We start from the raw sequence: 52570 nt of genomic DNA on the forward strand, positions 1-52570 counted from the left end.
TATATATACCTTCATAATTTAATTCTCACTTTCTTTTATAATAAGTTTATTTGTATTTTCTGTTTTAGATAATAGATAACTAAGAATTATCTTTCCTTGATGGTTTAAATTAATTTGGAGGAAAAATGAAAAAAGTATTTTTACACACATATTCAGAGCAGAATTTAGGGGATGATATGTTTGTTAAATACATATGTGATAGATACCAACATGTTGAATTTTATATTGTTTGCAAAGCCCCTTTTAAAAGAGCCTTTCTAAATATTTCTAATTTAATTATTTTTTCAACTGATGATTTTTTAAAAGATACTAATTTTGACCTACAAATATTTATCGGTGGTTCAATATTTATGCAGTCAAATAACAAAGGAGTATATAAAAAATACCATATTGACTGTAAAAGAAGATTAGACAATATTCCAACATACATTATTGGTGCAAATTTTGGTCCATATAGTTCAAAATTATTTTTATTTTTATACAAATCATTTTTTAAAAAATCAGAACAAGTAGTATTTCGTGATGAATATTCTTATAGATTGTTTGACTTAAAAAACATGAATTGGGCACCTGATATTTTATTTAAATATCAATTACCAAATGTAATACACAAAAATGAAGTTGCAATTTCATGTATTAAAAAAAATAATCGTTCTGGATTAAGAAACTTTGATGAAGGTTTATATTTTAAAAAAATGTCATACATTGCCGAAGAATATGCTAAAAGAAATTACAGTATTAATTTAACTTGCTTTAGTAAAGTTCAAGAAGATGATGTTGCTGCCAAAATCATTTATAATCTGTTATCGCCTGCAACTAAATCGGTAACAGAGGTTTCCATTTATCAAGGTAATATAGATAGTTTTTTAAAAAATTTTTTATCTTCCTCTTATATTATTGCAACTAGATTTCATTCGGCAATTTTAGGCTGGAATGCGGGAATTCCATTCTTTCCTGTATGTTATAACGATAAATTTAATAATGCTTTAGATTCATATGACTTTAAAGGAAATATTATCAATATAGATAAATTAGATGAAGTGGATTTTTCTTTTATTGATTACAACAGGAAGTCGTTTTCTAATTCAAATATTAATTTTTTAAAAAGCAAAGCCAATAGTCATTTTTCAACAATTGACAAAATTCTAAAGGAGTAAACAAAATGTGTTCTGAGCTACTTTCAATTATTATCCCTGTGCATAATACTGCCCAATACTTAAAAAGAACTTTAAATATATTAGAATGTCAGGTTTTTAGAAATTTTGAAATCATTATTATTAACGATAATTCGAGTGATGATACAGAAAAAATTGTTTTATCTTTTCAAAAAGAATATAACAATATAAAATATTACAAAAACAAAACTACAAAGGGCCCAGGTTTATCACGAAATTTCGGATTGAAACATTCTAAAGGAAATTTTGTAACATTTCTTGATAGTGATGATTGGACAGATTTATGTACATATGACATAGCTATAGATATTATGCACAAAAACGCAAATTGCGATTTTGTTATATGGGGAATAAAAAAGGAGTATAACAATAAATATTCATCATATATTCGTACTGATTATAAAAACTATACTGTCATAAATCAAGAACTTGCTTTATCTTTGTTGTGTAATACGTATTCTTTGGATGTTACCATAAGTTCTTATTTAGGTAATAAAATGTTTCGCAAAAGTTTTTTAGACAATAATGTAATCCTTTTTAAAGAGTCTCTTTTTGAAGATGTGGCATTTAGTTTTCAAACAATTGCTTACTCTAAAGAAATTATATTAATACCTAATTCTTACACACATTATTATCAACGAACACATTCAATAGTTCATTCCTTTAATAAAAATCATATTTACGATATGTTTAGCATACTTTCTTTCATTAAGGATATTGTTTACACAAAAAATTTGCATCTAAAAAAAGATTATAATTCATTAGTTGAAAAGTGTAGCAAAACATTATTTACAATGATGTATGAGAACATTGAAGAGATAAAAGAACTAAATAAATTGCTTTGTGTATATTTTAAATGTCTTTTTAAACTTTGCAGTTTAGAAGAAATACTTGGATATTTAGATGTAGAAAGAGTAAAAAATATTCTATTGTATTTTTAATAGTTTTTGTTAGTAATATATTTTTCAAACGAAACATCAAAATATTTGATATATTCAACAGACAAATTTTTAATTGCGATACGACTTTTTGTTAAAATAGAATTTGTAAAATCTTGTCCAGAAGCTAATATTCTGTTAATGTTCTTCGAAAGCCATTGCAAAATGATTTTCGGAGCATTGATATCTGTACCGTTTCCTATTTTGCCCAATGCCACTATGATACTTTTACCAGCATACAAACTTGGTTCGTTAACAATAGCTGAACATAAATTTGGATATGCCAAAGTTAGTCGTTTTTCACCAATTATATCTGATAAATGTTCTCTAATATGAAAATCTGATTCTCTTAAAGCATTGCATAATGCTTCGTCAATTTTTTCTATTTTTGTATTGATAAGAAAAGATTCCAATTTATATCTATTTAAATCTATGGCTGATGATTTAGTGCGTTTGAAATAATTTATTATCCATGGTATTAGTATATCAAGAAAATATTCTTGATTAGCTAGATATATAACAAGATCCGTTTTCCATTGACTCTTTAAATTTTCAGAAATATCTCTTTCTCTAATCAATTCATCTTTAATAAAACCTTGTATATACTCTTCACAAATAGAAGTTTCATTAACCGCCATCAAAGTTTCAGCAAATACCTTTATCATTATATCTATAAATCGATTATTTGAATCTATCTCTTGATATAATTCGCTGTTACATTTTTCTAAAATTTTTTCTTTTTGTGAACAAATCACCTCATTTTTCGTTAACAGATCGCTTAAGGTGCTGAAGTCATTATTAAATTTTTCTCTTATATACGAAATAAAATCATTTGTATTTTCAGTTATTGAAGAGATTATACCTTTTTCAAATAAAAAGTCTTGCAAATCAAATATTGGACCATTTTTATTAATAAAGTCCCTTATATTTGAGCGTATCATTGAACTATTATTTATATTATATTCAACATATGTGAGGTGTGAGAGGTCAGATGCAGAATCATGAATAGACTCATTCAGCTTTGACTTTTCATCTATTAGTATCAAAACATTTTGAATGTCTTTAAAACAATGCGCTATACCAAGCTCATAAACAACATTGGGTCTATAATCAGTCAATATTACAATTAAGTATCGTGATTTTAAAATTTCCGTTATTACTTTGTTCATAAAAGGTTGAGAACCTAATATTTCATCATCTCTAAAACAACTAATCCCTTTTTGCAAGAGTGTATCCTTAATAATTCCATACAATTTGTCATATTCTTCTGAAAATGGCATTAGGACAAAACAACGATCCTTATCAATAGGAATTTTGCTATTTCTAAATTGCTTGGGATAGATTGAACATAAGTCCATATTTTTCCTCCAAATTAATTTAAACCATCAAGGAAAGATAATTCTTAGTTATCCTCTTATTGTGAACATTATACCACATTTCGACACAAAATTTAACCCTTTTATCTAATTTTAACTATAGAAAATAGTAATGTATTTTTATGCAATATTACTAATAATATAGTGTGTACATTTTGTTTACACTATATTTTAACCAAACTATATTTGTTAAATGCTCATTTTATAGACTTTTTTATCACTTGATTGCATAATTATCTTATTAAATTTAGGGAGCGTTATGCAAATGGAAACACATTCAGGAAATTTTATTAAACTCACAGAAGAATATCTACATTTTTGTATTGCCAGAAAAAATCTAGATTATAAGACAATCAAGTCTTATTCGATAGATTTGAAACAGTATTCGGATTTTATATCTGACTTTTCGTTAACTTGGAACGATAAGAAATCTATTGAAAAATTCATTGAGTTTATGCATTCAAAGTTTAAGCCAAAAAGCATAAAACGGAAAATAGCCTCTTTAAAAGCCTTTTTTCATTATCTTGAAATTGAGGAAATCATTAAGGTAAATCCTTTTCATAAAATACAAATTAAATACAAAGAGCCTTTTATTCTTCCAAAAACTATACCCCTGCAAACAATAGAGAGGATTATGAGTTATGCTTACTCGGAATATAAGAAACAATCCACATATTTTGCTCATAAAACTGCTTTACGAAATGTTCTTATATTAGAATTACTTTTTGCCACCGGTATGAGAATTTCTGAGCTTTGCACACTTACAACCGAGCAAATTAACTTCAATGATTACATAATTAAGATATACGGTAAAGGATCAAAAGAACGGTTGATTCAAATTTGCAATAAGAATGTTCAAAGACTTATGGACGAATATCGCAATGAATTTTATTTTAAACTTAACAATTACAACTACTTCTTTATCAACAGGTTAAACAACAGACTTTCGGAACAATCTGTTCGCAATATGATTTCTAACTATGCTGAAAAAGCAAAAATTCAACTTCATATCACGCCCCATATGTTTCGCCATTCTTTTGCAACCCTCCTGCTTGAAGAAGATGTTGATATTCGTTATATACAGCAAATGCTAGGTCACAGTTCAATAACTACAACCCAGATTTATACTCATACAAGCATCAACAAACAAAAAGATATCCTTACAGTGAAACATCCAAGAAATAAAATTGATATTGGGATATAAAAAAGCCTTGCAAAAATCCACTTGCAAGGCAATTAGCTTTTTATTCGTTTTTATCATATTCTGTATCTATCACATCCGATATCAGATTTGAAAAATCAACAGCATTTTTCGAAGTGATTACAGGTTTGCCCGTTCTTTCCTCAATATCTTTTCGTGCATTTCCGGCAACTTCGCCGCCCTCTTTTGCTACTTTTCTATTATCAACAAAAGTTTGTGGATTTTTCTCTTTAGAAATTTCCGTTGTAGTTGCTTCAGCCAACATATTAAGAACCAGCTCAAGAGTACTCATATTATCTCTTAAATTTTCTTTCGTCAAGCCTTTAAGGTTTTTATACTGACGCGTTGTCATCCCAGACCATGCTTTCGTAATTTCATCAGTCAGAATTGCATATTCCACACCCTGTTTCACTCCACGAGAATCCCATTCATCAGTAAGTTCTTTTCGCACCTGAATAGCCTGAAGTCTTTGATTTATCCACTCTCGACTATACCCTTTTTTAAGATACGTTTCAAGGGCCCTTTCTATTGTAAGTTCGGGATCAATTGTTTCATCTATTCTTTCTCTGCCAACTTCTGCAAGCCACATTTTAAATGGTTCGGCTTTTGGAGATGGAATAGATTGGATTATTCTTAAGATTTGCTCTGTATTGGCAACATCTGTTTTATAATTTTTACCATCCTTAGGAGATGGCATTTTCAGTTGGTGACAACTTGACACCAACTCACTACCTTCGTCTTTTAAACGCTGTTTTAGTTTATTCCAATATTTACGAGCAATATCGTAACTGGGTTGATCAGTTAACACCTGAACAATATCAACTATGGAAAAATACCAATCTTCTTCCGATTCATTCCATGCAGTACGAATTTTCTTATCTTCAAAAATTTGAATTTTATTTTCTTCACTCATATATCTTCACCCATTTCAATACTAAAATTATTATAACAGACAAGATTTGTAAATTCAATTGATTAAGATTTATTTAGATAAAAACTGCTCATAATTAAGATCAAACACTATCTCAAGTTCATAACCTCTTGCTACTCTGACCTCTTTTATAAGCTGACAGACTATCATTTTCTTTTGCTCCATTGTGGAGTTGTCAAATTCATCTGCCCAGGTTCTGAATTGAGAGTAATAAAAATCAAGCTTACCCATCGCATTTTGCTGATTGGTAAGCTTGTACTTTATGTCACTTAATTCAATTTCTTTTTTATGAAGAATATCATTGGTATTATCAATAGATGTTGACAGCATATCGGGAGTAAATCGGCTTTCTCCGAGAAGCGAGCGTCCTATTTCGGCAGATAGTTCAACTACCTGTCTTTTTAGTTTATCAATCTCTTTTTCAAGTTTCGTTTGCTTTCTCTTGTACTCAGATATTTCAGATTTGTAGCGTTTTTCAAGTGCAATATCCTTTGGTGTTGATTTGATTTTGGCGAGATAATCTTTCAGTGTTGCAAGCACTGCACCGTCAATTTTATGTGCTACATATGCAGATTGTCCGTCACAAGCACCTCTTTTCATAGCTTTATTTGTACAGATATACCGCTGTCTGCGGACTCTGTACTGACTTCCGTCTGCTCTGTCATATCTGTCGATATAGCTTGTTGATACCATCTTCTGACCACAGTGTGCACAGTAGATATTCCCTGATAACAGCGTACTACCCTTAGTGGTTCTTGCAATTTGCTTTTTTTCCTCATTCTTTGATGAGCGCTGTTTCAGTATAAACTGTGCTTGGTCGAAGACATTTTCATCAATTATTTGAAGTTTTTCTATGTATGGCGACTCAACACCGCCTGACACAAAATATCCGCAGTACAGTCTGTTTTTTAGAATACGATTAACCGTATTACACTGAAATTTGCTGTTGTTATGAGTTCTGATACCGTGACTGTTCAGATAATCAGCCATTCTGTATGAGCCATAGCCTTCTTTCACCGTCATATCAAAAATTTTCTTAACTATAACAGCCTCATCGTCATCTACGACTATGTCCATAAGCTCTTTCCCTTTTTTATTGATTTCACCGCTTTTTATAAGTTTATATCCGAATGGTGCAACACCACCGGTAAATTTGCCATCCATCGTCATTTGGTTAAGGCGAGTTTTAACACGAGCTGATGTTTTCTGACTTTCACCGTTGGCTTGCCAAAATCGTATGTAATTCATAAGCTTGTCCACATGACTGTCCATACGCTGTTCTCCTTCGTTGACACTCCACACCTCTATGCCGTGCTTAATAAACCACTCGACAACAAATGGTGTTTCATCATCAATTCTGCCTATTCTGTCAAACATAAAGACAAGGAGCACATCAAATTCTTTATTCTCTGCGGCAGTTTTTAAATCTTGAATTGCATCTCTCTCCCTTGCTGAAACTTTAAATCCTGATACACCCTTCTCTTGAAATTCTTTCAGAATAGTCCAGCCGTTGCGTTCAGCAAATTCTCTGCAAGAGGTTTTCTGCATTGGAATATCGTCTTTATCTACCTGACCTTTTGTTGACACTCTGTACAAACAATATACTCTTTTCATCCTATCAACCTTTCATACGATTTTCGCAAACCAACAATACTACATATTTTTCATAATATCCAGCGAAATCAAAAATAAATCTAAGAAAATCAGCAATTTATTTGTGCTTTCATTCTGTTTTCAAATGTATCTAAAAGATTTTCCAAAACATTTCTTTCAACCTGATCATTTCGGTTGTTTATAAAATATATTGTAACCTTACAGTCATTTACAACAGATTCTATTTTATGTTCAAAATCTATTTCATTTGATGCTAAATCGTTATTGTTCAAATTACAGCACTTACTTTTCATCTTTGCCCTCTTTCTTATTCTTATCTGCTTCTGATGCGACACTGCAAAGGCACATTACCGCTACTCCGATAAACGCACCAAGAAACAAACCTATAATAAAACCTAACATATAAATCTCTCCATTCCATAATTTTATTTTGTTACGCAGGCAACGGCTATGCACAGCACAACCGCTGCCTGCTGTTTATCAATCGTTTTGGATAGTTCTGTATTTCACACTATCCAATTGTCGCTATTTATCCTCGATTTCCTGCGACAAGGAACACATCAGACAGTTGTGCATACAACTTCATTGGAATCTCACCACCCTGAGGATCTCCCAGAGCCGCCCTCGTATGTTGCGACGGTTTTATCACGCTCGACTTTCGACCGGACGGAAGTATCATTATCCCCTCTGCCTGTCATCGCCTTCTTTGTATTTGCCTTACAAAGTCAGAGTCCTAAAGTCCTTTTTAGGAGTTTGCTCTTGTAGCTTGTCCATTCCGAACAGCAGAAGGAAAGTATCTTATGTGCTGATATTCTGTTTTCAAGGTTCACAGAGGTATAAAATAACCCCCTCACTTTATTTGCCGTTAAGTGAGAGGGTTGATAACCATAAAAATTAAAAATTTTAATTTTTATTTTCTATGATTTTTTTAAGTTTTTCAAGGATGCGATGCTTTCTCTTGTTCACTGCTACCTGTGAGATACCAAGCAATTTAGCTATCTCTCGTTCAGTCATATTCTCAAAAAACACCTTTGTGATAATATCCAGTTCTTCCACTGTCAGTTGTTGCAAAGCGATATGTAATTTTTCAAGATCAACATTTATCTCAACCTCACATTCCACACTTTTACTGTCATACGAGAATTGCATTGAATTATCATCAATCAGCCTATTAAGAGAATCTTCTCGACTTGGGACAATCTCTTTGATACTTCCATCCTTTTCTTTGATAACACGCTCTGTTTTCAAGTCTTTTTCAAAATAATCAATTTTTCTTTGACCTTTCACATAAGCTGCATAGACTTCGTCTGTCACTTCAATAAAATGACCGTCTATCCATAATTCTTTCAATATTATTTCCTCCGATTGTTCTGAATTTCCGTAATTTCAGATCAATCGGAGGGCTTTTATTCCTATAAAGCATTTTGCCCTTTCTGCTTTTAACGCAAAAAAGGTAAAAAAAATGCCGACAGGTAATAGCATTAAAAGCTATAACTTGTCGGGATTTATTATGTAATTAAATTATTTCTTTATGTATTTTATCTATTTTCGTTATTATGAGAACAAAGCATATTTATAACAGTCTGATTAATATAAAATGACCCCTTGGCGCCTAACTTTCTTCTCATATTGCGAAAACATTTTCTGATTTTCACTCTTATATTTACATATTTTGTAACACTATGTAAACATTCATTATACACATCAATGATATCCCATATCAAAGCAACAGAAAATGTATTGCACATTTTATCGTAATTTTCACAAATAAAATTATTCAACGGATCTGTTATTTCTTTTACCTTATCATTATCAACGGTACTAAATTCACAAATTGCATTTTTATCATGAATCATATATTCATCCGCTAAAAGTTGTATTAGTATAGCACTTAGCTTTTGATATAAAGGCTTATTTATTTCGTATAATTCATCCGTCTTTTTTTGCTTGCGTTTAATATGATTAATTAATAGCGGAATAACAATTAAAGATAGTACTCCTCCCACAATTGAAGCTATCCAACCACGATCTTTGTCTGATAAACATAAAAAAGCCATTATAGTTGGAACACAAATCACAACTGTAGAAATAACAAAAGTTATTATGTAATTCACAATAAATGCTTTATCACAAAAATCACTTATTTCGTCTAAGATTCTTCTAACTTTTGGGTGCTCATCTCTGAATTTTTCAATTTTTGATAACATTGTATAAATTTTCCTTTCTCTAAAAATTGAGTAATCTTAGCCTCTATTTTGAACTAACAAAATTATTCTATTTATTATTATATTAACAATACTAAAAATAACTACAGAAAACAAGGCAAATATAACCAGCAACCACACAAGGACTGAAAAAGAACTTGTGTAGAGATTAACAAGAAAAGTATTGCCCATCAATGCAAGAGAATTAATATTATTTGAATTATCAACAATCACCGATATGTAATAGGACACATCAAAAATATTATCGTTTGGTATATACTTTGATATTATGAAAATGCTGAAATCCGACAGCAGGAATATTGTCAGCAATGCCGCAGGTATACCGAGAGCTGTTATAATTAACAGAATATATTTGTGCGGTATTGCTCTCAGTGATTTCCAAAAATAATTTTCAGCCAGATTTTCTTTGATATCGGAAACAAACTTTCTGCATAGTCTGTACCATATTTTCAAAGACACGGCACACAAAGCTATAAACAAAATCAAAAGTAAAATATGCTCAAAGTTTTCGATAACCTTTGCTTTTTCGGAAAAATTCGTCGGGTGGTACTGAGTCAAATTCATCTGCTCAATCAGTGGCGCTGAATAAGATTTGTTGTCATAAGCAATGATATTAACTTCGCAGTTTTTGTATTCTTTGTAGCCGGAATAAGGGACATAAACTCTCTGCTTTCCGTCGCTTGATAGGCTGTTTATTATGTTTTCATCTTCATTTATGACACCGCAAATTGTGTAAACTTCATCATTTAGCGTTATTGTTTTTCCTACTGCATTAGTATTAAAAAACAGTTTCAAAGCAAGACTGCTTTCAATGACAGCAACCTTGTCTTTATTCTCCATATTCTCTTTTGTAAAGCCTTTTCCGATTAGTTTATGATTATAAATCTCAAAGTAACTCTCATTGGTAAGAACCGGTAAAACCGTTTCTTCTTTAATGTTTGTTTCTTCAAGCTCTGCACAAAAACTTACTCCATCAAAAGAAATTCGCTCTGACAGTTTTTCAATATCCGCAATAGTAAGCGGTAAAGCGTCTGATTTCAGATTATAATTCATCTGCGTTATAGAGGGTAGCTGACGCAACGCATTGCCGCTGACATAAAAGCAAAGGCAAAAAACACAAACGCTTAGCGCCGTAACCAACGCAGCAGATAAAATTTTCCTCTTTGACATACACTATTCCTCCTCGACAATATGCACCCTGTCACCATTTGCAATGCTCTTTGAAGTCGAGTACACAACCTCCATACCGCTGTATATATTGTCAGAAGTTACCTCATAATAAAGGTCGTCGCTGTTTTTGATGTCTACGGTAACTTCGCTGACAGTGGTTTTGTTATTTTCATCAGTTTTTGCAACAAATACCGTCCCTGTGTTCCCCGTTGCATCAACAGCAGAAAGCGGTAGTAAATATCTGTCATCACGGCTCTGCTCTCCGTCAATAGTACCATATGTTACCTCTGTAACCTTTACCTGCGGCAAAAGTATGTTGTCAATAGTGGTTGAGAAGTATGTAAGAAGAGCAAGCGCAATTAGAAATGCAATACCAAATCGTAATGCGTATTTTTTCAGCTTATCTTTTTTCATTTGGCACTCTCCTAACTTTTATCAACTTGAATAAATGGCGAATCTATATCCCTTTGCCCATAAAGATAAATAAGCAAAGGAATTATCATAAACATAACTCCGCAGGCAAAAATTATTCCATAATCGGAGTTACTTATATCCGACAGTCCGATTGAAAGCGGATACATAGCCTCATCATCAAAGTAGATAAGCGGCTGTTCAACAACATTCCAATTATCAATGAAGCAGAGCAAAGTCAGGGTAATTAGCCCTCCCTTTATTTGCGGCAAAATAATGTTTGTAAAAATCTTAAAATATGACGCACCGTCAATTCTTGCGGCTTCAATTGTTGATTCGGGAATATATTTTATGCTTTGTCTGAGCAAGCAAATGCCGAACGCCGAAAATGTTCCGGGCAATATTATTGCAAGAAAATTATTGAGCAAATTGAGATTATCAAGAACAATATAGTTCGGCACTAACGTTACCTGCAACGGCAAAATCAAGAGCACAATATAGACAAAAAACAGCTTGTCTCTGAACGGAAATTTCAGCTTAGCAAAAGCAAATGCCGCAAGCGCAGACACAACAACCTGTCCTATTACTGTCGGAAATGTAATGATTACCGAATTCCAAAACTTCAGCAGATATTCAGGCCGCCTGAAAAACACTTGATAGTACTGTTCAAGCGAGAACATCTCAGGAATGAGGTTAATCTCCTTATATTCTCCGTTTGTAAAGTCGAGCATTGAGCTAACCTGTGAATCCGACATAAACGAGCAGGCAATCATATACACAACGGGGAATAAAAACACGGCAGTAATCAGAATGAGAAATATGTATTTTATAACCTTTAATGTTTTTTTCATTTTACTGCCCCCTATTCCGCAAAGCTGTGCTTTCTTTCAAAAATAAAGAACGCAAGAAGGACAGCTATCATAAACACCGATAAAATTATTGAAGCCGATGACAATCTCGGATAATTTAGATTGTAATAATTATTATTGATAAAGTTTTGCAGGAAATATACATTAGTATTCGGATAATCACCGAACAATGCAAAGACTTCACGAAAAATTTTAAAAGAGTAAATCAGTTCCATAAGGAAGACAAAAAATGTTGTAGGAGTTATCATTGGAATCGTGATTTTTTTAACTATTTGAAAGGAATTTGCTCCATCGAGCCTTGCACTTTCATATAGTGATTGAGGGACATTCGCAAGTCCTGCCGTAAACAAAATCACGCAAAAGCCGCAATACTTCCACACATAAATAAAAATTATCATAACCATTGAAAACCCAGAATTAAAAAACTCAACAGTGTTTAATCCTAATGAACTAAGCAGTCCGTTGATTGCACCGTAGTCATCAAATATTACCTGCCACACACATATTAAAGAAGCAATGGGAACCACAACAGGAATTAATAGAGCGCTTCTGAAAAATGATGATATTTTCTTAAAAGAATTAAGGAATAAAGCTATCAGAAACGAAATCACCATCAATAGCGGTATTGCCACAACAGTAAATATAGCTGTATTTTTCAGCGCAAGCAAAAATGTATTGTTTTTGAATAATTGTATGTAATTTTCAATACCCACAAAAGTATTACCTATATAAAGACTTTTTACAAAACAAATTATGTACGGTACAATATAAAATACCACTATTCCTGCAAATGAGGGCAGGATAAACAGAAAGGCAATTAAGTGTTCTTTTCGTTTTCTCTTCATAAAATCAATCCTTAATAATGTTATCTTGTCCATTCCAAAGTTGATAGTAATATCCCCTTTGGTTCAATAAATCTCTGTGATTTCCGGTTTCAACTATCTGACCATTTCTAAGCACTAAAATTTTATCGCAATCTTTTATTGTACTTAATCTATGTGCGATAATTATTGTTGTCATATTCTTTGAAAAATTGTTTATAGTTTTTTCGATAGATCTTTCGGTAACATAGTCAAGGTTACTTGTAGCTTCATCCATTATTAGAATTTCAGGTTTTTTCAATAAAGCTCTCGCTATAGCAAGCCTTTGTTTTTGCCCGCCTGATAGGTTTTTACCGTTTTCTTCAATCCTGGTGTTAAATTTTAAAGGCAAACTGTTAATATATTCTTCAAGCTCACATATCTTACACACCTGAGATATATCATCATCACTTACATCTGAATTGCCAAATAACAAATTTTCTCTTATTGTTCCACTGAATAGAAAAGTATTTTGTGATATGTAAGATATATTATCTCTTATCTGCTTTATTGAAAACTCTCTTATATCAATTGAATCAAGTTTAATACTTCCTTTTTCCTGTTCATACAACCTAACAAGTAAATTAGCTAAAGTTGTTTTCCCTGAGCCACTTTCTCCAACAAAGGCTATTTTCTCTCCACGACAAATTTCTAAATTAATGTCTTTTAATACAAGCTCTCTTGTACCATATCTAAAATCTAAATTTGAAATAGAGATTTTATCAAACTTAATTTTATCATTTAATTGCTCGTGTTCATAATTGTATTCAGGTGTTATATCTAAAATTTCTCCTAATCTGTCTGCCGCAACAACAGCAGTCTGAATGCTTGGCTGAAGATTAATTAAATTTTTAATTGGCTCGATAAAATAACCTAAAAGCGCATTAAAAGTTATTAGTTCACCGAGTGTTAGTTCTCCCTTAATTACATACGCAACGCCAACCCACAAAATGACAAGTTCTCCTACAACGGCAACAAACATAGTAATGGTTTGCTGACTAAGAGATAATACACCTCCGTTAAATACCTTTTTTAAAAATTTCTTATACAATTTATCCGTTTTTTCTTTTTCGTTATCTTCCTGATTAAAGGCTTTAATTGTTTCAATACCGTTTATAGTTTCAACAAATTGAGATGTAACCTTAGAATTCATCTCCATTATTTTTCTGTTGATTTTTTTAATTGGTTTATTATATACAAAAACTATTATTCCATACAAAATCAACATAACTACAGAAATCAAAAATAATAGCCTGTTGCTGTTAAATAAAACTACTGCACCTACGACTGCCATAATAGTATCCATCATAATTGTTAATGACGCTTCCGATACAATATCTCTTATACTTGAAGCGTCATTAAATCTAGATATGATTTCGCCGGTATCACGCATAGAATAAAACTTCATAGGTAAAATTAAAGCGTGATTGTAATATCCAAGCATTATGGGTATATCTATGTTTTGCTCTAATTTTACTATTAATAAGCCTCTAAAAAAATTTAAACATATCTGTACTAAGAACAAACTCAAAGTAATAGCCGACACATAATTAAGCATTTCTATCGAAAGGCTCGGAACTATATTATCCATTAAAACCTGATAATAAAAAGAAGTTATAATGCCTATTGAGGTCAGTATCATAGACAGAATAAAGATCCTTAATAAAAGCCATTTTTGCGAAATAAGCAAACGAAAAAAACTAGATAAAGTACTTTCCTTTTTATTACCCTTTTGAGATTCTTTCGTTGGTGCAATAAGAATTAGAACATTGGTCCATATTTTAAGGAAATCTTCTTTTTTGTACCTTACACTCCCCTTTGCAGGGTCAGAAACTACTACAGTATTATCTTTTATTTTAGTAATAACCACATAATGAAGCAAGGTATTGTCAATCACTACATGAGCAATAGCAGGCAAGGGCAATTTTTGAGTTAATGCATTTTTATCAGCTTCAACAACCTTTTGCTCAAACCCATAGTGTTCAATTACCTTTACAAGTCCGCATGCACTTGTTCCCTGACGGTCTGTCCCGGCTATATCTCGTATTTTTGCTATTGAAACTTTTAAACCATATTTTCCAAAAATTGCAGCCAAGCAAGCAGGACCACAATCTGTTTCGTCATTTTGCAATATGCATTTTAATTTAAACATAATTCACCATAATCTATTCCTTCAAATAAATCTCAGTTGCTGCTGTAAGTTGACGAATAAACTTTTCATTTGAAATATCCCCGTTTAAATATTTATCAACTATATCACTGATTACCGAAGAATTAAAATAAGTATCCGATAAATAATTAAACCCATATAAATTACATTTTGTTATGTTGTTTATAATATATTTATAATCTCTTATCGCCGCACTTTGAGCAGTTTCAACAATAGCTTTTTCTTTATCACTAACAATTAAATCTCCAAAATCTATTGCTTCATCTATTGAATCAATGCATTTTTCCATAGCATCGCTGTTTACAGGCAAATACATACATTCTTCACTCATATTTTTTTGCACATCACAGGACAAACAGTACTTAATGAAAGGCAGTAATTTTTCTTTATTTTTACAATTATCATTAACGGCAATACCAACATCTATAGAGGCAGAAATTGAATCATCATCCATATTGTAATTATTTACAAACACAGGAGTTGATCCTAAATATTTTAAACACGAATATGTCTTTACTATAATACTAAAAGCAGGCATTTCCTTATATAAAATAGAAGCACCATTATTTATATTTTCATATAAAAAATAATAAACATTTTCGTCGGTAGTGTCATTCTTAATCAAGCTATAGATAGAATCCAAATCTTCCGAAAACTTATCGCTGTTAAATTCTGTATTTCCGCTGTTAAAATCTATATATTGATCTAAAAACGAATAAAAAAAGGCAATATTATCATCGGCACTTCCAAAAAGAGAATATTCTTTTTTATTTTTTGAAAGTTTCTCAGATAATGCTTTAAAAGAAAATTCAGATGATGTTAAATTGTACTTATTAAGTGTTTCCTCTGTAGTTATAAAAACATCAGGTGAATAGAACAAAGGTATAAAATATCTTTTACCGTCAATCACTCCTGCATCCATAATTTTTGAATTGCAGTTATCTATTCCTATATCATAACTAAATTCACTTATAAGCTCGTTTACATCTGCAATAGTTTTGCTATCTGTTAATTTCTCAAATGGAAGCTTTTGACTCAGAGAAAAAATATCAGGTCCCTCACCTGCCATAATTTCTGTTGACATTTTTAATTTCATTTCTTCCTCCGAGTCAAATTTTATAATTTCAATTTTATATGTATCATTATAGTTTACTGTGCAATACTTATTATATTTATTAATCAAATCGCATATTGAATCCTCGCAATATGTATAATACTTAAGGCACCTAGAATCATTTAAAGTACTGTTTTTATGACATCCAGAAAAAGTAAATAAAACAAACACTAATTGTAAAATTAAAAATGCTGAAATGATTTTTTTCATAGTTAACCTCATTTAATTTTTGACTGTTAGATATATATTAGATACAAGATACAAAATAGAAAGAACAAGCTAATTGTTGACAATTTTAATTTATTAAATCAAATAATTTTAAGTAATAAAAATCAAGATGTAATAGTAACTTTTCTATCAGTTACCTTTACTTTTGCATGAGCACCTTTTTCAAGAAAACTTTTTGCCCAAGATTTTGCTTTGCTGGCATGGCTAGAATGTTTATTGCAACTACTGAATACATCCATAATCCAACCTGTTCCATCTTTAAGACATCTACCGACCCTAAAAGTACATCCACCATTAATATTATTAATAGTGTCCTTACTTGTTTCTTTTATATTAAGTTCATTTAAACAATCAGAAATACTAATTTTTTTCATGAGTTTAGCCTCCTAAAAAATCTTTTTGCCAACAATTAACTTGTATAAATAAATTTGCAATGCAAATTTTCTAACATCAATAAATTATAATATCTGATAAATTGTTTATAAAATACCTCAAGCTAGTCATTTTAATATCCGTTACGCTATTAAAAGTATATTCCTTATATGTAATCATATCTTTTTCAACATTTATTATTACAATAAATTTAAGTAAATTATTTTTTATTTTATTAAGTACTGCAATTGAAGGAAATTTTATATTATTACCTAAATATATCCTATACAATGATATGGAATCATCATATTTATTTAGGTAATTTAAAATTCCTTGTATTACATTATCATGTTTTTTTAAGTATGAATCGACCTCAGTATAACTTACCACTATATTTCTGAGTTTCAAATATTCCATTGTCCCCCATACTTCCGGTGGAGTTATTTCATATCTACTAACTTCAAATGCAAAATCTATAAGTTGATTATATATTAAACAAAATTTATTTTTCATCTGATTTATTAACGACATACTTAACTTATTAAGTTCAATTTTCAACTCACACATTTTGTTAATAGGTTCATAAATGTCATTGTTTTTCATAAACGCATTAACATAACACTCTCCACCGCAAATACTTTTTATAGAACAATTTCTACAATTTATTACGCTTTCAATAGAAGAACATTCAAATTTTGACTGAATATCTTTATTTATACCGGTATACATGTTACCAATCCTAAAATCTTTATTCCCATACATTACACTGCAAGCAAAAATATCTCCAATGTTATCAACTGTAATTCTACTTTTACCTGCATCGCATCGATATATTTTATATGTACCTTTGAACAAATTATTATAGATTAATCCACCAAAATAATCTCCTCCTTGAAGAAGTTTTTTGAAGTAATCAAAGTTTCCTTTTTGTATTTCATTTAAAATATTTTGGCATAATTTTTTATATCTACTTATTAAATACTCAACTTCAAAATTATCAAAATCATATCTTGACCCATCGTAACTCCTAATATATTTCATGCTTACGCAATCAACATTTGGTAAATGATAAAGGTAGTCGTAAATTAAATCAACATCTTGATTTAAAGGAGTAACAGTAACAGCAAGTCCTAACTTCTTGTTTTTAAACATTTTAAGACCTTTTATTATATCATCATAGGTACCTTTGCCATTAGCATACGTCCTGTTGTTATCATTAGTAATTTGATCACCATCAATACTTGTTCCAAGAATTATTGCAGGCTCATTGTCTAAATATTTAACTATTTCCGGTGTAAGCAGAGTAAGGTTTGTACAGAACATTACTTCAATGTTTTTGCAAATCTCATTACGCTTCTTTTTACAATATTCAACAATTTGCTTAACTAAGTCAATCTGTAACAAAGGCTCCCCTGAACCAGACAAATCCACAACATACTTACTAGCGAACGGTGCATATTTATCGACAAGAAAGTCTATTGCATCTTTAGCAACTTCAAAGGTGAGTTGTTCATCTCCAAGATATTCAGATTCTCTGAAACAATATTTACAATTAAGATTACACTTTCTGGATGGATGCAAACACAATGTAAATTGCCCATATGATGATTGCTCTTTTATATCATCAATGCTATATGTATTTATTTTATTTATGCGTTCTTCAATACTTGTATTTACGAAGATCTCGTATTCTTCGGGATCATTTTCTTTAGCTATATTTAAAACTTCTTCTTCGCTAAGCTCATAATCGCCAAGTTTTATATCAAAGTTATCCCTTATACCAAAATAGTAATTAACATCTTGGATATACATATCTTTTTGATTCAGATATTCAAAAACAGATACTTTTAACTTCATATTCTACTCACTTTTTAATCCTCATGTTGATAATTTGAATTTTTCTCATTAATAAAACCAATGCGCTCATTACAACTCCGCATATCATAGAACTTCCTATATTTCTATACCCCTTAAAAAAACACAATGATGATATTATGAATATAAGAATAGTAATAATGGAAGTTAACATTCTGTACATTTTTTTCTCTTGTCCAGTTAAGGGATTGTTTTCTGTATCAAGAGGGGATATCAATAATATCAGAACAACACAAAGCAATTCAAATATTATAAATATAAAAATAAATAAAGTGTTAATACTGCTAAGCCACTTAACTAAACACAATATTATTATGTTTGAAGCAAAAGAGAACAGATAACACCTTACTGGTGTTTTAGCGTGATAGCCGCCTGCAAACTTACGAATAACTATAAAAGACAAGTAAAACACTAAACTTTCAGTCAATAGATTGAAAACCAATCCTAAAACTATGACTGTCGCCATATGAAATGCAGAGGACAAAATTATGTATATGGCATATTCATATAACTCATAATTATCTGTATGCTTTTCATCTTTGCATAAGATGCGGGCGACTTTGCTTGAAATCAATTTGATCATTTGATGTTTTTAAACTTTTCAAAACCCTTTGGCGTTTTAGGCTGATAGATTATATAACACCCTGAAGAATTTGCGTTAACTTTCAATGTAGCAAACAATCCTTTTTTGACTCCGTCTTTAATTTTAGTTGATAATAGTTTTTCGTTTTTCATAGTAATCAACCTCCTTGTTATAAATTTTATCAAAAAATATTTGTAAATGCTGATTTTTACAAAAATGGTAATAAATTCGACAAAAATTGCACTTTTCATCTGTTATAACGATTTATCTTACAACTCTATAAAAACTTTTAAATTATTTTTTGAATATTACAATCGTATAAGTATATTACCTTCTTAATTTGTTAACAATCTTGCCGATAATTGATAACATTTTATTGGGTGATATTTATGTATGTTGACTACAAAAAAATAGGCGTTCGTATAGCACAGCGTAGAAAAGAAATTAAAATGAAACAGAATACTTTAGCAGAAAAAACAAACCTCTCAAACAATCACATTTCTAATATTGAGAATGGTTATTCTGTTCCAAGTATTGAAACATTTGCAAAAATTTACAATGTATTAAATATCACTCCTGATTATCTTTTATTAGGGACATTAAAAAGTAACAATATCTCACAAAATATCGTAGATAAATTAAATCTCTGCGATGACAAATCACTTAAACTTATATCTAAAATAATTGATGCAATTTTATCTGAACAGGAACAAAGCAGATGACAAATCTATTGTTTTGAGTTATAATCCTAATTAGGGAGGTATAGCTCTATGAATGTACTGATATGTGATGATGATTTGAAAATTGTTCAGCAAATCAAAAATTTTCTCCTTAAATTATCAAAACAGTCAACCTATAATTTTGATATTACCTGCTTTTCAAATGGGGATTCTATATTGGATAAGCAAATTAAAACTGATTTTGCGTTTATCGATATAGAGATGCCCGGTGTTAACGGACTTTCTGTTACAAAACATCTTCAAACACTAAATCCAAATATTATTGTTTTTATAGTTACATCTTTTCAAGGATACCTTGACGATGCGATGGATTTAAAGGTTTTCAGATTTTTATCTAAACCCATTGATGAAAATAGATTTTTTAAAAGCATGGATGTTGCTTTAAATCTGTATAAACAAAGCACAGAAAAAATTATCTTAGACTATTTCGATGAATGTCACAATATATTTACAATTGACATATTGTATTTAACTATAGAAAATCGCAAAACTAAATTAGTTACGAAAACGCAAGAGTTCATTTCAAATAAAAAGTTTGATTATTGGAAAAATCGCCTAAAATCATACGGTTATTTTGCACAATCACACTATAGTTACATAATTAATTTAAAGAATGTAACAGACTTTAATAAAAACGAAATCACGTTATCGTTTAATTCTAAAAAAACAACAGTACCTATATCTCGTAGTTTTTATGCATCATTCAAAAAAGCCTTTTATGAATATATGGGAGGCACAATATGATTTCAAATATATGCTATGCTGTGGTTTTCCTAATTGAATCACTCATATCTTTTTATTATTTTAGTTTTAAATTTGAACGAAAAATATCCCGAAATCTTATTCCAATATTTATACTTTTATCAGGTTTAATTCTTTATGCGATAAACTTTATCGAAGCCCCACCAATAAATGCTGTTTGTTTTTATGCTTGCAACTTTATTGTCCTGAAAATTTGCTATAACACAAACATAAAATCTGCTATATTTGCAAATTTCATCTTGTTATTTTTAATGATTATCTCAGAATTAATTGTTGTTTTCTCGTTTTCTGTTGTGTTTCATTTTAGTCTTTTTGAGAGCCAGTCTGATGCATTTATTCTCATAATTCAGGCAATTATAAGTAAATTGCTTTATTTTATTTTTATATGGTGTATTCTAAAATTTTCTGAAAAAGAATCTAAAAGTACAGGTTCTAAATTTTCATTACTGCTTTGCGTTTTACCCATGGCTTCAATAATATTAATGCATACAAATGTATATCTTTGTACATTCTACTCTGTAAATGACAATTATAAAATTGCTATCATTATAGGTAACATTCTCATATTACTGTCAAACATAATCGTATTTTATCTCCATGAAGCAACCATAAGAATAAACCGGAAATACACCCAAATACTGTTAGATTATCAGCAAGAAAAAGATACAATAAACTACTATGAATTGTTGCGAGAACAAAATGAAAATTCAAAAATATTAATTCATGATATAACGAAACACTTAAAAACCATTCAGCAATTATCGGAAAAAGAAGATTCAAATATATCACAATATATATCCGAAATTGTTGAAGATTTTAGTGTTATGAATCCTGTAGATTATTGCAAAAACTCAGTTGTTAATTTAGTAACCCATAGATATTATGAAATATGCAAAAAAAATAAAATTAATTTTACAATAAGCATCAAAAACGCAAATCTTGATTTTATGAAAGAACATGATATAACAGCTTTGTTAGATAATTTATTAGAGAATGCAGTTGAATCTGCATTGTTGACTGACGATAAATTTATTGATTTTTCTATTTGCACAAGAAATTCAAATTTTGTAATTATTAAAATTTCAAATTCTTGCGGTAGAAAGCCTAAATATATAAATGATATTCTCGTGTCATCTAAAAACACTCCCGGTATACACGGGGTCGGTACGAGGAGCATTAAAAAGGTGGTTGCAAAGTATAATGGGAATTTAGAAATGAAATATGATAATAATACAAAAACCTTTACCTCCGTAATCGGAATAAATTCTAATTTACCAGCTAACAACCAGTCATAGCATTTTTATTTTAAATAGCAAGCTACTTTTACCGCCCTGTTCACGGTATCTTTGTTTTGTTTCGATTAGTCCGGCTTTTTTCAAATCTTTAATAGCCCTACGCACTGTGGCAGGCGACAGCTTTATGTCGCCTGCTATTTTATTTACTGACGGCCAACATTCGCCGTCTTTGTTGGCTCGGTCGTGGAGGTAGGTATATACGGCTACGGCTCTGTGAGGTAAGTCCATTTGATACAGAAAAATTAATCTACTCATTGCTGTTATCCCCCTGTGGTGGTCGCTCGGTTCTGACGACTACTTTTCTTTGCTTGTCTGCGTTCTGTTCAAGACTTGAATTTTCGGGTTCTTTTGTTGGCTCATCTTGCTGTGCTGATGTTGGTTCATCTGCATCAACAATATCTTCACACTCAGTCTGTTCTGCATTTGGCGAGGTTTTAAGATTTTCATTTTTCTTCTTTTTTTCACCGCTTGCTTCATCAAAATCCGAATCAGTAACAGTCTGTTCAAGATAGTGAGGGCAGTATGTTTGGATTATGTTGTTGAACAACTCCGAACGGTTGGCATAGTGAACCTCACGGTTGCCGCTTTCTGCTATCTGATATTGTTCTTCAAATTCAATGCCCCACTTAAAGAACAGTTTTAGCTTGACTTTCATCGGGTAAAAGCCTGTTTTCATAACAACAAATGTACCTTTTGGTAGTGCCTTTAACTCGTCAGGTGTCATCAACGGTCGTTCTATCATCTGCAAGGACTGTGACGGATCGTTCTTACTTTTACTCACAGAGCCACTCATCACAGTTCTACTGCCAAGTGATTTTGACAACACTTCAGCACTTGTGCTGTTGGGAGCAAAGCCACCGAAGATTGTCAGCTGTGTGTTATCTATGATTACATCAGCACCTTCTTTTCCGTAGTTCTGCTCAAGCTGTGCAAAGGATTGGATAACTGGTACTATCTGCAACCGCCTTGAACGCGAGGCAGAGAACATCATTTCTGCTGATTCAATCTTAGGCAGAGTGCCGAATTCATCGCAAAAGAAAACACAACGGTTTTTAAGTTTACCACCGTTTTCATCAGCAACTGCAAGTATTTCCCTGTAAAGCTGTTGGATAATTAGCGACACCATAAAGAATGTATTGGGATTTTCCTCCGGCATAACAATGAAGATTGCACTTTTCTCCTTGCAAAATCTCTCTGCATCTATTTCTGTATCAAAACACAAAATCTGCTCTAACTCGCTGTCAAGAAAAGCATTAAGCCTTGAAAGTGCCGTACTCATAACAGATGCCATACTCTGCTCAGATGTGTTAAGAGCCGCACCGGCAAACCATTTAGCCTTGTGATTTTCGGGGAGTAAATCCATAAGCTGTTGAAACTGATTTTTCCCTTTCTGTCCTGACGGAGCAAGTAACTCCTGAATGATTTTATAAGCTGAAACAATGTGCCTTTCTTCGGGCTTGCAAAACTCTGCAACTAAAAGAATAGTTGCAGTCAGCAATCCTTCGGCGGAATCATAGAAGTATGAGTTTTCACCGAAAGATGCACCGTCCATTCCGTTTGATATAATCGTCTTTGCAATGATTTTTGCATACTTTTCAGCTTTTGCCTTGTAGGAAAGACAGTCAGGTCTTTCCTTGTATAAATCAAAATATTTATTCACAAGGTGCAGAAGATTATTTCCGTGTGAGCGTGTTGGATTACGCAGGTCTATAACCGAAACATTGTAACCGTAATACTTTTCTGCAATTGTTCCGTAATTGCGAACTACATCGCCTTTAGTGTCCGTTGATAAGAATGACATACCTGTAGCACAAGCATACTCAATGCAGGGATAGAGCCAGTAGGCAGTTTTACCCACACCTGCCGCACCAATCATAAGTGCGTGAACATCTCCTGTTTCAACCATTGCTGTGGTTGTTTTCCCTTTGCTCTTGCAACCTACAACTATGCCTTGTTCCGTAGGTCGACTGTCGGGATTTGTTCTCCATTCAGTCGGCTGATAAACAACTTGCTTGTAGGTGTTTCGTATCTCTTTCTTGGTCGCCCACCGAGCTGTGCCGTGCTGTCCTTGTCCAACAGTTTTATCCTTTATACGATTCAGCGAATAGTAATTGCCCACAGTTGAAATGATTATGAACATAGCAAACATTGCACCTGTTACAATAATCAAAGTTATAATTCCTGACGGCATAGTATTTCACTCCTTCCCTTTGAAAAAGCTAAATCCTCATTCCAGTCTTTATGGTTAGGAATGAGGATTTCGTTTTGTATGTTCATTTTGTTTAATTTTTCTGCAATTCTTTTGTTTGATGTCTGCCCGGCTTGGTCGTTATCGAAACATAGATACACATTTTTGATGTTGGGGTTGTCTTTCAGGCATTGAAAAAGCACCCTGTTCGAAACTGAACAGGATGCCCCATAGCTGTGACTTTTCCAATTTTCCTTATGCATACTTATGAATGACAGCATATCTATCGGTGCTTCAAACAAATAAAATCTGTCGCTTTTTCCATGCCAATGAAAACTAAACTCAGGCTGACTGCCTGCAACATTTCCTTTGTACGGATTGCTTGTTACCGTTCCCCTCTTATGTGCGTGGCGAGGTTTACCGTTTGTATCGTAGCCTACGAACAAAGCACTATGGTAGTCGGCAGATTCATAAATCATCTTTCTACGCACAAATTCATAAAGCACATCTTTATCAATGCCACGAGTCAACAGCAGATAAGAAAAAAGTCTGCTCATTCTGTCATTCTTCTGCGGCAGTTCAAAGTTTTTGTACCTTATTTCTATGGGCGGTGAAGTTATTATCTGACCGCCACTACCATTCAAAAGCATTTCCACCGTTTCGGCATAGTCCTTGTTGTAAAATCTGCGGACAAAATCTATTGCATCTCCGCCTTTCTGTTCGTACTGATGATACCAAAGATGACCTCTGATTGTTACCTTTTGTGAGCCGTCAAGCCACTCATACTCCGAACCGGAACGCTTAACTTTCTCACCTTGGCTTACAAGAAAAGAGGCAAGGTCTGTTCGCCTTGCCTGTTCTCGCTGTTCTTTTGTAAAATGAATGTATGTTGATATTGTTATCACTTCCTTAATTTTAATATATTTTTCTTTTCTGCTGTAATATCTTAACTTGGGTAAGTTCTTCTCCTATCACTGTGACAGGAGGCACCTGTCAGTATTTGGGTGCAGTTGCCCCTTGGTGACAGGCTGATCTTTTGATAGACAACTTCCTTAATATGTGGTATGATAATTTCAAATAAAAGAATGACAAATTTGAATTTGAGGAAGATACTTTATGGATAGATTTAACGATAGTGAATATGCAATTTTAATAGGAAATTTGTTGCATGATACTCAATACATAGAAATATCTAATATGGGGAAAATGGCTGGGCTTAGGAAACATGCAGAAGTGATGGTTAGAAAAATCTTGGATATTGGCAGTAGTCGGACACTAATGTTAGGTCAGGTAAAAAGGGATTCAAATAATCCTGCGGTAAATAGTGGAATGGACAATCTAGGTGATGAATTAAGTGATAGATTGATTGAAATAATAAGAAAAATAAACCCTCTTGGGAGAGATGGCACTCATACTCAGCATACAGACGAATTTTCTAATATGGAAGTAGAAAGTGTTGAGGACGCTATTTTTGATTTGTATGCGCTAATTTTTATTAAATATTTTTTAGATATACAGGTAAGTATATACTCATCACCTCAAGTGTTACGCATGTTTTCATTCTTGCCACCGATTATTAGATATAAAACATGGAACTATTTGTTTGAAATAGATAAAAATAATATACAAGTAGTGGATAAGTTATGTTTATCTATAATTAAACTTTTTGACAAGGAGACTGCTTATGAATGGCTGGAGAATAACAGTGAAACGATAAAAGGCATACCTTATCCAACGGAGCATGAAATAGAAAAATATTATAAAATTCACAGTGTCGAAGTATTGCCGGGTGTATACCAAGCTTTTGTAAGTCTAAATTTTGATAAATACAGTAATATGTATGATTTACTGCATGATAAAATTAGTGATCCGAGAACATCAGTTAATGAATCAGGGAAGATGTATAAGAACTTTGAAGAGGCTGTTGGGCATTACAATAATTATAGAAGTAGTATGATACAAAATAGTTCGGCTGAAATGAAATCGTTCTATCCTCTTATGGATTTTGTTTATTTGGGAAGAAAAACAAAAAGTGAACTGTTAGGTTGAAAACCAAGAGATTACAATTTTAACAAACTTACACCATTCAAACTATGGAGAATAGATTTGTTTATAAGATTAATTCCTAATAGTTGGCTATGAAACAGTGTAGGGCACCCCATAAAATTCTGTGTAAATAATAATCCTTCAAGCAATAACAAAACAGCGGATTGCGGTGCAATCAGGCTTTCTGATTTGCCCCGTGTTAACTTTTCTTTCCTGTCTGCAGAATGTTATGCACGCTTTGCGTGAATAACATTTTGCGGACAGGAAATTCTATTCTCGGGGGCAAATCAAGCCGGTATTCTGTCCTCAAATATTATCGATAACTGGCTCAAAACTATGTCCCAGTTTCGACATCTTTGTGTCCAGCGTTCGACAATCTTTTGCGACGCTAAATACAACATTTTGCACAGGCTGTCATCATTTGTGAATGACGGCTTGTTCTTCGTAATCTGCCTGAACTGACGGTTCAAACCTTCGATAATATTCGTTGTATATATTATCTTCCGAACCTCGGGTGGATATGCGAAGAATGTAGATAGAATATCCCAATTTTCTTCCCAGCTTTTCACGCAGGAGGGATAAGTTTTGCCCCACTTGTCCTTGAACAAAATCAGGTTGTTCATAGCCTCTTCCTCGCTGATAGCTTGATATACTTTCTTGATGTCAGCCATCAGTTCCTTGATGTGTTTGTAGCTGACAAACCTTGTGCTTGAACGTATTTGATGAATGATGCAACGCTTGATTTGTGCGTTCGGAAAAGCCGCTTCAATAGCCTGTCTAAAACCTGTCAGACCGTCCACGCAGAACAGAAATACATCTTTAATTCCACGAGTTTTGAGCTCGTTCAACACATTTAACCAAAATTTACTGCTCTCATTTTCGCCAATCCATATGCCGAGAATATCTTTCTGCCCGTCAAGATTGATGCCCAGAACTACATATGCAGCCTTCGTGATATACTGATGATTTTCCTTGACCTTGTAATGAATTGCATCCATAAAAACGAACGGATATACTGCTTCAAGAGGTCGATTTTGCCAAGCAGTCACATTGGGCATAATCTTCTCGCTTATCTTGCTGACAAGCTCAGGAGAGATTTCTACATCATAAAGATTTTTTATCTGTTCTGCAATGTCACGCTGGCTCATTTCGCAGGCATAGAGTGAGAGAATTTTCTCTTCCATACCGTCTGCATTGCGGTTGTATTTGCTGATTATTTTGGGTTCGTATTCGCCGTTTCTGTCCCTCGGAACTTTGATTTCAAGCTCGCCCATCTGCGTTTTTACCGTCTTTTTGGAATAACCGTTTCTGTAATTTTTCGACTTATTGCCACATTCATCATTCGACGTTCTTTCACTTTTCTCATAGCCGAGTTCATCGGAAAGCTCACATTCCATAACCTCCTGAAGAATGTCCTTGAACATATCTTTCATCGCTGTCATAACTTCGTCTGTTGAGGTAAAATTCTGACTTCTTACAAATTCTCTCATCATTTCTGCCGGTGCTTTTGCCATTAAAAAAACTTCCTTTCAAACAATTAATTTTTTTATTTCCATTATTGCTTGAAGGGAAGTCTGTTATTCACTTTTACACAAAATTCTCGGCGGTCTCATGTGTAGGATGAAAATCAACTTCAAGTTTTATTCAACTTACATCTTCAACCCCTGAGCCTGCTTCTTATCATTAATCTTCTGCTGTAATTTTTTATCTGTCCTTTGTACTTTCTGCTTTTCTTCAAACCTCAGTTGATTTTGAATCATATTGCAGATGTAACGCAGGAGATTTAATGAAGAAACTGCAACGCTGTTTCGGTTAGTTTTAAATAAATAATTAGGATACAAAACACCTTTGCTTGAATCAAAGTCTGATTCAGCATAGGTGTTTTCTTCATATTTAAAGGGACTTGTAACAGGTTCTTCGTCTGCATTCTCGATTTCTTCAACCTCATCTTCGGTGAGATTGAGATTCAACGCTTCCTTGATTATTGCATTTTTGATTGATTTAAACTCCTTGTTTTGAGCAAGAGGTATTCTTTCCGGCACTTCATCTGTGTAGGTTTTGATAGTGTTTTCCTTTTGCTCATACCATAAATCATACAGCTTTGCTATTCTTTCATCACTTGCAAGTTCTTCAACAATGGAATCAACAAGTGACTTTACATCAGGTTTGAGATAACCGTAGACCTTCTTCCCACTTGTCTTTGAAAGTCTGTGGGCAAGTTCCAACAGCTTTTGCTGAATAGATGAGTTGATATAGATTTCAGAATTGATTTTTGAAACCAAATCATCAACAACATACCTCGCCTCTGCTCGTAGCTTATCCCTGTGTTCGGTTTGCTTTTGATAAATACTTATCAAATCCTGACGGAAAATTACTTGTACAAGGTTTGATTTGATGTTTTCGATACCTTTTTCACTTAGATATGCTTCATTCGGTTTTGTAGAATATGCAATCATATGAATGTGAGGGTGGTGTCCCTCGTTATGAAAAGCCGCATACCATTTGAAGTTTTCAGGTGCAATTTTCATATTTTCTGCTATCATATTTCGTTGTGAACGAATGAGATTCATCCATGCATTTGCATTGTTGTAGCCCAGCCTTTCTGCATCTTCTCTCTTTAAAGAAATGATATGTGTCCACACATTGCTCTTGCATTCTGCTACTTCCTTTTGAACTTTCGAAAGAACTATCGGTACACCCTCATCAGTAAATAGACCGTGTGTTGATAGTTTCTCAACTCTCGGTCGTTCTGCAATGTATTTTACATACTTTTCTCGGTCGTTGAATAATTCTGAATGAGTTTCGGCGATACTCATAATCAGCTCGTCTGCATTTCCACGAGTAGGATTATTTACATAATCTTCGTACTCATACAAGTCCTTTGAATCGGGATAATCGGAAAGCAGTTTCTTGATAATATTATTCTGTTGTACGGTTTGCTCCATAAATTTTTGTGTGCTGTCGGCACTTTCAACTCCGTCACGGGTTGCAATATATTTTACATAGTTGCCGATATGCGATCTTCCATTTGGTTTCATATACGGTGACTTCATAATGATTCTGGGCATAGTTTATCCCTTCTGAAACCTGACCGCATCATCAAATTTGTACTTACCACTATTGCGTTTGACTTCATCAACACATAACTTACGCAAACTATTCAGTTGGCTTTCATCAATATTATTCGTTGCGGCAACCACGTGCATAAGCATTGCAAGTTCTACACCTTGCTTGAATAATACTCTTGCAATTCTGTCCTCTGTATCAAGTATTTTTGAACCGATTACAGACTCAAGTGCAGGAGTCAGCACACGGCTGATGTTCTTTGAGTCCAGCCAGGCGATATAAAACTCAATAGCACTTGAGATAAAATCACTCCTTGAAGTAGCGTTTGTTCTTGAGATTGCATTGTCGCAGGCTTTGAGTAAATCCTGATTGATGTACAGTCCTATTCGTTTAGAATCCTTATCCATTTTTCATCTTTCCTTTCGGTAACACTTTGAGTATTCATAGAAATCTTCGTTAAAACGGCAAAATCGGGCAGTTTGGAATACAATCGGTAACACAAAGATGAAAATGTAACACCTTTGAAAAGTCCCGAACGGCGTTGCCGGTCGGTGTAATTCGGCATATCCGTGCCTGCACGGAATACGCCTTTATCCTGCTTAAATACCTACCCTCGAAAAACTGCCCGATTTGCCGTTTTTACTTATTCTATAACTTCGCCACAAATCGCCTTAATTTGGTTTTATTTAGTTTTCGGATAACGTTCCGACATCTCATTAAAAAGCCGACACGGGGCGAATGTGGCGAAAGTTTCGCCGATTATTCCTTATTCATAACCTTGCCGTTTACAACTTCAAAATTGCAGTTGGTATATGACAAACCGTACTCTTTAACTTCACGGCTTAGTATATTAAACATTTCCTGCTCCAAATTCAGAGAATTGTATTTCACATCATCATTTAATGTGTCATAGCATATCCACTCTTTGCTGTCGGGAGTATCCTTTACAAGAATGTCATACCCCATCATCATACAATCAGGTGTGGGAAATATTATTGCATTGATTTTTACACAACCTACTGTGAGAGATGCAAATAACTTTTCATGCTTGTCCTTTGAATTTTCAGAAAGTATTTTTCTGACCTCGGCTGACGAAAGATACTTCTTAAAAATATATTTATCTCCAAGTTGCTTTTTCAGTTTCTTTCTCTCATTCACAATTTCATACCTCCCATATCAAAACCTTCATCGTCAAATAAATTCGGTTCACTGTTTTGTTCTTCCACGAATCTATCTGCGCTGTTCTTCACTGCATCTTTAAACACACTGTCATCAAGATTGCAATCATGGTAACCTTGAAGAACTGTGTAATAGTAATTGCTACTCGGCAATCCGAACTTTTGTTTTAAATCCATAATGTAAACCATAGCAGACAATTCTTCTCCGTTATTCATCATGACAGGAACATCCTGTTTAAAATAGTGTGAGGGATAACCCTCGTATCGGTCAAGTCGCATTTCATCAATAGGTTTTATATCCCATACAGCAACGGGAACGGATTTTCCTTTGCAAGGTGCGATGGTTGCATATGCTCCGGTCGGCATACCTTTGAACTGCAATTCATAATTATCTATCACTCCTGTTCCCACAAGAGTTGCAGTTGGGCAACGATATGCCATTTGTTTTAAATTCAAGTTGCTTCCATAGGCAACATATAACTTACTCATAAAAATAACTCCTTCTAAAAATTTTTACATTCTCATAACTAAACCCGAAGTTTCTTCCTGCCGTTCAGCAGTTTCAACTTCGGGTTCTGAATTTATATTTTCATTTGTACTGTTCTGCAAGACCTCAAGTCTTTTCTGTGCAAGTCTTTCCTTTTGCTTTTCAGCCTGTGCAGGATCTTTCCACGCAATATTGCCGTCAAGATTTTTCAGGAGATGATGACGGGCGGTTTTAAACTCGTCACCGATAAGTCCTAACCTCAACAACCAAGTACGGAAAGTATATTTTTCGTTATCCGATACTGTTTTTGTATGTCGTGCAGACTTTTGAATTAAAGCCTGATGACTTATTGCAAGGCAAAGCTGAATTGCACTTTTCACTTCTCCTGCGTGTAGTGTTGAATTGAACAGGCGAAATTCAATAGTACCCTTACTGAACACGCTGTGCAAATTCAATCCGTGATAACGGCTGTCATCATAGTGTCTGTAGCTGTAGTCACCTCCGTCATACCACATTGATTTTAGTTGTTCCATTGAAAGAGGAGGTCGGTTATTGATTTCATCAAGAAATCTTGTATCCATCTTCTGACAGTAATGCTCACGGCTAACATTCACTTTAAGTGACTTATAGAGCAAGTCCTCTTTTGATGCCATAATATTAACTATATTGCGAAGTGTTTTCGGGGTGTGTCTTGACGCATCAATGTGGCAGTGCATACCACAACTGGAATTCACTCTTGCTCCTGCACCACGAAGTTTTCTGACTAACTCCTGTATAGTTTCAATATCATTGTAATTACAAATGGGTGTGACGAATTCAACAGAGTACAAAGCACTTGCCTGTTCACCTGAACGGTTGGTACACCTAAGGCTTGCATCACGCATAATCTTCCATTGTCGGTTATCATTATCACGGACAGAATATGAATCATAGCAACCTCCGATATGAGTTGCTGTGGTATTAAAATAACCGGCTATCACTTTCGCCGCAGTACTGCGAGTGATGCCGGTCATTTCAATTTCTACACCGAAGTTTTGAGTTCTCAAGTTACCACCTCGGTATTTTCTTCCTGTGGGTTTGGCTTTTTAGGTTTGGGTGGTTTTGCCTGCGATGACTTCATATCAATAAATTTCCTGACGTTTGCAGGAACATATTTTGAGTACAAAGTATCAACCGATTTTTCAAGTTCTTCTTTGAAATCTAAATCACGCTGTGATATATACAGCTTGACAGCAGACAGTTTTTCATCATCGTACATTATGCTTACGCTTGTTTTCTTCATTACTTTTTACTCTCCTTATCCTCAATATATTTGATATTTGGTATCTTCATCCACTTAGTCCAGCCACGATTTTTAAGCTGTGTTTTCACAACTCCGTAGGCTGTGCCTTGTGCTTCAACAACTTCACCGTTGCCGACATACACACCTATGTGACCGTCCATCCAGACCGCAAGTCCGGGTATATCGGGCATAGTTGAGATTGCTCCGCCTTCTTTCACATTGTTCCAGATTGTATTCGCACCGCAATCCGTGAAACCATTTGAGCCTGCAACAATCTCGCCTGTATCATCATTATACCAAGCATAGGATTTTATCAAGCCTATGCAGTCAACCACACGCTTGCCGAACCACTTTTCACCAATGGTTCTCATTTCACCGCCTGCCTCGTTATTACCTGGATACAGACTTGCCTGCTGATCGAGATACTGCTTTGTGCAGATCTGACCGTAACCGCCATAGACATAACCCCAACCGTTTTTGTATGCGTTTTCGCACCACCTAACAAGGTCAAGATTATTCTTTGTGGTCTTATCAGTAAAGCCTGACATACTGATTTCTGCACCCTTGATTGACTGCATCATCTTCTGAAACTCTGCATACTCAATCTCTGTACCAAACTTTGCATTTACTGCTTTAATCAAATCTTCGTCAGATTGATTTTTCTTGAAACAGGAAACAAAGTTTTTTACAAAATCTTTGTCCTTTGATTTATCAGACAGAAAAAACAGATATATTACCTCTGCCTGCGTGTTGCAATCAGACAGTTTCTTTTTATCAAGCTGTTTTTCAACCTCGGTCATTGTGTCGTTGATTAGCTGAAAGTTTTCCATCTGCTCGGCAGATATATTTTCCTGTATGGATTGACTTAACTTGTCCGTGTCAATATCCATACTACCGTTGAAAATTGAAATAACAGCAATAATCGGCATAACCACAATTATGATTATGCCGATTACTATACCGAATATTGTTTTTATAACTTTTGGGTTTGTAAGCAGAGCAACTGCTATTTTCTTTAGTGCCGCACCTATTGTGGCAGACATTGTATCACCTCCAAAAATAGAAAAAGCCAACTGATTTTCAGTTAGCTCTTTGTTATTAATCTATTATGTAGCTTTCAAACCATACTCTGTACACTTCATTTTCTGTACAGGTATTCTATGCTCACTACACCATTTTCTTATCTGTTCTTCATCAAAATCAGATATTTTAGCACCTAAATATACTTTTGACGGCAATGCAAAATATATCGATGCACCTTTTTTCAAAATCTCGTATGAAACTTCACTTGGATCTTTATACCAAAAACCAATATTATAAATCAAACGCCATTCATTCTCATAACTCCAATCTCTTAATTTATGCATAAGAAAGTATTCCATACGCAACTCATCTTGAGCTTTCATGAGTGAAATTCCGTCAGGAAGCTTATCTACATACTTTACTGGGAAAAGTACATTAATGTTTATTATGTTATTAATTTCTGTAGTGTCATATTCTAAACATACACCTTTATGACCATTAGCATAATGATTCCACATTGGTAAATTAGTTTTGCTTTGAGTAAAACATGCAAAACGATATGTTCGATTTATTGTTTCATTTATCTCAGAGTTAATATCCTCAATTCCTTGCATTAATGTTTTCAATGCTTTTTCCTTAGCTTCATCAATTTCTTCAAGTGAAACATATTTCGAAGCAACCGACTCTGTAAGTTTTTCAAACCAATTATCATCTTTAAAGATTTTATTAAAAGTATTCTTATCAAGGATTTCTTTAAATTTCTCTTTATAAATTTCTTTATCATGTACATATACCGTTGGTTTATTATTTTCTAACAACGAGCAGGAGTCAAAAGGATCATTCATGTTTAATGGAGATGACATAAAAATTCTTCCATTGACAATTTCATCCTTTAAACGCTCAATTTTTTCAGCACTTCGATAACGATATAGTTTTTGAGGAATGTATTGTTGTTTATATAAAAGTGCTTTCTCCACACTTCCTGTTTTTTGTGACATAAAAAGTTCTATAAACTCGTCTATCCAATCCATTTTTGCTCCTTAACAAAGTATTTTTAAGATATATGTCTATGAATGATTATATCACAACTAATATACCTTGCACATTATCTGTCCCCGATACTACCGAAAATTTTCGCCTTATGCTATGGAGTCTGAACGAGAAGTAAAGACATTTCATTACTGCACCTATCGTGACACTCATATGTATCACCTCCAAAATTCAATCGGATTTTGATACCTGTATTTATTTGTAAAACTACTTTGCAAATTGGAATAAATCCGTTATCATCAATTAATGTTCTGTCTGTATTTTCAAAGGCACAAAAACATTGTTTATCGCAAACTAATTCCATATTATTCCTCCTTTAAGAGTTCCTTAATTTTTGTGCCATATCTAATATTGATTTCTTTATCATAAGATAGCTCTAAAAGAATTGATTTTAATTCATCATTTAGTTTTGTCTTTTTTTCGCATATGCTATTTGCAATCAAGAATAGAGCTGTTAATCGATGATATAAATCATCCTTTTCTACAAATGATTTAGTCAGAAGAATATAGTTATTTCTATATTTTTCATCCTTCGAGTAAACAAATATGTTTCCAGCTGCACATGTTAAATTACGTTTCACATAAATCCCTAATGGTTCTTCTAATACAAAAAAACATTCTAATCGCTGGTATATGTGTAAAACGGAATCATATGTAATAAACAAATACTTTTCAAAACATCTGCGTAGAAAAAAATCCATAAAACTTTCATTATGCCCTTCTTTAATACTTATCGTGGACAACAACTTTGGATGAGATTCGATATATTCTATAATATCTTGGACTATCATTTCAATTTCTTTTCCTTGGTTCACTGCCAAACCGAAGTATTTTGCACCAGCGTTTGAGCCGTTAATATAGTTTACTGTATCTACTCGACACAGGGCAACTTCTAGAACATTTTTCTTTAAATTCTTTTCTCTCATAGAATTATTAATTATTGAACAAAAGATTCGTTCATACAATTTTTCAAAACCAAATTTGGGAATATATTCTGCCATTGTATTTAGAAGTCGTAACTTTTCTGCCATTTTAAGTTTACTATAAAACACAAAATACAAAACAGAGTAACAATCTTTAGGTCCTTGGATATAACACGTCAAATTTTCCACAAGATATTCAAACAACTTCTTTGAAAAAACAATAGAAGTTTTATTTGCACAAAACAATGCATAATCCAATATATGTTGTTCATTTAACACACTAAAAAATTCAAATATTTCATTGCCTTTTTTTGTGTAACTCTCGAAGTTGAAAAAGATCACACATGGTATTAACCATTCTGTTAATTCTTTTGGAAATGATACTAAATCACCAACTTTTTCTAAATCTCTTATATCAACCATTTTAGTCATCTTTGCAGCCCAGAACGGAAAAACATTTATCTTATAAGATGTTTTCATAGCACCCTGATCTAAATCAAACATACTGGTACTCTTGATAAACAAAGGATTTACTAATTGTACTTTTCTAAATGGCATCAAATCAATTGTACTCAAATCTAGTCCGTCCAATTCGCATATATGATTTCTAATGATGAAATCAATTATCTTTCGTAAATCATTCTCAATACCATCAGGTTTTTGAGACATTAACGCGGTATTTTTCCACCTCACTATTTTAATAATGTAATCATAATATGTTGATGGCATTCCAATTACTTCGCCTTTTGGAACTGCTTCTCCAAAGTAATGCGCTTCCTTTGGCGTAGTAATACCCGGAATAACATCCAATGAAAATAGTTGTTCAGCAATTCCATACTGTGACTTTAAAATCCATTTTACAATGTTTTGAACCTTATTATATTGATCAATACTAAATGCATTACAAAATATTGTAGGCTCTTGATTCTCTTTCTGTGTTATATCTGTTTGCGTAATACAATATTTATTCAAAAAAGAATTGTCACATTCAAGATAATAGTATTCATACTCATCTATGGATAGTATCCATCTAAATTGTTCAAATTTTGAAAACTTTTTTATTCCGCGAATTAGTTTATCCCAGTCTTTTTCCTTTAAAATCTGTGAATTTAGGTCATCAATAATAAAGCATACTTTAGCCGGTAAATCTCTAAAAAACACATTTGCTTCATCAATGGAAGAAAGTGCTTTTCCTGTAAATGAACTTAATTCAGCGATAACAAAATCTTCAAAATTTACAAAACGATTTATTTTTGAAATATCTACTATACAAGGTAATATTGATATATCATTTTCTTCAATCGCAGAAACGACAGACACAATATATTCTTTTATGAAAAAGGATTTTCCAGCACCAGCTGTTCCTGTAACAATAAACACCTTGTTAAAATGTGGGTTGAGAAAAAAATTATTAAGCCTTTTAACTCGTTTATATTGAGACTTTTCTAAATCATGTAAATTGAACAGACTTTGGAGTGCAGACAAGACTAACTCACAATCTTCATTTGCCTCTATAAAATTTAATTTTTCTGTAATCTTATCTTGATTAAAACGATTATAGGGTAGTTGAGATATCCAATCTAGAATCTCATTCTTCCATGAGAAATTAAACAAACGATATAAATTCTCAATGACTGATTGAAACAATCTCGCCGTATGATTCTCATTTCCTACAAATATATCAAGTTTTGACACAACTCTTTGGATCATCAAATTTCTTTCCGTAAAAGTGTTGTCTATAATATCTTTCTGAATTTTGTACATTTCATATATATTGGGGTATTTTGAGCAATTATCTGCAAATATAGAAACCCAAAGCTGATATTCTCTATCTGTTAATATGTCCATATTACCGTATATTGTTTGTTCAACAATACATCTAAGATGATTTTCGTTAATAGAATCTTTGTAATATGCAAACTGTTCCAAAAAACTTTTTACAACAATTACTTCATCATATTCCAATTGTTTTTCAAATTTACAAAAAATTTGCTCATAAAATTGAGCCATAGTATCTGATAATAAACACCAAATCTGACCTTCAACACTGTCCTTTTGAAAATTAGATACTATTTTTTTTATTCCATCCAGACTTGCACCTGCAACAATATTTACCAAAATTTCTTTTACTGGCGATGTAGTTAATACATTGATTATTCCTGTTATTATTGACATATATTCACCCCAAATTCTGAAATCATATTATTCATTAATAAATCTTTCACTTGATACAACAGTTTGCGTTGAAATTAAAAGACCTATCAAAAGTTCCTTTGCTTTCACCTAAAAACTAACACGATTTCACGCAGAATCATAAAAATCAAACAAAATCCATGCAAACATTATTTAAGATCATTCGCTTTAGACTTGCATTTATCCGTTAAAAAATAAACAGTCAAATATAAGCAATGGTACTTTTAAAATTTAATTCTATCAATCATAATACCATATGAAAATAAGATTGTCTATAATTAAATTCTATCTACCCCCAGCACTACCGAAAATCTCTGCTTTGTATTCCGGTGCCTGAACAAGTAACAAATACCTTTCATTACCGCATCTATACAGGCAAGTGCCTCTTTCTGCAAACTTGATTAAGTCGTATTCGTTTGGCTCAATCATTAAAGCATCTTCAAAGTCCTTTGGATTGATGTTGCCCGGGTAGAACAGAAAGTGATGAGTTGGAATTGAGAAAAGCGGTTTTGTGAACTCCTTAATACTCGGAATCAGAAAATCATCAATGTTCTGACTTGCTAAAATCACCGCTGAATCCTTTTTACGCACACGCTTCATTGCGTTTCGTATATACTCAATGGCTATTGGGTTTGAAAGAAAAAGATACATTTCATCTATTGATGCAACTGTGTTTCCCTCTCCAAGGAGCTTGTTACTCATATATGAGAGGATATTAAAAAGCATAGCGTCTTTTAGTCTTTTGTTTGTGTCGAGTAATCCCTTTACTCCAAAACACAATAAGCTGTCATCTGTGATGTTCGTATGACCGTTAAAGTACTTGCTTTCGGAACCTACACACATACTGTGAATACCCAAACAAACCTCCTGCAAAACTTCTTCTGTGTAGAGGTATTTTCTCTTGCGGTCATAGGTCATATATTCTTCTTCGCATAAGTCGTAAAAGTCACTCATTACAGGAAAGTCTGACGGTTTCTTTGCGCTGTAATCCGTTGAGTCTGTAATGCCGAATCTTGCATATAGTTTCATAAGCAGAATTTCAATGGTATCAAGCTGAACATCTGTAAAGTCTTTGTAGGCTCTGAAAAAATCCTTTAAAAACGCAATGTGTTGTGACAATCGGGTAGCTTTGTTAAACGCATCAGGTGCATCTTTGTCAATATCACCTTGACCTGTATTCCAAGCCTTAGGTTCAAGAGGGTTTATCTTGTATCTGCCTGACATAAAGTCAATGTAACAACCGCCAAGTGAGTTGGTAAGGTTCTCATACTCTGATTCAGGGTCAAGACAAACAATTTTCTTTCCACTTTCACGAATGTTTGTGAGAATGAGTTTCAACAAATAACTTTTTCCTTGCCCTGAGTTGCCGAGAATCAGTATGTTTGAATTTGTCTTGTCCTCTGTTCGTCTGTCAAAGTCAACAAGAATATTCGTGCCGTATTTATCTCGTCCGATATATAAGCCGTTGGGGTCTGTCTTACCTGAGAAGTTAAACGGGAACAGATTCGCAACAGAACTTGCCGGCAACACCCTTTCATAAAGACTGCCGAATTGATTTGAACCTATGGGTAGAGCAGACAAGAAACCTTCCTTTTGACGAAGTGTAAGTCTGTCAACCACAATATTTGACCGGGTAAGCTCCATTGCAATATCGGTTTGAAGTTCCTTTAGTTTCTGTTTGCTCTTGGCTTTCAATTCTATAAATACCGAACAATGCAAAAGAGGTTCTTTGTTCTTGTGCATATTTGCAATGAGGGTAACAACATCCTGCAGATTGCCCTGTGCCTCAATGGTTTCGTTTACATCATTACCGCTTGATTTCAGTTTGTTTTTGCGTGTGGCGTTCTGTATGATTTTTCTCTGCTCCATACTTTCCACAAGTCTGTGATAAATGCGAAGCGTTACACAATTTCTGTCGGCAAGCTGAGAAAGTATTGCCTGTTCTTCCGTTGAGGTTGGATATTCACGCACCGCCCACACACTGCGATATGAGTCCCCAACAATGTAGTGGTCGGTAAAAAACTTTATTGTTGACGGCATAATCATATCAAAGAAATCTTTAGTGTAAATCTCCTCTGCCTGCTGTGGTGTAAGCACCTTTGGTTTTCTTTTAAACAGTCCCATTTTACCTCCTTAGTTTCGTACCGCCAATACAAGTATGCGGTCATCCTGATTATTACCGTAACAGGTTGACAGCGTTAATATCTGCTGACCGTATTTTGGTGTGATACCTGTTTCATAAATAGATTTTTCTTTTGCGTATTCAACCAAAGAGTTGTACCTCTTTTCTGTAAGCGCTGTTGTAAACCTGTACCATTCATCATCAGACTTAACTTTCAGAACAGCAAAGACGGTATATGCAGATACACCGTCTTTTGTTTCAAGCACAACCGCTTTGTGTTCATCTCTGTATGAAGTGTTTGTATAGTTGCAAAGCTCTGCAAACATTGTGCCGTTGTTCATATGGTGTCCGTAGATTATGAGGTTTGTGCTTGTAGATGTGCATCTTCCATCAAGAAACGGAACACCGCTAAGGCTGTATTCACCGTAAAAGTTTTTATTCAGATACTTTTGCGGATTATCGGGTGTGTGCATAACAGGATAGTTTATGTTTGTGCCTGTTATGCTTACCCAACCGAAGCAATCAGAATTCATTGAAGTGAGTTCTGATATTGAATGTGGCTGATAGTCAGTTGTGTAATACATAGGTTGTTCAGATTGGACTTCATTATCTGAATCACTGACTTTTAATAAATTCGGCTTTCTAACTATTTCTTCAAGAGTTGCATCTGTTGTTTCCTCAGTAACGATTTCTGCAAGCTGTCTGAATTCTTCTTTTTCTTTGTTTTCGGTGTAAAGTTGTGAGAACACCGAAACAAGACAGGTAATTAAAATTGAAGAAAATATACCTATAACAATTCCCATTTGGATTTTTCCTTTATGCTTCTTCATTTTCAGCCTCCGAAATATATTGCTCGCCGTCATAGTCAGGCATAAGGTCACCGTTCATACTTGCATCAAAGTAGATTGCAAGAAATCGCTTGATGTCACCTTTGCTCATTCGTGTTACCTCAAAGCCTTGGTCTGCAATGATTTTTTCAACCCTGTTTGCTTTCTGCAACACATTTTCCGACTTTGCGGATTTGCACCTTGCAATGAACAAAAACTGTCTTGCTGTTGAAGTTTCCGTCTGAATACTGTCAAGAAATTTTAAATCCTTGTTCAGAATTTTTCTGACCTTTTCATTACTTTCTTCTTCAATTCTGTCTTTGATATAGCTTTTGTTTGTGTCAAAACACTCACAGGAATCGGTACAGGTTATCTCAATATCAGGCACAGCAGAAAGAATCATCATAAGGTGACGAATCTTGATTTCAATGTTGATGTGCGACAACACAGAAATATTTGTAGGCTGTACCATAAAGAAAACAAGCTCGTCTTTACCAACCTTTAAGCCGTTTTTGGTAAAGGTCTTTATACCGATTAAGTACTGCGTTGATTTGCCCTTCCTTTTTTTCTTAATTCTTGATTTACGCATTTTGTGTTTTTCCTCCATATCATAGTAATTTCGCAGGCACACAAAACTTGTTAACAACAAGCCAAGTGTGCGAATTGGGTGCAGCGTCACGCTGCCCATATAAACTCTTGTTGTGTTGAAATAAAATACTTCACAGCATAGCGGATAAAATCAAGCACAGTTGTATCTTCAAGTCGGATTGTAAGGAAACCGAAGCATAGAGTTACAACAAGTGGTAGAAAAAACTGTGTCTGTGCAAACATAAGCACAGACAACAAAAGCGCTATACAGATAATTGCAAAATCTCTCAAACTCCACAGCCATAAGTTGGCTGTGGCTTTTAAGTTTTTCGGATATAAATATGTGGTCATTTAATTCTCCTCATTTCGTAGCTCTCGCTACACTTTTTGTTAGGTTTACTGCTGTTGTAGTTGCGTGAACAATGCTTGTCATATTCACCTTTACAGATGAATCAAGACCAAACTGCTGTGCTATTCTCGGTACTTCGTTTGCCGACAGCATAATGCCTAACCCCAACAACATATTGTCGGGAAATGTGAGCAAACCGAGGAACAACAGAGTTGTCTGCAAAAAGGCTGTAAGACAAAGGGCAGCAATCTGTTTCATCCACTGATTAAAACCGTCTGTATATCCTCTGGGAACACTGAACATATACAGTGAACCTACCACCATTTGAATCAAAAGTATTCCGCCTCTCTTTATATTTGCGAAAAAGATCTTAATAACGCAATAAGCAAAGGCTATCATACATAACAGATTCAGTAACCCAAATGTTGTCTGTGTTGATACTGCAAAACAGCCTTCTAAAACACTTGTACTTTGTCCCGACAAATTGAGGCTTTGCTGTCCTGCCATTATAGATGACAGATCCTTTGAAAATGTGTTTTGCAGGCTGATACAGAATTTGTACAGTTCCACAGGCACAACACCAAAAAGAGAACAGGCAAAGAAGCCTTTTAGAACATTGATTGCAGTTGTCTTAATGTTGGCCCTGCCGTTTTGGTATTCTATTGCTACATCAAATACGGCAACTACCGTGCCTGCAACAAACAAACCCCAGCCGAACAGGGTAAATAAATTGATTGTTGCCTGAACCCATTCAAGGTCGAAAATATCTGCACCCATATTGCCCATCATTGTGAAGAAGTCAGCCACGGCATTGTAAATGGTTTCATAAAACCACTGAAGCATTGTGTTCCATATTGCGTTTGAGATTTGTTCACCGAGAAAGTCAAATGTACTGCCGATAGCATCGCCTATTCCTCCGATAAAATCTCCTAACCAATCAAACATTTAATTCCCTCTTTTCTATCCCAGTACTGTCCAGATATACAGAGGAGCGGTCAACGAAAATACAAGACAACCGAAAAGGATTGCAGGTGCAGTAAATTCAAACTGACCGTGTTTGCGATAGTCCATATACGCTGTTGCAAGTTTGACAAAGAACAGAATTGCAAGAATCATATCCACAGCAGGGAATACTACATTATTAACTACATTTTTGATTTGTGTTTGAGCCGCCGTCCAAGTGCTTTCGATTGCACTTGAAACATCACCTGCGGCGAATACCGTTACTGCCGATATTGCAAACAAAGCAGCAACAACGGCAACAGTCAGAAAAATCTTTAAAAGTTTTATTCTATTACTTTTTACTTTCATTTAGATAACCTCCGTTTTCTTCAATTCCTTTTCCGATATATATTTCACCTTGATATTAAGCTTCTCGGCAAAGATAATTTCCTTTTTCATACCCTCGGTTATTTCATCACCGAACACCCATACTTCATCACATACCCACAGCAGAGAGAGACCTGCCTGCATACCGAGTTTTCTTTCATCGGGAATTTCATCATTTAGAACAAGGGCGTAAAAATGCGGTATGACAGGAGCCATACCGCACTTAAATATATATCGGGCATATCGTTTTGCGTTTTCAATGTTTCCGGAAATGTTGCCACTCAGTGGTGAACATATATATGCCCTTCGCATTATTCATCATCCTCGTCTTTCTTTTTGATTTTGATAATTACAACAGATACAAGTCCCCCCAAGGCTACTGCGCCAAGTCCAATCCAAAAGCCGATATTTGAGTTATCGCCCGTCTGTGGCTTTTCAGGTTCAGGCTGTGGGTGAATTGTAACGGTCTGATTCTCGTCATCAATATCTGTGTGTGTGGCAATTTCTACATCTTCACTGTACAGAGATTCAAAGACGACAATATCGGTTTCTTTTGTAACAGCAGAGCCGTCAAAGGTGAAAGACACAGTTACTTCACCGTTTGATGTTTCGGGAGTGAATGTTGCTTCAGAGGTAATTTCTTCATCGTCAACTACAAACGGCTTTCCTGTTTTCTTATCCATTAAAACACCTTTTAAGGTGTTTTCCTTGTTAGGCACAAGATGTTTGAAACTTACAATATCATCAATGGTAACTGTTTCTCCTGCTGTGACTTCCTTTTCACCACCAACGGTTGCCGTGGTTTTCAGTTCGGGGATTTTATCGTTTTCTACTGTGATTTCAATTACTTCTTCATTCTTTGATACAGTTACAGAATAGGTTTCAGCGTTTGGCAGATAACCCTCGGCAGGCTTTAATTCACATACAGTATACTGACCGTAAGGAATATTGAAAAATTCAAACACACCGTTCTCATCTGATTTTGCTGTGAGGATTGAGTTTTCTTCCGTAAACTCTGTTTCATCAGTGCTAAATAAACCGAACAACGCACCACTAATATTTTCGCCTGTTTCACGGTCAATCTTCAAGCCTTTGATTGTTCCGTAAGCAAATTCATTTCTAATTGGTTCTCCGTTGTTTACTGTAATATTTACAGTTGCAATATTCTGCCCTACGTATTCAAACACAACGGGATATTTCTCATCAGAGAGAATATAATGAATGTCCGTTTTTATTTCCTTAACATAGTAACCGCCAAACGGAAGATCTGTTGCAAAAGTTGCCTTACCGTTCTCATCACAAGTGATGATTTCAACAAGTCCGTCTTTTGGAATAACCGTACCGTTTGATGCTTTAATATCCTCATCGGCATAAAGTCCGAAAGAAACACTTTTTATTTCATCGCCATTACCGATACCAAAAGTTTCATCCTTTTCAAGCACTTTTAAAAGGTCGATTTCCGCCTTCTGTCTTTCGTTTACAAATGAAGTTGATGTGTTTGTCACCTTTTCGTTCTGTCCTGCATAGGTGAGTTCAATATGATTTACTGTCTTGTTCAGAACAGTTCCGTTAGAAGCGACGGTTTCTACAACACGATATTTACCGAGATACAGTTCGTTACTTGTTGCTGTGCCTTTTTCGTTTGTTTTCAGGGTTGCAACAAGTGTATCCTTTTTCACTCTTACTGTACCGTCCGGAGTTGTAATGTCCTCATCAGCGTAGATTTCAAATACAGCTTTTGCTAAACCTCTGACAGAGTGTTCCGGCTGATAGATTACCACTTCTTCACCTGATGAAGTTACATTTGAGAAAATCTCGCCTGTCTTTTCAACTGTAATCGTACCTTTCTGCGGTGTGTTTTTCTTCTCTGTTTTTACGATTGTAACGCCGTTTTCTTCGCTTGTGTTTTCTGTTGTAATGTCAAAATACACAGGAGTGCTGTCAAGGATATATCCGTATGGAGCCTGAACCTCTACTATGGAATATCCTTTTCCATACGGTAGAGGTTCAGGTGTGATAAGACAGCCTTCTTCATTTGTATAGAAAGTATCAATCTTTGTAACAGTTGGGTAAGTATATTTCATAGTTACAAGCTCGCCCTTTGGATTGTAAATCTGAAAGCCTGCGCCTGCATATGGAATCTGCTTGCCTGTTTCAGAATCCATCTTTACTATCTTTACATAACTTTCAAGACCTGCGTTGTTAATTAGATATTTATAGGTCTTGCCGTTTTCGTTTATGAACACATCAAAGTCCTTTATGAACTCCGTTCCGTCCCAACCTTTTGTCTGATGAACAGTGTATGTGCCGTATGGTAAATCTTTAGTTTCTGCAAAGCCGTATTCATCACATAGAAGTGTATCTCTTTCCGTTTCTTTTGCTTTACTGTAACTGCCCGACGACTTGAGATACACCTGAAATTCTGCACCCTTTTCGGGAGTTTCTATTTTTGTACTTCCATCATCGGTATGCTTGATTATAGAGATTTTTCCCTTTGTAATGTCTTCGGTAACACCCATTGAAATTGAGTTGTTTTCGACTGTATAATTTTTCGCTTCCGCACCTATATGATATTCGGTTTCATCGAGCAGATAACCCTCGCTCGGCTCAATTTCTTTCAAAGTCCAGTTATCTCCGCATACATAGTATGAGGTTGTGAAACTTCCGTTTTTGTCTGTGGTGTATTTATCAACAAGTTTTCCGTTATTGTAGATGCCGTAAACTGCACCTGCAAGTGTTGCGTTTCCCTGTGCTGTTTTCGTTTCGGCATCGGTTTTGGTGACAGTCAAACTCCACTTTTTAAGGATATTTGCAAATGAAACTGTGGCAGTTTTGCCTGACTCCACCTTAACAGTTTTACTGTTCTGTTTTGCATATTTTCCCTCTGTGTTTTCGGTTACTGTGTAAGTACCGGGAACAAGGTCGGTTAATTCAAATTCGCCCTTTGAGTTTGTTTTTACGGTCTTGTTAAAGTTTTCTCCCTTAACTGTAAACTCAATATTTGCAACATTTCCGTCCTCTGAGGTTTTAACAAGTTTCAGATTACCAGAGCTTGTCTTTACTTTAAAATATGCTCTTATCGGGTCTGCATCATTTTCAACACCCGTGATTACATCCTGCAAACTCGCATCTCCATACGGAACAAGCACAGTTTTGCCCACATCCGGCATCAACTTTTCAGAGTTAAAGGTTAATGCATCATTTACTGCTGAAGTTGAGGTTAGTATCAATTTATTTCCTGATTTTGTGGCTGTAATTCCGTTTGTTGTTTTGAAAGTAAACTCATCAAGAATTTTGTTGCTGTCAGTAAGTGTAACAGAATATTTTCTATCACTATACTTCATTTCATAGGTTTCTGCCTTTGATGCGATTGCTGATGCAAAGCTTGGAACAGTTGAATAGTTTGCAAGGCTTTTTGAAATTGCATTGTAAACCGACTTAACACCTGGGTTTGCACCGTCTGCACAAATGCCGTCTATATATTTTGTGTTGGTGCATTTGTAACCGTCATTTGTACTTCTGCAACCTGACACAAACTCCCAAACAATGAGCTGCGTTGCAATCCATTTCTGATCTTCTGTACCGCTTAAATTCTTTCCCGAACCGGGTTTACCATACAGCAGAGCAAGGTTAATCGCCTTTTGCTTTGCAGTACCTAAATTTTTCCACACAGTCGAACCGTTCTCCGTCAAGGAATTGCCTGCAAACAAACTGTGCCCGGGTTCAATGCAGTAGGCTTCCTTTCCGTCTGCAAAAATCTTGCACAGTTCTTCGCCGGGAGTTCCGACCGTGTAACCGTTGTCGGTCGTGGTCTGCTGATATCTGATAATGTTCCCTGCTGTGTCGTAACAGTAATCAAATGTAATTGTTGCTTTGTCACCGCTTGCCGCACTTACAGGGAGAGTAAACATTGTGCTAAATGCGATGAGAACAACAAATAGTATTGCCGTTATTCTTGTAAATTTCTTGTTTTTGATTAAGTTCGTCATATTAAAAATCCTTTCATAAAAAATATGGGGCAAGATTTTACCCTTGCCCCGATTGATGTTTATTCTGTTTTTAATCAATCATAAGTTCATCATCTGCCTTTCATCATAATTTTCATCTATATCGTCGGACTGCTCACTGCTGTCTGTGATATTTACATACTCACCGATAATGCTCAGCGCCTCGCAGTAACTGCCTGATTTTGTAACACGACCGCACATTTCTTTTGCCTCATCTGCCATACCGTTTTGCTTTAAGGTATGACTTGCAATTCCCATCAGATTGAAAATATTGCCGTCCTGACCTACCAATTTGCAGTCGGGTTTGACCTTTTCAGCTTTGTTCTGCTCAGGTTCAAAACCGCCCAGCTTGTTATCCACATAGTCGGAAAGCCAAGTTCCGGCAAAGGCTGTATATGACTGCAATCGCCACATTGACAGTTTGACCACATCAAGGTGAACATTATCAAAGGGATAGAGAATGCAGGTAACGCCCTCATTTTGAAACACAGACACATCATCGAATTTTGTGTCATCAAGAAGTATTCCGTTTTCTGTGAGAATATCATTTATACCGTCAACCCATTCCTTTACTTCACCTCCGCAACCTTGGAGGATTAGTCCTTCCTTGTTATTCATCTTTCTTAAGTCGTTTGTTGTAATGTTTTTAATTGTCATTTACATTTTCCTTTCACATAAAAATAGCACCCACAATTAAGTGAGTGCTGAAAAAATTGTCTGTCGGAACACCCGACTAACAATAGACCACATATATTTTGTTGCTTTCTGCTACTACATTAAATGACAGCTCACTTGGAACTATTCCGTCATGTTTGTAGTAGTATGCCACATACTCTATATCGGCATAACAGTCTGCAATCAAACTTTGTGTATCATCATAGTATGATGCGTTTGTCGGTGAGAACCAACTTGCGTTGCCTGTGTTAAGAGAACTGTCATATTCCATACCCAGCTGTTTGCCGTAGCTTATGGCTGAATTTACAGCAGAAGTTACATCAACACTGTTCTTCTCTGTGGGTGGTTGTGTTTGCGTGGGTGCAGGCTTATTTGTCGGCTTTTCGGTTGGTTTCTCTGTTGCTTTTTGAGCATGTTTTTCTTTGGTTGCTTCGGTTTTCTGCTCCGTAACTTTTGGTATTGAATCCTGCTTTGTTTGAATTGGTTCAGTTGCTGAAACAATCGCCGAATTTTGCCCACTGTCGACTTTTTCTTGGGGTTTGATATCCGTTTCCGAAGATTCTGTTTCCTGCGATACTGTGGGTTTTACCGTGGTTTCTGCTGTTGTGGTAGTTGCAATCTGACTTGTTGTACTGATTACAGAAGTTGTTTCAGATACAGAAACATCCGCAGTTTTTGAAACTACGGATGCCTTAATATCGTTATTTACTTTTTCTTCTGCTGTACAAGCTGTGAATGTTCCTGCCGCTAAAATTAAAGTCAGCATAATTGCGATTTTCTTTTTCATACTATCGCCTTCCTTTCAAGCGACAAGTATATCCAAAGATTTTGAAATGTCCAGAGAATTTTACTACATACTCTGCAAAAAGTTTTCCGATTCATCTTCCGACATATTCTCAGTTTCTGATTCTGCCTGCTGTTCGTCGAGTGACTGATGATATGCTTCCATAACCTTGTTGTTTAGTAAAGTCCTGGCTTCTTTGGAAATTGGGTGGGCAATCTCGTTGAAATGTTTTTCACCGTTATAATCAACATATACATTTGTAGGCATAGCAACAAACAGACCCTTTGTTGAATTCATAATTCTTACGCCGTGAACAACTACAGCACCACCGATTGTAACGCTGGCAAAGGCTTTTGTTTTGCTTTCTTCAAGACTTATGATCTTGTCAATTTTCACCTTGATATATGGCAGTTTCTTTTTCTGATTGTTGTTTTTGTTTCCTTTGAAATTTGTATTCTGTGCCATTATTAAATTTACCTCCAATTTAGTGTTTCTGCTTTTCAGCCCACAACAGGGAAAGATGCACAAGTGCATCCCTCTGTTCTTCTTCAGACAGGCTGTCGAGGAAATCTTCAAGGGTGATATTTTCTTCAAAATTGCCCTCAAACTCATCTAAATATTCATTACAGTTATCGCAGATTTTCTCTTTACGCACAACTACCGAATCGTCATCAAGTTTTGTAAACGACAATACATCATTGTGCCTGAGTCCGATATACTTTCTGATTTCATATGGAATTGTGATTCGTCCTCGCTTTCCGAGAAATCTATACAATTTCATCGTTATTCATCCTCACTTCCTTCAAATTCATGGTTTCTCTGCACTCATCACAGATGCAGTCGCAGTCACATACTTCATCTTTGCATCTTTCAAGAATAATTAAGCCATCTGCGGCTGTAATCTTGATAATCGAACCTGATATGATGCCTGATACAATTAATGAATCAAGCGGTATGCTGATATATACTCTATTTTCCATGGTAAACAACATTCTCCTTTATAATTTTATTCACTTCTCTTGTTTGGTTTGTATCAAAAAAGTTGAGTTGATACGGCTTTGACCGTTCACGCTCACGCATATCATAATTTGATATTAAAATTTCGTGGAATTCCTCTCCCGGTTTATACTTTTGAGCCATACTGTGAACTCTCGTAAACCTCAAAAAGTAACATCCTTTATACAAATTTCTGCTTTCTTCACAATCGTTATATGAAAGCAGGAATTTCCCTTTGATTCCGAAAAGAGTATCACGAAGTCGCAAATGGTCATCCCAATTAAAACCACAAGAATAAAAGTGTTCAGTTTTAATGTAGGGAGGATCACAATAAAAGAAAGTATCTTTTCTGTCATAATGGTTTATCAGCGTTTGAAAGTCCTGATTTTCAATTACAACATTTGACATTCTCACACTTACATCTTCTATCAACCTAAATAGATTTCGTATAGAAAAGGGTTGACATGCAAAAGATTTTCCACTGCTTGAATAACTGTATCGCAGTAATTTTAGAAACATAACTGCTCTGCGAATATCATAATCCGTAGCAGATTTACTAAATAGCTCTATAATTTCTTTAGCTTGAGGTTCAGGTAATATTATTTTAGTAAATTCTGTTTCCTCGTCAATAAAGTCGTTTCTAAAATTTTTGTGCTTAAAAAAGTCTTTGAGTACATTAAAATCATCCCTTGAATTAAGAGGATAGAACCCAAGTTCTTTTAAAAAAGCCATGGGTCTTTCCTTTATGCAATGAAACAAATTTACAAGGTCTTGATTATAATCGTTGTAAACCTCAAATTTGTCCGGCTTTGATTTACCAAGCATTACTGCACCTGAACCACCAAAAGGTTCAACATATCGGTAGTATTCCAATGGAATAACCTGATAAATAATAGGTAATATTGAAGTCTTATTACCTACCCATGTTACGGGTGTTTTGATATTATCCACCTCCTGTGGCAATATCAATCGCCCCGAAACAACAAAAGCCGTTGATTAAGTTTTTAACTCAACCAACGGCTTATATCTGAAAACCAATATCAGTCGTTTGGAACGATTGATATCAGTTGTTATTTTTATTCTGCTTTACTGTTTTCGTTGACCTGTTTAATTATCTTTCCTATTTCTGATATTACATTCACTGTAACAGCATTTCCGGCTTGTTTGTATAGCTGTGAATCTAACATTCCTGTTGCAAGGACTTTATCAAACTGCTCGCCCGTAAAGCCTTGTAATCTCCAACACTCTCTCGGAATCAGTTTTCTTATTCTGCCGATATGAATTTTCTTTTCCTTATCCACGAATACAACAAGGGGATGTTCCTCATCATCTGTAAGGTTGTAATCTTCTATGAACACAGCAGAATGTTCTCCTTTTCTGTTGCTGATGTCAGATGCGTGACGAGCTGTAATACACCTTGCAATTTCGGTCATTTTAGGGTCAGGGTTCATATCAATAAAGTAATATGCCTGTGTTGATGAGGTTGTAAGAGTATGAGCAACTTTATGACCTACTCTACCTCGTCTTGTGTTATTTTCTGAATAACCGATATCTATGTTGTCACCGGGATAGGCAATTTAGTATCCGTCCTTGGTATTTACTTTTATTGGCAGTCCAAATTCCTCTATGCTATACAGACCTGTTCTGCCACCAAAGCCACCGGCATTACTTGTTAATGTAATACTTGTTCCTTCTGAGGAATATATGCGGTCACCTTCTTTGCCCGGGTATCTTTGTACAGTAGTTTTAGAATTTGTCTGCGTGAAAGATAATACTTGTCCGGCACATTTTTCTCTATGAAATCCGATAAGATACAATCTTTTTCTTGATTGTGGAACTCCGAAATTTTTGCTGTTAAGCACTTGCCATACGACATCATACCCCAATTCTTCCAACGAACTGAGGATTGTTTTAAATGTCCTGCCTTTGTTATGACTAAGGAGTCCGGGTACATTTTCAAGGAACAGAAACTTAGGTCTTTTAACGGAAGCAATTCTTGCAATCTCAAAAAACAGCGTTCCTCTGGTATCTTCAAATCCTTTCCTTTGTCCTGCAATTGAAAAAGACTGACAAGGAAATCCTCCCGTAATAAGGTCGATATGGGGTAACTGTTCGGGTATAATTTTTCTTGCATCTTCAAAGTAAAGTTCGCCTCCTGTATCATACATTGCTTCATATGCCTGCTTTGCATACTTGTCGATTTCGCAATATCCTATGCATTCAAAACCGTCAATTGCTTCAAGTCCGGAACGGAAACCGCCTATACCGGCAAACATATCAAAAAATTTAATTGCCATAAATCTTCATTCCTGTGAAGATTTATTTTATATTCACCTCACTGTTTCATAATCATTTCATTATCTTCATCAAGCGTTTTTTCTTCAACTACTAATGAGGATTGGCTTTCAGCTTCAATTTCTTCCTGGGAAAGTTTCCTGAATACATCTTCGCCGGGAACAACTCCGAGGGAACGACCGTTGTCCCAATCAGGAAAAATCGTACCCATATCATCTACGGCTCGAACTGTACCTCTTGTACCGGATGGTACAGGAGAATATGGGTCATTCATACAGATAAGCTCAATTCGTATACCGGGTGGATACATCTGCTTAACGCTTTCAGCAATTCTGCGCTTTCTATCAAATTTATTCAAGTTTATTACCTCCATAATTGAATTCGTAATCTTGTTGAATTTAAGTAGGACTTCTGATTTTTGTTTTCATATGTCTAACCTCCGTTATTAAATTTTTTGTTGTCACCAGATTTGATGTCTTTTCTTTTATGACTACTTTCAATCTCAGAAAAGTAATCATTTCGCTTATCAAAGTTAGGCTTTTGTTTCATTTGTCGCTCAAACTTTCTAAGTTCAGGTGTGTCTGTAAAGTACATTAAAATCTTCCTTTCTTTGTAAAATAAAAAAAGCAACCGTCTTAATCTAAATTAAAACGATTGCAATAAAAAAGAGCCAATTACTATATATCATAATATAGTGATTGACTCATATGTTTGATTGTATTAAATTAAGCGAGAAAGATGTCAGTTCTTCTGTTCTTTGATTAGATTCTGCAGTTTTTCAACAGCATCATCTTTAGAATCAGAATCTTTAACAATCTGAATAATTGAGTTCATAAGAACATCGAATTGCTTATCAGTCATATTCTGTTCCATATCCTTTCCTTTCCGGCTTGCCAAAATAGATTAATTCTGTAAGCCGAAAACTTAATAAAAACAAAGGCTCATAGAATATACTATGAGCCTCGTTGTGGCTCCCCCAACTGGGCTCGAACCAGTGACATCATGATTAACAGTCATGCGCTCTACCGACTGAGCTATGGAGGATCATATTAAGTTTTCGGCAACAACTTTTGGTCGAAGCCTTTCCTCAAACTAAGAGATAATGTTGGGTATATTTGTGTACACTCGCTCTACCGACTGAGCTATGGAGGAATAACAGCAAAACACCCTATTGGGTGTTTCGCTTGTGTTGGCGTCTTCCTATTTTTCCAGATCGTCACCAATCAAGTATCTTCGGCACTACTGAGCTTAAC

The 52570-nt window shown here is 34.5% G+C and carries 57 protein-coding genes and 1 tRNA gene; 7 read left to right on the top strand and 51 right to left on the bottom strand.

Annotation, left to right across the window (positions count from 1 at the left end):
* Positions 1 to 125 precede the first annotated feature (125 nt).
* Both C9914_RS10580 and C9914_RS10585 read left to right on the top strand, forming a co-directional pair.
* Positions 126 to 1157, top strand: coding sequence for a polysaccharide pyruvyl transferase family protein (locus C9914_RS10580; RefSeq protein WP_106765285.1), 1032 nt, complete (start codon positions 126 to 128; stop codon positions 1155 to 1157).
* A gap of 5 nt (positions 1158 to 1162) precedes the next feature.
* Positions 1163 to 2116: a glycosyltransferase family 2 protein gene (locus C9914_RS10585; RefSeq protein ID WP_106765286.1), complete on the top strand. Its 954-nt coding sequence runs from the start codon at positions 1163 to 1165 to the stop codon at positions 2114 to 2116.
* Here the strand turns inward: C9914_RS10585 and C9914_RS10590 are convergent.
* On the bottom strand, positions 2113 to 3471 hold the full coding sequence (locus tag C9914_RS10590) for a hypothetical protein (RefSeq protein ID WP_106765288.1): 1359 nt from the start codon (positions 3469 to 3471) through the stop codon (positions 2113 to 2115). The genes C9914_RS10585 and C9914_RS10590 overlap by 4 nt on opposite strands.
* A 283-nt stretch (positions 3472 to 3754) precedes the next feature.
* Between C9914_RS10590 and C9914_RS10595 the strand changes: the two genes are divergently transcribed.
* Entirely contained in the window at positions 3755 to 4693 is a 939-nt protein-coding gene (locus tag C9914_RS10595) for a tyrosine-type recombinase/integrase (RefSeq protein WP_106765290.1), read from the top strand.
* Positions 4694 to 4733: 40 nt separating this feature from the next.
* On the opposite strand, the gene C9914_RS10600 is transcribed toward C9914_RS10595, so the two are convergent.
* The 16 genes from C9914_RS10600 to C9914_RS11550 all read right to left on the bottom strand — a co-directional run bounded on the left by C9914_RS10600 (position 4734) and on the right by C9914_RS11550 (position 19264).
* Positions 4734 to 5603, bottom strand: a complete 870-nt coding sequence (locus tag C9914_RS10600) for a BRO-N domain-containing protein (protein WP_106765292.1) — start codon at positions 5601 to 5603, stop codon at positions 4734 to 4736.
* 69 nt (positions 5604 to 5672) lie between these two features.
* Entirely contained in the window at positions 5673 to 7217 is a 1545-nt protein-coding gene (locus C9914_RS10605; protein ID WP_276329547.1) for a recombinase family protein, read from the bottom strand.
* A gap of 107 nt (positions 7218 to 7324) precedes the next feature.
* Positions 7325 to 7528, bottom strand: coding sequence for a hypothetical protein (locus tag C9914_RS10610; protein WP_106765296.1), 204 nt, complete (start codon positions 7526 to 7528; stop codon positions 7325 to 7327).
* On the bottom strand, positions 7518 to 7637 hold the full coding sequence (locus C9914_RS10615; protein WP_106765298.1) for a DUF3789 domain-containing protein: 120 nt from the start codon (positions 7635 to 7637) through the stop codon (positions 7518 to 7520). The genes C9914_RS10610 and C9914_RS10615 overlap by 11 nt, the downstream gene beginning before the upstream one ends.
* A gap of 501 nt (positions 7638 to 8138) precedes the next feature.
* Positions 8139 to 8585 carry an RNA polymerase sigma factor gene (locus tag C9914_RS10620; protein WP_242972117.1) on the bottom strand — a complete coding sequence of 149 codons (447 nt, stop codon included), beginning with the start codon at positions 8583 to 8585 and terminating at the stop codon, positions 8139 to 8141.
* Positions 8586 to 8773: 188 nt separating this feature from the next.
* A complete protein-coding gene (locus C9914_RS10625) occupies positions 8774 to 9442 on the bottom strand; it encodes a hypothetical protein (protein WP_106765302.1) in 669 nt (222 codons plus the stop codon).
* A 36-nt stretch (positions 9443 to 9478) separates the two neighbouring features.
* Complete coding sequence (locus tag C9914_RS10630; protein ID WP_106765303.1) at positions 9479 to 10630, bottom strand: ABC transporter permease; 1152 nt, start codon at positions 10628 to 10630, stop codon at positions 9479 to 9481.
* Positions 10631 to 10633: 3 nt separating this feature from the next.
* Positions 10634 to 11044, bottom strand: a complete 411-nt coding sequence (locus C9914_RS10635) for an efflux RND transporter periplasmic adaptor subunit (protein ID WP_106765305.1) — start codon at positions 11042 to 11044, stop codon at positions 10634 to 10636.
* An 11-nt stretch (positions 11045 to 11055) separates the two neighbouring features.
* Positions 11056 to 11892 carry a carbohydrate ABC transporter permease gene (locus C9914_RS10640; RefSeq protein ID WP_106765307.1) on the bottom strand — a complete coding sequence of 279 codons (837 nt, stop codon included), beginning with the start codon at positions 11890 to 11892 and terminating at the stop codon, positions 11056 to 11058.
* Positions 11893 to 11903: 11 nt separating this feature from the next.
* Positions 11904 to 12755, bottom strand: coding sequence for a carbohydrate ABC transporter permease (locus C9914_RS10645; RefSeq protein ID WP_158707402.1), 852 nt, complete (start codon positions 12753 to 12755; stop codon positions 11904 to 11906).
* 4 nt (positions 12756 to 12759) lie between these two features.
* Positions 12760 to 14922 (bottom strand): peptidase domain-containing ABC transporter, encoded by a 2163-nt coding sequence (locus C9914_RS10650; protein ID WP_106765311.1) that lies wholly within the window; start codon positions 14920 to 14922, stop codon positions 12760 to 12762.
* 13 nt (positions 14923 to 14935) lie between these two features.
* Positions 14936 to 16264, bottom strand: coding sequence for an ABC transporter substrate-binding protein (locus C9914_RS10655; protein ID WP_158707403.1), 1329 nt, complete (start codon positions 16262 to 16264; stop codon positions 14936 to 14938).
* A gap of 122 nt (positions 16265 to 16386) precedes the next feature.
* The gene (locus C9914_RS10660; RefSeq protein WP_106765314.1) at positions 16387 to 16656 is read right to left on the bottom strand and encodes a hypothetical protein; all 270 of its coding nucleotides are present in this window, start codon (positions 16654 to 16656) and stop codon (positions 16387 to 16389) included.
* A 76-nt stretch (positions 16657 to 16732) separates the two neighbouring features.
* Positions 16733 to 18511: a radical SAM/SPASM domain-containing protein gene (locus C9914_RS10665; RefSeq protein ID WP_106765316.1), complete on the bottom strand. Its 1779-nt coding sequence runs from the start codon at positions 18509 to 18511 to the stop codon at positions 16733 to 16735.
* Positions 18512 to 18518: 7 nt separating this feature from the next.
* A complete protein-coding gene (locus C9914_RS12040) occupies positions 18519 to 19112 on the bottom strand; it encodes an accessory gene regulator B family protein (RefSeq protein WP_106765317.1) in 594 nt (197 codons plus the stop codon).
* The gene (locus C9914_RS11550) at positions 19109 to 19264 is read right to left on the bottom strand and encodes an AgrD family cyclic lactone autoinducer peptide (RefSeq protein ID WP_117705084.1); all 156 of its coding nucleotides are present in this window, start codon (positions 19262 to 19264) and stop codon (positions 19109 to 19111) included. The genes C9914_RS12040 and C9914_RS11550 overlap by 4 nt, the downstream gene beginning before the upstream one ends.
* 237 nt (positions 19265 to 19501) lie before the next feature.
* Here C9914_RS11550 and C9914_RS10680 point away from each other — a divergent pair, with 237 nt between their 5' ends.
* From C9914_RS10680 to C9914_RS10690, 3 genes are read left to right on the top strand one after another with little or no spacing between them, the layout of a single operon-like run.
* Entirely contained in the window at positions 19502 to 19834 is a 333-nt protein-coding gene (locus C9914_RS10680; protein ID WP_106765320.1) for a helix-turn-helix domain-containing protein, read from the top strand.
* Positions 19835 to 19882: 48 nt separating this feature from the next.
* Positions 19883 to 20596, top strand: coding sequence for a LytR/AlgR family response regulator transcription factor (locus C9914_RS10685; protein ID WP_106765322.1), 714 nt, complete (start codon positions 19883 to 19885; stop codon positions 20594 to 20596).
* Positions 20593 to 21909 (top strand): sensor histidine kinase, encoded by a 1317-nt coding sequence (locus C9914_RS10690; RefSeq protein WP_106765324.1) that lies wholly within the window; start codon positions 20593 to 20595, stop codon positions 21907 to 21909. Before C9914_RS10685 ends, C9914_RS10690 begins: the two co-directional genes overlap by 4 nt.
* Here the strand turns inward: C9914_RS10690 and C9914_RS10695 are convergent.
* From C9914_RS10695 to C9914_RS10705, 3 genes are read right to left on the bottom strand one after another with little or no spacing between them, the layout of a single operon-like run.
* Positions 21904 to 22164 (bottom strand): helix-turn-helix domain-containing protein, encoded by a 261-nt coding sequence (locus C9914_RS10695; RefSeq protein ID WP_106765325.1) that lies wholly within the window; start codon positions 22162 to 22164, stop codon positions 21904 to 21906. The two genes, C9914_RS10690 and C9914_RS10695, sit on opposite strands and share 6 nt — an antisense overlap.
* Positions 22157 to 24100, bottom strand: a complete 1944-nt coding sequence (locus C9914_RS10700; RefSeq protein ID WP_106765327.1) for a type IV secretory system conjugative DNA transfer family protein — start codon at positions 24098 to 24100, stop codon at positions 22157 to 22159. The genes C9914_RS10695 and C9914_RS10700 overlap by 8 nt, the downstream gene beginning before the upstream one ends.
* The gene (locus tag C9914_RS10705) at positions 24082 to 25002 is read right to left on the bottom strand and encodes a DUF3991 and toprim domain-containing protein (RefSeq protein WP_106765329.1); all 921 of its coding nucleotides are present in this window, start codon (positions 25000 to 25002) and stop codon (positions 24082 to 24084) included. Before C9914_RS10705 ends, C9914_RS10700 begins: the two co-directional genes overlap by 19 nt.
* 211 nt (positions 25003 to 25213) lie before the next feature.
* Between C9914_RS10705 and C9914_RS10710 the strand changes: the two genes are divergently transcribed.
* Positions 25214 to 26146 (top strand): hypothetical protein, encoded by a 933-nt coding sequence (locus C9914_RS10710; protein ID WP_106765331.1) that lies wholly within the window; start codon positions 25214 to 25216, stop codon positions 26144 to 26146.
* Positions 26147 to 26430: 284 nt separating this feature from the next.
* On the opposite strand, the gene C9914_RS10715 is transcribed toward C9914_RS10710, so the two are convergent.
* The 31 genes from C9914_RS10715 to C9914_RS10850 form a co-directional block, all read right to left on the bottom strand.
* Positions 26431 to 27657, bottom strand: a complete 1227-nt coding sequence (locus C9914_RS10715; protein WP_106765333.1) for an IS256 family transposase — start codon at positions 27655 to 27657, stop codon at positions 26431 to 26433.
* 135 nt (positions 27658 to 27792) lie between these two features.
* Complete coding sequence (gene mobP3 / locus C9914_RS10720) at positions 27793 to 29211, bottom strand: MobP3 family relaxase (RefSeq protein ID WP_106765334.1); 1419 nt, start codon at positions 29209 to 29211, stop codon at positions 27793 to 27795.
* A gap of 3 nt (positions 29212 to 29214) precedes the next feature.
* Entirely contained in the window at positions 29215 to 29616 is a 402-nt protein-coding gene (locus C9914_RS10725) for a ribbon-helix-helix domain-containing protein (RefSeq protein WP_106765336.1), read from the bottom strand.
* A 352-nt stretch (positions 29617 to 29968) separates the two neighbouring features.
* Positions 29969 to 30367 (bottom strand): hypothetical protein, encoded by a 399-nt coding sequence (locus tag C9914_RS10730; RefSeq protein WP_106765338.1) that lies wholly within the window; start codon positions 30365 to 30367, stop codon positions 29969 to 29971.
* Complete coding sequence (locus C9914_RS10735; RefSeq protein WP_106765340.1) at positions 30364 to 30876, bottom strand: gamma-glutamylcyclotransferase family protein; 513 nt, start codon at positions 30874 to 30876, stop codon at positions 30364 to 30366. The genes C9914_RS10730 and C9914_RS10735 overlap by 4 nt, the downstream gene beginning before the upstream one ends.
* A 24-nt stretch (positions 30877 to 30900) precedes the next feature.
* Positions 30901 to 31920 (bottom strand): amidoligase family protein, encoded by a 1020-nt coding sequence (locus C9914_RS10740; RefSeq protein WP_106765341.1) that lies wholly within the window; start codon positions 31918 to 31920, stop codon positions 30901 to 30903.
* On the bottom strand, positions 31917 to 32156 hold the full coding sequence (locus tag C9914_RS10745) for a DUF6103 family protein (RefSeq protein ID WP_106765343.1): 240 nt from the start codon (positions 32154 to 32156) through the stop codon (positions 31917 to 31919). The genes C9914_RS10740 and C9914_RS10745 overlap by 4 nt, the downstream gene beginning before the upstream one ends.
* On the bottom strand, positions 32156 to 33199 hold the full coding sequence (locus tag C9914_RS10750) for a hypothetical protein (protein WP_106765345.1): 1044 nt from the start codon (positions 33197 to 33199) through the stop codon (positions 32156 to 32158). The genes C9914_RS10745 and C9914_RS10750 overlap by 1 nt, the downstream gene beginning before the upstream one ends.
* Before the next feature lie 63 nt (positions 33200 to 33262).
* A complete protein-coding gene (locus tag C9914_RS10755; RefSeq protein WP_106765347.1) occupies positions 33263 to 34210 on the bottom strand; it encodes a DUF2971 domain-containing protein in 948 nt (315 codons plus the stop codon).
* 113 nt (positions 34211 to 34323) lie between these two features.
* Complete coding sequence (locus C9914_RS10760; RefSeq protein ID WP_106765349.1) at positions 34324 to 34533, bottom strand: hypothetical protein; 210 nt, start codon at positions 34531 to 34533, stop codon at positions 34324 to 34326.
* A 1-nt stretch (position 34534) separates the two neighbouring features.
* Positions 34535 to 37327 carry a hypothetical protein gene (locus C9914_RS10765; RefSeq protein ID WP_106765350.1) on the bottom strand — a complete coding sequence of 931 codons (2793 nt, stop codon included), beginning with the start codon at positions 37325 to 37327 and terminating at the stop codon, positions 34535 to 34537.
* A 303-nt stretch (positions 37328 to 37630) separates the two neighbouring features.
* On the bottom strand, positions 37631 to 39469 hold the full coding sequence (locus C9914_RS10770) for a VirB4 family type IV secretion system protein (RefSeq protein WP_106765352.1): 1839 nt from the start codon (positions 39467 to 39469) through the stop codon (positions 37631 to 37633).
* A 9-nt stretch (positions 39470 to 39478) separates the two neighbouring features.
* Positions 39479 to 40297: a class B sortase gene (locus C9914_RS10775; RefSeq protein ID WP_158707405.1), complete on the bottom strand. Its 819-nt coding sequence runs from the start codon at positions 40295 to 40297 to the stop codon at positions 39479 to 39481.
* Complete coding sequence (locus C9914_RS10780) at positions 40284 to 40883, bottom strand: hypothetical protein (protein WP_106765355.1); 600 nt, start codon at positions 40881 to 40883, stop codon at positions 40284 to 40286. Before C9914_RS10780 ends, C9914_RS10775 begins: the two co-directional genes overlap by 14 nt.
* Before the next feature lie 86 nt (positions 40884 to 40969).
* Positions 40970 to 41233, bottom strand: coding sequence for a hypothetical protein (locus C9914_RS10785; RefSeq protein ID WP_106765356.1), 264 nt, complete (start codon positions 41231 to 41233; stop codon positions 40970 to 40972).
* 10 nt (positions 41234 to 41243) lie between these two features.
* Positions 41244 to 42176 carry a conjugal transfer protein TrbL family protein gene (locus C9914_RS10790; RefSeq protein WP_242972118.1) on the bottom strand — a complete coding sequence of 311 codons (933 nt, stop codon included), beginning with the start codon at positions 42174 to 42176 and terminating at the stop codon, positions 41244 to 41246.
* Between the two features lie 15 nt (positions 42177 to 42191).
* Positions 42192 to 42542: a DUF3852 domain-containing protein gene (locus C9914_RS10795; protein WP_106765358.1), complete on the bottom strand. Its 351-nt coding sequence runs from the start codon at positions 42540 to 42542 to the stop codon at positions 42192 to 42194.
* A complete protein-coding gene (locus tag C9914_RS10800; RefSeq protein ID WP_106765360.1) occupies positions 42543 to 42872 on the bottom strand; it encodes a DUF7768 domain-containing protein in 330 nt (109 codons plus the stop codon).
* Entirely contained in the window at positions 42872 to 46549 is a 3678-nt protein-coding gene (locus C9914_RS10805; protein WP_106765362.1) for a SpaA isopeptide-forming pilin-related protein, read from the bottom strand. Before C9914_RS10805 ends, C9914_RS10800 begins: the two co-directional genes overlap by 1 nt.
* Before the next feature lie 78 nt (positions 46550 to 46627).
* Positions 46628 to 47224: a hypothetical protein gene (locus C9914_RS10810; RefSeq protein ID WP_106765363.1), complete on the bottom strand. Its 597-nt coding sequence runs from the start codon at positions 47222 to 47224 to the stop codon at positions 46628 to 46630.
* 76 nt (positions 47225 to 47300) lie between these two features.
* On the bottom strand, positions 47301 to 48029 hold the full coding sequence (locus C9914_RS10815; protein ID WP_106765365.1) for a RodZ family helix-turn-helix domain-containing protein: 729 nt from the start codon (positions 48027 to 48029) through the stop codon (positions 47301 to 47303).
* Positions 48030 to 48092: 63 nt separating this feature from the next.
* Positions 48093 to 48491, bottom strand: a complete 399-nt coding sequence (locus C9914_RS10820; RefSeq protein WP_158707406.1) for a SpoVG family protein — start codon at positions 48489 to 48491, stop codon at positions 48093 to 48095.
* 19 nt (positions 48492 to 48510) lie between these two features.
* Positions 48511 to 48807, bottom strand: coding sequence for an AbrB/MazE/SpoVT family DNA-binding domain-containing protein (locus C9914_RS10825; protein ID WP_242972119.1), 297 nt, complete (start codon positions 48805 to 48807; stop codon positions 48511 to 48513).
* Complete coding sequence (locus C9914_RS10830) at positions 48794 to 49006, bottom strand: hypothetical protein (protein ID WP_106765370.1); 213 nt, start codon at positions 49004 to 49006, stop codon at positions 48794 to 48796. Before C9914_RS10830 ends, C9914_RS10825 begins: the two co-directional genes overlap by 14 nt.
* On the bottom strand, positions 48996 to 49985 hold the full coding sequence (locus C9914_RS10835; protein WP_242972120.1) for a DNA adenine methylase: 990 nt from the start codon (positions 49983 to 49985) through the stop codon (positions 48996 to 48998). The genes C9914_RS10830 and C9914_RS10835 overlap by 11 nt, the downstream gene beginning before the upstream one ends.
* Positions 49986 to 50098: 113 nt before the next feature.
* Positions 50099 to 50473: a DNA cytosine methyltransferase gene (locus C9914_RS11945; protein ID WP_306373312.1), complete on the bottom strand. Its 375-nt coding sequence runs from the start codon at positions 50471 to 50473 to the stop codon at positions 50099 to 50101.
* 126 nt (positions 50474 to 50599) lie between these two features.
* A complete protein-coding gene (locus C9914_RS11950) occupies positions 50600 to 51319 on the bottom strand; it encodes a DNA cytosine methyltransferase (protein ID WP_306373313.1) in 720 nt (239 codons plus the stop codon).
* Between the two features lie 38 nt (positions 51320 to 51357).
* A complete protein-coding gene (locus tag C9914_RS10845; protein WP_242972121.1) occupies positions 51358 to 51675 on the bottom strand; it encodes a DUF4314 domain-containing protein in 318 nt (105 codons plus the stop codon).
* 74 nt (positions 51676 to 51749) lie between these two features.
* A complete protein-coding gene (locus C9914_RS11555) occupies positions 51750 to 51911 on the bottom strand; it encodes a hypothetical protein (protein WP_158707407.1) in 162 nt (53 codons plus the stop codon).
* 147 nt (positions 51912 to 52058) lie between these two features.
* The gene (locus C9914_RS11920; RefSeq protein ID WP_276329548.1) at positions 52059 to 52190 is read right to left on the bottom strand and encodes a hypothetical protein; all 132 of its coding nucleotides are present in this window, start codon (positions 52188 to 52190) and stop codon (positions 52059 to 52061) included.
* 95 nt (positions 52191 to 52285) lie between these two features.
* Positions 52286 to 52361 (bottom strand) — tRNA-Asn (locus C9914_RS10850).
* Between the last annotated feature and the right edge of the window lie 209 nt (positions 52362 to 52570).

The organism is Pseudoruminococcus massiliensis (genome assembly GCF_900291955.1).
GTDB classification, from domain to species: domain Bacteria; phylum Bacillota; class Clostridia; order Oscillospirales; family Acutalibacteraceae; genus Pseudoruminococcus; species Pseudoruminococcus massiliensis.

Coding starts and splice junctions, on each gene's coding strand:
- C9914_RS10580 (WP_106765285.1), top strand. CDS start 126: ATGAAAAAAGTATTTTTACACACATATTCAGAGCAGAATTTAGGGGAT.
- C9914_RS10585 (WP_106765286.1), top strand. CDS start 1,163: ATGTGTTCTGAGCTACTTTCAATTATTATCCCTGTGCATAATACTGCC.
- C9914_RS10590 (WP_106765288.1), bottom strand. CDS start 3,471: ATGGACTTATGTTCAATCTATCCCAAGCAATTTAGAAATAGCAAAATT.
- C9914_RS10595 (WP_106765290.1), top strand. CDS start 3,755: ATGGAAACACATTCAGGAAATTTTATTAAACTCACAGAAGAATATCTA.
- C9914_RS10600 (WP_106765292.1), bottom strand. CDS start 5,603: ATGAGTGAAGAAAATAAAATTCAAATTTTTGAAGATAAGAAAATTCGT.
- C9914_RS10610 (WP_106765296.1), bottom strand. CDS start 7,528: ATGAAAAGTAAGTGCTGTAATTTGAACAATAACGATTTAGCATCAAAT.
- C9914_RS10615 (WP_106765298.1), bottom strand. CDS start 7,637: ATGTTAGGTTTTATTATAGGTTTGTTTCTTGGTGCGTTTATCGGAGTA.
- C9914_RS10625 (WP_106765302.1), bottom strand. CDS start 9,442: ATGTTATCAAAAATTGAAAAATTCAGAGATGAGCACCCAAAAGTTAGA.
- C9914_RS10630 (WP_106765303.1), bottom strand. CDS start 10,630: ATGTCAAAGAGGAAAATTTTATCTGCTGCGTTGGTTACGGCGCTAAGC.
- C9914_RS10635 (WP_106765305.1), bottom strand. CDS start 11,044: ATGAAAAAAGATAAGCTGAAAAAATACGCATTACGATTTGGTATTGCA.
- C9914_RS10640 (WP_106765307.1), bottom strand. CDS start 11,892: ATGAAAAAAACATTAAAGGTTATAAAATACATATTTCTCATTCTGATT.
- C9914_RS10645 (WP_158707402.1), bottom strand. CDS start 12,755: ATGAAGAGAAAACGAAAAGAACACTTAATTGCCTTTCTGTTTATCCTG.
- C9914_RS10650 (WP_106765311.1), bottom strand. CDS start 14,922: ATGTTTAAATTAAAATGCATATTGCAAAATGACGAAACAGATTGTGGT.
- C9914_RS10655 (WP_158707403.1), bottom strand. CDS start 16,264: ATGAAAAAAATCATTTCAGCATTTTTAATTTTACAATTAGTGTTTGTT.
- C9914_RS10660 (WP_106765314.1), bottom strand. CDS start 16,656: ATGAAAAAAATTAGTATTTCTGATTGTTTAAATGAACTTAATATAAAA.
- C9914_RS10665 (WP_106765316.1), bottom strand. CDS start 18,511: ATGAAGTTAAAAGTATCTGTTTTTGAATATCTGAATCAAAAAGATATG.
- C9914_RS12040 (WP_106765317.1), bottom strand. CDS start 19,112: ATGATCAAATTGATTTCAAGCAAAGTCGCCCGCATCTTATGCAAAGAT.
- C9914_RS11550 (WP_117705084.1), bottom strand. CDS start 19,264: ATGAAAAACGAAAAACTATTATCAACTAAAATTAAAGACGGAGTCAAA.
- C9914_RS10680 (WP_106765320.1), top strand. CDS start 19,502: ATGTATGTTGACTACAAAAAAATAGGCGTTCGTATAGCACAGCGTAGA.
- C9914_RS10685 (WP_106765322.1), top strand. CDS start 19,883: ATGAATGTACTGATATGTGATGATGATTTGAAAATTGTTCAGCAAATC.
- C9914_RS10690 (WP_106765324.1), top strand. CDS start 20,593: ATGATTTCAAATATATGCTATGCTGTGGTTTTCCTAATTGAATCACTC.
- C9914_RS10695 (WP_106765325.1), bottom strand. CDS start 22,164: ATGAGTAGATTAATTTTTCTGTATCAAATGGACTTACCTCACAGAGCC.
- C9914_RS10700 (WP_106765327.1), bottom strand. CDS start 24,100: ATGCCGTCAGGAATTATAACTTTGATTATTGTAACAGGTGCAATGTTT.
- C9914_RS10710 (WP_106765331.1), top strand. CDS start 25,214: ATGGATAGATTTAACGATAGTGAATATGCAATTTTAATAGGAAATTTG.
- C9914_RS10715 (WP_106765333.1), bottom strand. CDS start 27,657: ATGGCAAAAGCACCGGCAGAAATGATGAGAGAATTTGTAAGAAGTCAG.
- mobP3 (WP_106765334.1), bottom strand. CDS start 29,211: ATGCCCAGAATCATTATGAAGTCACCGTATATGAAACCAAATGGAAGA.
- C9914_RS10725 (WP_106765336.1), bottom strand. CDS start 29,616: ATGGATAAGGATTCTAAACGAATAGGACTGTACATCAATCAGGATTTA.
- C9914_RS10735 (WP_106765340.1), bottom strand. CDS start 30,876: ATGAGTAAGTTATATGTTGCCTATGGAAGCAACTTGAATTTAAAACAA.
- C9914_RS10745 (WP_106765343.1), bottom strand. CDS start 32,156: ATGAAGAAAACAAGCGTAAGCATAATGTACGATGATGAAAAACTGTCT.
- C9914_RS10750 (WP_106765345.1), bottom strand. CDS start 33,199: ATGTCTGCCACAATAGGTGCGGCACTAAAGAAAATAGCAGTTGCTCTG.
- C9914_RS10755 (WP_106765347.1), bottom strand. CDS start 34,210: ATGGATTGGATAGACGAGTTTATAGAACTTTTTATGTCACAAAAAACA.
- C9914_RS10760 (WP_106765349.1), bottom strand. CDS start 34,533: ATGGAATTAGTTTGCGATAAACAATGTTTTTGTGCCTTTGAAAATACA.
- C9914_RS10765 (WP_106765350.1), bottom strand. CDS start 37,327: ATGTCAATAATAACAGGAATAATCAATGTATTAACTACATCGCCAGTA.
- C9914_RS10770 (WP_106765352.1), bottom strand. CDS start 39,469: ATGGGACTGTTTAAAAGAAAACCAAAGGTGCTTACACCACAGCAGGCA.
- C9914_RS10775 (WP_158707405.1), bottom strand. CDS start 40,297: ATGAAGAAGCATAAAGGAAAAATCCAAATGGGAATTGTTATAGGTATA.
- C9914_RS10780 (WP_106765355.1), bottom strand. CDS start 40,883: ATGCGTAAATCAAGAATTAAGAAAAAAAGGAAGGGCAAATCAACGCAG.
- C9914_RS10785 (WP_106765356.1), bottom strand. CDS start 41,233: ATGACCACATATTTATATCCGAAAAACTTAAAAGCCACAGCCAACTTA.
- C9914_RS10790 (WP_242972118.1), bottom strand. CDS start 42,176: ATGTTTGATTGGTTAGGAGATTTTATCGGAGGAATAGGCGATGCTATC.
- C9914_RS10795 (WP_106765358.1), bottom strand. CDS start 42,542: ATGAAAGTAAAAAGTAATAGAATAAAACTTTTAAAGATTTTTCTGACT.
- C9914_RS10800 (WP_106765360.1), bottom strand. CDS start 42,872: ATGCGAAGGGCATATATATGTTCACCACTGAGTGGCAACATTTCCGGA.
- C9914_RS10805 (WP_106765362.1), bottom strand. CDS start 46,549: ATGACGAACTTAATCAAAAACAAGAAATTTACAAGAATAACGGCAATA.
- C9914_RS10810 (WP_106765363.1), bottom strand. CDS start 47,224: ATGACAATTAAAAACATTACAACAAACGACTTAAGAAAGATGAATAAC.
- C9914_RS10815 (WP_106765365.1), bottom strand. CDS start 48,029: ATGAAAAAGAAAATCGCAATTATGCTGACTTTAATTTTAGCGGCAGGA.
- C9914_RS10820 (WP_158707406.1), bottom strand. CDS start 48,491: ATGGCACAGAATACAAATTTCAAAGGAAACAAAAACAACAATCAGAAA.
- C9914_RS10825 (WP_242972119.1), bottom strand. CDS start 48,807: ATGAAATTGTATAGATTTCTCGGAAAGCGAGGACGAATCACAATTCCA.
- C9914_RS10830 (WP_106765370.1), bottom strand. CDS start 49,006: ATGGAAAATAGAGTATATATCAGCATACCGCTTGATTCATTAATTGTA.
- C9914_RS11945 (WP_306373312.1), bottom strand. CDS start 50,473: ATGAACCCTGACCCTAAAATGACCGAAATTGCAAGGTGTATTACAGCT.
- C9914_RS11950 (WP_306373313.1), bottom strand. CDS start 51,319: ATGGCAATTAAATTTTTTGATATGTTTGCCGGTATAGGCGGTTTCCGT.
- C9914_RS11555 (WP_158707407.1), bottom strand. CDS start 51,911: ATGTACTTTACAGACACACCTGAACTTAGAAAGTTTGAGCGACAAATG.
- C9914_RS11920 (WP_276329548.1), bottom strand. CDS start 52,190: ATGGAACAGAATATGACTGATAAGCAATTCGATGTTCTTATGAACTCA.